This is a genomic window from uncultured Cyclobacterium sp., assembly GCF_963977555.1.
GTDB lineage: Bacteria > Bacteroidota > Bacteroidia > Cytophagales > Cyclobacteriaceae > Cyclobacterium.
In genome coordinates this window covers 1-57,671 of the sequence record NZ_CAXBPD010000012.1, presented here as the reverse complement: position 1 = coordinate 57,671, position 57,671 = coordinate 1, and the positions used below count along the sequence as shown (strand labels likewise).

The window sequence follows — 57,671 nt, the reverse complement described above, 5'->3', positions numbered from 1 at the left end:
ATGCCGAAAAATGCGTATACCATTAGAGTAGGGTATACCTATACGCAAGCAAATTACAATATTAAAAACCCTGCGGAAGTTAGGGGACTGCTTAAAGGGCTTTTGAGTTAAAACCAGAATTGTAAGCAAACCTATAGATGGAGTCATTTCATTTATTGAATTCAATACTGTATGCTAGCCTATCGTTGCCTAAATTTGGCGACGATAGGCTATATTTTTAGGTCTAGACTTGGTATTTAGACAATGCCGTCCTGTGAAATGGAGGCTTCATTTCATGGTTTAGTTCGCGGTGCCTGGGTTTATTTCGTTTAGCGCTTCAGATTAAATATTATAAAGGATACCGCCAATTTCAAAGGCAAAATCCTTCTGGCAATACTTATAGCTATCTTAGAATATATGATTATTGGGAATTTATCCACGTGGCCATGTCATCCAGAACGCTAGGGTTAAAGGTTTCTGAGAGATTGCTGTATTCTGAGACAGCTCCTGTTTCTGCTGTTTGAAAAAGGTGATTTAGCTTATCATAAACCTTTACCTCCATATTTTCCATTCCCATGTGAAGGAGAGATTTTTTATTTGACGATGCATTTACCTGCTTGTCTTTTCCACCAAAAGCTACCCAAGTAGGGACAATAATCCTAGAAATGTATTCTCTAGGCTCCGTTTTGATGAATTGATAGAACCAAGGGGCTGTCAAAGCGGCAAATTGTTTTAAGCGTTTGTCAACTTGAGTTGCTTTTTGAAGACTATCCAATCCCATCCATTCGGGATCACTTTCTAAAAACGCTTTTAGGTTTTTATGGGCCTCCTCAACATTTTGGCTGGTTTTAATGCGTTGATACAATTTAAAGTTATAAGCTTCTTGCGCTCTGGCTAGTTCTTCTGCTGCTCCAGAAGCTTTTACTAAATCGTACGTCTGTTCACCCATAAGGCTGTCAATTGAAATTACCGGGGGAGCAAGCGCGGAAATAAAAGAAAGGTTTCCTGAATTTTCGGCGCCCATCATCCAAGCGATTAGCCCACCTTCACTATGGCCTATGACACCTACTTTAGCCTTGTCTACAAATGAGAAGCTTTGTAGTTTTTCTACCGCTGCCCAGGCGTCTTTTGTAAAATCCATTGTGGTAGCTCCCTCCATAGTGCCTTCTGATTCAGCTACGCCGCGATCATCGTAACGCAAAACGACTATTCCCTGCCGGGTAAGATGATCTGCGATGACCCAAAAAGGATAGTGTCCAAAAATTTCACTGTTCCGGTCTTGGGGGCCCGATCCACTGATTAGAACAACGGATGGAAATGGTCCTTCACCCCGAGGTTTAGTGACAGTCCCTTTGAAGAGTAGGTTCTCCTTTTTCTGAACAAAGGAGGTGTTGATGATTTCATAAGGAAAAGGCCCTACTGGAGTCTGTGGTCTCTTTTCTAACTTGGCCTCCTTTATTTTTGAAGGAGTCAGTGTAAGCGATAAAGATAAACCGGATTGCTTAAATTGCCCGACCAAAGTATTATTTATAAGGGTGCCTTCAAAGTCTGCACCCAAGGATGCGATTTGTAAAGAAATAAGGGTTCCGTCAAACAAAATACTCGTCAAAGGGATTCCGAATGCATTCTGCTGTGGACTATCTAGACTCCCTTTCCAACCATCAGTAGCTGTTTCAAAATTAAAAACCAGAGGGAGTTTTTGTAATCCTAAATCTAATTCCCCCTCCCAAGTGCCTTCTATGGTTTGGGAATAACCTATAGAAGCGGCCGTAAAAAAAAGAACAGCTATTAAACAAAGTAATGATGACTTCTTGTCTAAATGCTGTTCCATGTTTTCTTAGTTAGATTTCAGTCTAAATATATGGAAAAAAGGAAAATAGATCATAATTTCTATTCCATAAGAGAAGGTATTTCACTTTTTGGAATTAGATTAAGCGTTCTTTGAAAGTTTTCCTTGTAATTGGAAGGGTTTAGGGTGTAATAAAAAGCCCCTTTTTTGGAAGCTGTTTTATCTTTCTCTCCTATTTTTTGAATTATTTTGCTAGAAAGGAGCTTTCGGGTGAAATTTCGCTTATCAATTTTGGTAGCAAATAATTTCTCATACAAAGCCTGAAGTTTAGGTAATGTAAATTTTTCAGGTAGTAATTCGAAAAGGATTGGATGAAATGCCGCTTTGCTCTTCAACCTGCTAAAAGCCATTTCTACCATTTCTTGATGATCAAATATTAATTTAGGCAATTGGTCGATTTGAAACCACCGTGCCTGGAAATCATCATTGGACTGATGTTGGTATTTTTTTATGTCAATCAAGGCCATGTATACCACACCTACCACCCTTTCAACGGGATCTCTATTGGGTTTGCTAAAAGTATGCATTTGCTCCATAAATACATTTTCTAGCCCCGTAAGTTCATTGAGAATCCTATTGGCAGATTCATCGAGAGATTCACTGGTTCTTAGAAAACCTCCCATTAAGCTCCATTTTTCTTTTTCAGGAGAAAACCCTCTATTGACCATTAAGAGTTTGTAATCGACACCATCAAACCCGAAGATTATACAATCCACCGCCACTAGAACCCTGGTTTGACTAGAATATTTAAACATTTTTATATTTTTTTGTTACAAAATCGCTCCTATAATCCAACGGTTAAAACTACCATTTTATATAATGAGTTACGTACCCGAGGTGGTTTTTGTTTTAAAAAAAATATAGACAACACCCACCCTTACATTTTTACTGCTGCTAATTTCGTAATTTTTTTTCAAATGTGGCTCTTATTAAACCAAAAAATTAAAAAATGAGCAATATTATACTATATGTAGTTAAATTTTATACCAGTAAACCATAATATTAAGATAAAATATGGAAATAGTTTCCTTTTTTTCACCCAACACTAATTGGGAATATATCTTTTGGTATTGGTTTATTTTTTTTTGCCCTATTGCGTTTATTTTCTGTTTAGGAATTCAATCTGTCCGTGTAATTTCAAAAATTCTTTTTCGATTACCCTCTTATTTATTAGTTGCATAATGGTATTCTTCAAAGTCATTTTTCCCTTTAATCCTGAACTTAATTTTGAATTAAAAATCAAATTTAATAGTATTATATATGGGTATATTGTAATTATAAAGTAAAACTTAAATTTGCTTTATTTAAATTCAAGGATTTATAAGAAACCGTTAAACTTAAGTTTATACCATTGATATCAATTTTAACTTAGGACATAGAAAATAAGATGTTTTAACAAATATTAACTAAACTATTAATATATTATTTTTTCTTGAATTCTTACATTTTTACAGGATTAATTTTTTTCTTGAACAAAATATAATTAAACTTCGAAGATGTAAAATTTTGGAGAAACCTAAAGTAACCTTTCTTACCCAAGTATATGTGGTTTAACTCAGAAAAATTTACTTAAACATTAAAATTTAATTGAATTTTGTCCTAAAGCGGATCAAAATTTTAAATTCTATAGATTGAGAGTCAAATTAACCATAAATACAATAGCCAATGAAGTTAAAGTGTAACCGAATTGAATCAAGTTTGAATCAGGAGTTAAATCTTGATTAGTAAATCAATTAACAAATAAATCCATTATGAAAAAAAGTTTACATTATTTCCGGGACATGCAACCGATGTCATGGCTCTCGGCAATCCTTTTTTGTTTGTTTTCAGGGAGCCTAATGGCTCAAACTGGAAGCTTAAACAAGAATCTGGAAAATATCACCAAAGATCAAACGGTTTTGGCAAGTACTAAACTTGCTGCTACAGCCGTTGCTGATATTACAATCACAGGTGTGGTTACGGATGAGGGTGGTTCACCAATTCCTGGTGTCACTGTTTCCGTTCCTGGTACCTCTATAGGTACTGCTACTAATTTAGACGGACAGTATAGCCTTACTGTTGCTGAAAATGCAAGCATTGTTTTTTCTTTCATAGGCTTTGAAAGCCAAACGGTAAATGTTGCCAACCGAAGTACAATTAATATATCCTTGAAGGAGGATACGCAATCATTGGATGAAGTGGTTGTGGTAGGTTATGGTACACAAGAGAAAGTAAACCTTACAGGAGCTGTAGGTGTGGCCACGAGTGAAAGGCTTCAGAGCAGACCTATTGCTAACGTAGGTGAAGGTTTGCAAGGCGTGATTCCAAATTTAAATATTGCGCCAAGAAACGGTGACCCTGCTCAAAGCCCAAGTTTCAATATCAGGGGATACCAATCCATTAATGGTGGATCACCACTTATATTAGTGGATAATGTTCCTATGGATTTGAATAGAATCAATCCAAATGATATCGAAAGTATATCTGTTCTTAAAGATGCTGCTGCGGCAGCGGTTTATGGAGCAAGAGCAGCTTTCGGTGTAGTTTTGGTTACCACTAAAAGTGGTAAAGAAGGAAAAGTTCGTGTATCCTTAAACAGTCAGTTTTCATTGGGCAAGCCCATATTTAATATGGATCCAATTAATGATCCTTATCGATTTGTTCAAGCCAGGAACTTGGCAAATGAACGTACCAATGGTAGACCTGCTTACGATCAGGACATGATTGACGGTACCAAGCGTTGGTCAGATAACCCTACCGATGAGAATGCCTGGGGAGTTGTAGACGGTGTTTTGAGGTTTTACGGTTTCAATGATTATACTGAAAAGATCATGACCGATTTTGCGCCATCACAGCAACATGACTTGTCCATTTCAGGAGGATCAGAAAATGCCAATTACTTTGTTTCTATCGGACACCTCAACAAAGATGGCTACCTTAATTCTGACCGTAACGAGAATTTCAAGCGTTACAATATCTTAATGAAAGCCGAATTCAAAGTAACGGATTGGTTGACTCTTGATGAAAAGATAGTGGTGAACTCTCAGCAAAGTGATAAGCCTTATTTCTACAACTGGGATGTAAACATCAATACCCTGGCCAGGGTAAATCCAATTATGCCTATACAGTTTCCTGATCTTCCTTTTTATGTTAATCAAGGAGATAGAGAAACCTATGCACCGTATATCGGAAAGTATTTTGGTGGCACGAACTTCTTTCCTTATTTGGAAGATGGTGGACGATCTACCTGGACCAACAATGACATCTGGTTGACACAAGGCGTGACCCTTACTCCAGCGAAAGGCTTGACAATCAAGTCCAATTTCTCCTACAACTTCTTTCACCGTTCTGAGCAGGACGTAGCAAGTAAAATTGAAATTGTTGACAACAATCTATTGGCTGCAGGACTTATCAGCAACGGATTCAGTGGAAACGACTTTATCAATGAGGAGGCGCGTTACAACCAATATTATGTATTCAATGCATTTGCTGATTATAAATTCTCTCTTCCTGAAGTACACAACCTGACTACTATGGTTGGATTCAATCAGGAATGGGGTAACAATAAATTTATCAGGGCACAAGCCAATACCCTGCTTACGCCTTTGATTACTGATTTGAACGCGACTACTGGTTTACAGCAAACCTATGGTAGCAGTAGCCACGTTTCTTTAAGAGGAGCATTCTACAGGGTCAATTATATCTATGATGAAAGATTCCTATTGGAAGCCAATGGTAGGTATGATGGCACTTCAAGATTTCCTTCAGACAGTCGTTTCGGGTTTTTCCCATCTTTTTCTGCTGGATATAGAATTTCCAATGAAAACTGGATGGCTGGTACCAAAAGCTGGATGGATGAGTTAAAGATAAGAGGATCCTATGGTACACTGGGTAACCAATTATTGGGAAATAATTATTATCCATATATACCAACATTGGGAACAGGTCAATCAGGATTCATGTTGAGCGCTGGACAGCGTACTCCTTATGTATCTGCTGCCGGCTTAGTAAGTCCTACTTTGACTTGGGAAACAGTTGTTTCTCAAAATATAGGGGTTGATTTCACGCTATTTGGGGGTAAAATTGATGCTTCATTTGACGTGTACTCCAGAGAAACAAAGGACATGTTGATGCGTAGAGATTATCCTTCTATTTTGGGTACTGGTGCGCCTCAATCTAACGCAGCTGATTTGAAAACCACTGGTTGGGAATTGGCCGTGACATGGAAAGACAGGGTGAAAAATGATTTCAATTACGACGTAACTTTGGCATTGTCTGACTGGACAGCAGAAATCACTAAGTTTGAAAACCCAGAAGGGGTAATCAACCAGTATTATGTAGGTCAAAAATTAGGTGAAATCTGGGGTTATGAAACCGTAGGTATTTTCCAGACACAAGAAGCCGTTGACAATGCTGCTGATCAATCGAGGATAGGTGCCAATTGGAGAGCAGGCGACATACAGTATGCTGATTTAAATGGTGATGGTGTTATTTCTAGTGGAAATGGAACCTTAAGTGATCCGGGAGACAGAAAAATTATTGGTAATGATACACCAAGATTAAGCTTTGGATTGAACAATAATTTTGAGTGGAAAAATTTCACCTTAAATCTTTTCTTCCAGGGTATTTGGAAAAGAGATCACTGGCCAACTTCTGGAAACTGGACCTGGTTCTTCCCATTCAACGCAGGTCATGTGGAAGAGTATTTTATCACAGATTCTTGGTCTGAAGATAACAGAGATGCCTATTTTGCAGCTCCTCACATCTCCACAAACGACAAGAAAAATATTCAAACACAAAGCAGGTTCTTGCAAAATGCAGGTTATATCCGTTTGAAGAATGCCAACTTAGGCTACAACCTTCCGGAAAAATGGATGTCCACTATAGGCTTCCAAAATGCAAACATTTATTTTGCTGGCATGAACCTTTGGGAGTATTCTCCAATCCGCAAGCCTTTGGATCCTGAATCCATTTATGCAGGAGCGATCGAGTATCCTATGCAGAGGGTTTATACACTAGGTGCTAGAATTACCTTTTAAATTATTAAATCGAAAAAAGTATGAAAATATATAAATTTATATGGGCTGCCGTTTGCCTGACACCATTATTGCTATTGTCATGCAATGATGATTTCTTGGAACGCTACCCACTCGATGAGGTTAGTAATGAGACCTTCTGGAATACAGAAAATGACCTTATGGTCTACAACAATAGTCTTTATCATTTGGCATTGAATGATGACAATGTGCCTATTTTACATGGTCACCAAGATGGCTTTGCTAGCCATTACGGAAGTTATTATTTCTTAGACGGTTTTACTGATAATCTTGCTCCTAGGAATGATCGACATGCTTTCTTTCAACAGGTGAGGGCTGGTAAGCAATTGGTACCTAATAGTGCTGGTGGTCAAAGATTTGGCTATAAAGGCTGGAATTTTGTTAGAGCGATCAATGTAGGTTTAGATAACTATGACAAGGCGGATATCCCTGAAGCAGCTAGAAATAAATATGTTGGAGAAGCCCGTTTATTAAGAGGTTGGTTTTATGCGGAAAAGGTTCAGACTTTTGGAGATGTTCCATGGGTAGATAGAGAGCTCAACATTGATTCTGAAGAATTATTTGCAGCCAGAATGCCTAGAGAAGAGGCAATGGACAAGGTTTTAGAAGATTTGAATTTTGCTACTACCCATCTTCCTGATGATTGGGGAGATGGTAACGAGCCTGGTCGTTTGAATAGGTGGGCAGCTTTGGCGATTAAGTCAAGATTGTGCTTGTTTGAAGGTACTTGGAGAAAATACCATGGTGGTTCAAATCCTGAAATGTGGCTTAACGAAGCGGCAGCGGCGGCTAAGGAAGTAATGGACAATAGCCCTTATGCAGTGTACAACACAGGGAATCCTGAAAGTGATTTCAATGCCTACCTACGTATACTTGACGTGAGTGGAAACCCTGAGGTGATGGTTTGGAGAAGGTATCAATTAGGTATCTATACCAATGTTGTTCAAGGGTATTTTGGCTATACTGGCGGAGCAACCAAAAGCTTTGTTGAAGACTTTTTGGCAACCGACGGCTTACCAATTACACTTTCCCCAGAGTATAAAGGTGATGATACCTTTGAAGCTGTGTTTGAAAATCGTGACCCACGTTTAAGACAGACCATTCTTCACCCTGATGATACTGAAAAGTACAAATACGACAGGGCTGATGGAAGGGAATATCCTAGAGTAGTGGGTATGCCAGGTGGTTTTACTACTGAAACTGGTTACCACATCATCAAGCATTACAATGCAGATGACATGATCGGTAAGGCTTATAATACATCTGAGACTCCTGCCATAATCTTGAGGTATGGTGAAGTATTGTTAAACTATGCGGAAGCCAAGGCTGAATTGGGAGATATTTCTCAAGCTGATTTGGACATGAGTATCAACTTACTTAGAGATAGGGTAGCCATGCCTCATTTGGAGCTTAATCCTCCAATGGATCCAAGGTATGCGAACGATGGGGTTTCTTCCCTAATCGTGGAAATTAGAAGAGAAAGAAGGGTAGAATTGTTCCTGGAAGGTTTCAGGTACAAAGACTTGAAACGTTGGAAACAAGGTAAGAAATTGGAAAGCCCTGATCTTGGTATCCGATGGAATGCTGAAAACCAGGCAAGATTTGCCGGAGCGATCATCGAAACAAGTGAAGATCCAGAAACAGGAAAAACTTATATCGATGTCTACAAAGGCACTGATTGGGAGAACCCTGTATTTGATGAAAGCAAACATTATCTATGGCCTTTGCCTTTGGATGATCTGGCTCAAAATCCAGAGTTAAAACAAAATCCAGGATATGTAAATTAAGAAATATCTGGAAATTAAAACAATAGTATAACCTGTCGGAATTGGTCAGTTCATCTGAAACCTTATTTCCGGCAGGTTTTTTTATGCCTTTTTTACAAGCGGAAAGGAAATACAAAGGGGATATTTTATATTGTTCCTTTAATCCGGATTATGTAATAGAATTCGTGATGAGAGTTGCAATCGCAAGAAAATCAGGCTGTTTGGAGATTTTAGCATAGCACCGCTATGGTGAAATTGAAAACAGCAACGAAGTGGCTGATTTTAAAGCGATTTCAGCACGTAATAGAATGTCTATTGCATATTTCGGGTTTAATTACTAAACCCAACATGTACCTTATTCCGATGCAAGTAAGCCACCCAGACAAGTATTCTATTTTTTACATAGCATACCTACAATATTTACTTCTACATCTGGTTCAATTCAGCCCTAAATGCTGCAAATTTCAGCTGATGAAACTTAGTGGGCGATACTTACCCGGTTTAGTAGTATCATAAAAAAAATCGAAGTTTTTAAAAATTTTAGAACTCACAAAAAAACAATATTGCAATCTGTTAAACAGAAATAAATTTTAACCACTTCCAGGTAATTTAAGATATACTTAAAAAATAATTTTTAGTAACATGAGAATTACGAAACCCATCATACCAATGCTTATTATCATAGCCTTGCTATGGAACCCTTTGTTTGCGGCTAGCGCAAATTCCTTAAAAATGGACACTGTAAAATTGGAAAATCCAATCACAGTAAATTATTTAAAGAGACACCTGAAAAAATCAGGCCCTAAATTGGCCCTTACGCCAGCACTTGAAAGAAACCTGAAGAAAAAAATTAAAAGTGACCCCTTGGTGGGAAATTATTACCATGCCTTAAAAGCCAATGCGGATGAGGTGCTCACCATGACAGTACTTACCCGAAATGTAATCGGGCGAAGATTATTGGGAACCTCCCGGGACATGTTGCATCGTGTCAATGTGTTAGGGATTGCTTACCTAATAGAAAAGGACAAGAAATACCTGGATAAGATTAATGAGGAAGTCATTGCTGTAAGTAATTTCTCTGACTGGAACCCTTCCCATTTTCTTGATGTGGCCGAGATGGCGACGGCTGTTGCTTTGGCCATTGACTGGGTAGGCGATGACCTGCCAGCCGCTACTGTGAAGCTAGCGAAGGAGGCATTGATACAGAAAGGTATTGAGCCAAGCTGGAATGGAAACAAAGGTAGAATGTACGGTACCAATAACTGGAACCAGGTATGTAATGCAGGGATGATTGCTGCAGCCATTGTAATTGCAGACCAAGACATAGAATTGGCAGCCAAAACCATTCACCGCTCACTGGATGGAATTCCGAATGGCTTGATGCAATATGGCCCTGATGGCGCTTATCCCGAAGGATCCACTTATTGGGGATACGGTACGGCTTTTACTGTCCTTACCTCGGCAATGCTCAAGACTGCTCTTGGTTCAGACTTTGGAATTGGCGATTATCCAGCCTTCACAGAAAGTGCGAATTTCAGAAAATTAACTGTTGCCCCATCCGGAAACTATTACAATTATGCGGATTGTGGGGATCGCCACAGTAATGCTGGAGATATCATTTTGGCTTGGTTTGCTACGCAGACTGGTAATTCCTTGTACATAGAAGATGATAAATTCAGTCAACCTGTGGCTGACTTTGGGAAGCTTCACCGGATTGCTGGAGCCGGATTGGTGTGGTTGGCACAATTTGAAAAAACCGATGAAGCGGAGTTGCCACTGGTTTATAAGGGGGACGGAAAAAACCCTATCGTCATTATGCGTGATGGAGAAGACTATTACTTTGGTGGAAAAGGTGGCAAAGGTACCGTTTCACATGGTAATTTGGATGCCGGTTCATTTATTTGGGAATTGAACGGCGTAAGATGGAGCATTGATCCAGGAAATCAGAATTATAATGAATTAGAGCAAGCAGGGTTTGACCTTTGGGGTTCTTGCCAGGATTGCGAACGCTGGAACTTGTTGACCAAAAACAATTACGGCCATAGCACTTTGACAGTCAATGGAGAACTGCATGTAAACGATGGCTTTGCGGAAATGTTGGAGGTGAGAAAAGGTGATCAACCGGAAGCATCATTTGATTTAACGCCGGTTTTTGGTAATAAACTTAAGAAGGCCACCAGAAAATTTATCAAGCCTGATAACAATTCAATACTCATTGAAGACCATATTGAAACCAATGTGCATACCAAAATGATCACCTGGCAAATGATGACACAGGCTGATGTGAGCATAGTGGAAGGGGGGGCCGTGCTTTCACAGGATGGGAAAAAGATAATGGTAGAAAACCTTTCTCACCCGGAGATCATGGTTTCTGTGATATCACTGGATCCTGCACCATTGGAGCTGGACAGGCAAATAGAAGGACTGAAAAGGCTGGAAATCAGAATTCCTGCCTATCTCATTGAAAACAATGCCGATGTAATCAAGATTAAATTGAAGGCATTGTGATAAATTTTATTTCAGCTGCCAAAGGAGGCGTATACTCCTTTGGCAGTCACTTTTCGCTTGTGCTGCTGTTATGCTGCCTATTGAGCGCCTTCGCTATTCCGGTACTTGCCACTGATTTTGAATTGGTGAAGGAAAAGGTAGTGGCAGAATACCTGCTTGCGGAGGTGGATGATGAAGCCATAGCAGATTTGCTTGCTACACAAAAGCCTGATGGGACTTGGCCCGGTATCAATTATCAGGATGTTTCAAGGACTGGGTTTGAACATTATTACCATACAGGCAATATGGTCAGCCTCGCTAAGGCCTACAGGCACCCTGAATCTAATTTCAAGGACAATCAAAAAGTAAAACAAGCAATAACAATAGGATTGGACCATTGGGTGCAAAAAGATTATTTCTGCGACAACTGGTGGTACAATCAAATAGGAACGCCCAGCAATCTTGTAGCCGTAATGCTACTGGTAGGAGAGGAAATGCCTGAGAAGCTGGTTGAAGCCGCCCAACCCATGATTGGAAGGGCCCATTTAAATGCTTCAGGGGCAAGACCAAGTGGGGATCGAATAAAGATAGCCGGGATTTTAGCCAAAAACCTACTTTTTCTAGGTGAAAAGGAAAATTTTGAAGCTGTTTTAGAAGTCATTGAAGGAGAAATCAAATTCACTACCGGTAGCCGTGGTCTTCAGAGAGACTTTAGTTTTCACCATCGGGTAGATCGCGTAAACAACACAAATTCTTATGGCTTAAGCTATGCAGAAGCTTTTGTGGAATGGCTGGTTTATACTACAGGTACTCAATATGCCTTTTCTGAGGATAAGGTGAAGATTTTGGTTGATTATTATTTAGATGGCATTAGTAAAAACCTGGCTTTCGGAAAATATTTAGAAGCCGGAGCAAAAAACAGAGGCATTGCCCGACCGGGCGCGCTTCATGCTTTAGATGCTAAGACGCCAAGAAAACTAGTTCAGGCTACTGATTACCGAAAAGGTGATTTGGAGGAAATCATTAGGATAAGGGAAGGAGGCATACAAAACGTTAGCCTTTCATTTGCCAAGTACTTTTGGCAAACGGAGTATTTCACCTTCCAAAGACCTAACTATTTCACTTCGGTAAGAATGTATTCCATTAGGAATGACAATATGGAAGTGCCTTATAATAGCGAGGGCTTGAAAAATCATCACCGCGGAGATGGAACCAATCACCTTTCTTTAACCGGGAAGGAATACTTTGATATTTTTCCGGTTATGGATTTTCAGAAAATTCCAGGGACAACCATTCTGCAAAAAGAAAAGCTTCCGGACCCGGATCAAATTCAAAAACCCGGTTATACCGATTTTGTGGGAGCTGTTACGGACAATTTATATGGCAGTGTAGCTTTTGATTTTATTAGTCCCCACGATCCTTTAAAAGCCAGAAAGAGTTGGTTTTTCTTTGACAATGAATATGTATGCTTGGGAGCCGGAATAGCTTCAAAAGGCAAGCAGCCAGTGTTTACAACCTTGAATCAATTGTTGCTTTCAGGTAAGGTTCATGTTCATGAAAATCAGCAAACAAAGGTTTTAGAAGAAGGGCAATATGCATTTGAAAATATAGACTGGCTGCACCATGATCGGGTTGGTTATTTTCCATTAGCGCCTGAGAAAGTTGAATTGTCCTTTGGAGAAGTTATTGGAAATTGGACGACTATCAACCAACAAACCCGGGCACCCAAAGAAGATGTTGCCAAAGATGTCTTTAGCCTTTGGGTAAACCATGGAGAAAATGTCAAGGAGGAGACTTACGCCTATCTTGTATTGCCGAATACTTCTTTGGATGCAACAAAGGCGTATACTGCCAACGATCAAATAGCCATTTTGTCGAATACCTCAGCCATTCAGGCGGTTAAACATAAGCAGTTGTCACAGGTGCAAGCCCATTTTTATAAAGCCGGAAAATTGAACTTAGGCAATGGAATAGAAATAACTATGGATGGGCCTGGATTGCTTTTAATTCACCTAGACGGTCAAAAAATAGTGAAAATGGCGGTGTCCGATCCCAGTAGGAAATTAAGTAAAATGCATTTTCAGTTGAACAATAAGCTTGATTTAAAAGCGGATAAACTTCAGGTAGCTTGGGATGCCGAGCACTGGATCAGTAAAGTGACGGTACAACTTCCGGAAGGTGAATTTGCAGGAAGTAGTGTAATCCTAGGAAATTAAGACCAATCAAACATTAAGGTTAAACTGAACTAGGTACTCCTTATGTTTAAGACAATATAAAAGCTATGAATAGAATATTGAATGTCAATTTGAGCCTCTTAGGGCTTGTGTTTATTGTTTTGGTTTCATGTAATCAGAAAAATCAGGAAGCCTCGAAGGAGCCCATTGTAATAGATGAGCGTGACCAAAAGCTAAACGTAAAAAAGGTAATCCCAATAGATAGCGTATGGGCCGGTCATAGGGTAGGATTTTCCATGCTAACCCATGAAGATCGACAGTACATAGCCTATTACAACAAAGACAGGCACATGACGGTAGGGCAAAGGAATTTGGATGAGGACGAATTTGAATTGTACCAATTACCTGTATTTGATAGGGAAGAAGGGCAAGGGACCAGTACCAAGCTTGGCTGGGATAGCCACAATTCTGTTACCATTGGCATTGATTCAGAAGGATATTTACACCTTGCGGGAAACATGCATGTGCATCCTATTACCTATTTCCGAGGTAGAAAGCCCCATGACATCAGTAGCCTAAAGCAGGAAATGAAGATGGTGGGCGCTAACGAAAAGCGTTGTACTTACCCGCATTTTATGAAAGACAGGGAAGGCCGCTTATTGTTTCACTACAGAGACGGGGGAAGTGGAAATGGCAATGAGATATACAATATTTATGATGTTTCTACAGAAAGGTGGTCCAGGTTATTGGATAGCCCATTGACTGATGGCCAAGGGAAAATGAATGCTTATGCCTCTCAGCCTTCTTTAAGGGAAGACAATTGGTACCATATGTACTGGGTTTGGAGAGATACGCCGGACTGTGAAACCAACCATGACCTGTCCTATATCAAAAGCCCGGACATGAAAAATTGGTACGATGCATTCGGAAATCAAGTGTCCCTTCCAGTTACCATCGATCAGAAAAATGTGGTTGTGGATCCGGTTCCACCAAAGGGTGGCATAATCAACCTTGCTGCCAAGTTATGCTTGGATGAAAACAATGAACCATTGATGGCTTTCCATAAGTATGATGAAAATGGCAACTTACAGTTTTATGTGAGCAGTATTGAAGAAGGCGCTTGGAAAGCCAAACAAGTAACCGACTGGGATTATCGCTGGGAATTTTCCGGTCGGGGAAGTATACCGTCCGAAGTCCGCTTGGGGGATTTTAAACGCAGAGAAGATGGTAATTTTGAATTGGGTTACAAGCACATTAAATATGGAGAGGGAATGTTGCTTCTGGACAAAGATTTAAATGCCATTGGGGAGGTGTTGAAACCGGACAACTTTGGTGCTGACCTTAAACTTGAGGGAGACTTTGAGGGCTTGGAAATAAGGACTACCAATGATTTAGGTGAATCAAAAAATGGAAAAACCTATCGTTTAAAATGGGAAACCCTACCGCCAAACAGAGACAGGGCCTATCCTGAACCTTGGCCAAATCCATCTGTACTTTATTTGTACGAGTTGGAATAGGGGTACTATAAAAGCAACCATTAATATTTGAATGAATGGTTGCTTTTACTTTCAATAGTTGATATAAGGCCTTTGTAAGGGTAAAAAAAAATTTGGTTGCTATCAAAATAAATATGTTCAATATTTCATTAAACGCTATTAAGGTGCTTAGGTTAAATGTGTTGACCCTAAGTCTTTTGCTTCTTCATACCTTAAGCGTCCATGCGCAGCAGGGTTCACATCCTTTTTTGATTGTAAAGGCAGATCAATTTGAACAGCACAGAGAAAAAGCCTACTACGAACCATGGAAATCCATGGCTGCCGATGCTTTTAAGATTACAGAAGAAGGATTCAATAAAGAGGAAATGGGCGCCTATGAATTACAAGATTATATTGGTGCTGTTGCCTTGGCCTATATATTAAATCCGGAAGATAAATCGAGGTATTCTCAAAAGGTTAAAGATTTAATTTTAAATCAATACTCAAAATTAGCACCCACAGAAAAAAGAAACTGGGGTGGTGTTGTTCCGCCTATGAGTTCATTCTTTGTGGCCATCCTGGCACTTGACATTGTATACAATGATTTGACCAAAGAGGAGATTATGGCTTGTGAAAAGCTGATTGAATCCCAAATTTTCAAAATAAACCGTAAAGGCAGTTGGACAGATGTAAGACTGGGTACCCATGGTGTCTGGGACATCTACAAAGGGGATCGAACCGGTCCGGACGATGCCTATTTCCAAGGAATCATGCATCAAATTACTACTGATGGGGTTTCCCCCGTAACGATCCATTACGCTTGGGAAAGAGTAGGGGGCGGAGACAGCCGTATCTCCAAAGCCGGATACATGGATGTTTTAGAATTTACCGGCATAGACAAGAGGTACTATAGCAATGAGAAACTTAAAAAATTCCACCGCTGGTTATTCAGTGCGAGTGTGAACAACAGCAAGGAAATGGCGATCATAGGGGACATGCTTCCTTCCCAGGGCTTGAAAAATGATCTGTTACATACCAGGGTGGGGAATTTTGACGAGCAAGCTGCTGCTTATACCGCCTGGTTTCATGAAGAGGACAAGAAACGCGGCCATATTATCAGTTACCTGCTCCCTCACAATAAATTGCCTTACCCACAATATCCTAAAAGCAGTGTTTATGAAGATGGCGGTGCCTTCTTAAGAGAAAGTGCGAAGAACCCTGAGGGCATCCATGCAGTGCTTTACAATATAAAAGCCCAGGAAGAGTGGCATACCCACCAGGAAGTAAATGGTTTGGCTCTATCCGGTATGGGTAACAGGCTTCTTGTTAATGGAGGCAGGTTGGGCGCTCCAACACGTGCTGCGGCATTGAACAATACCCTAACAATCAATGGGGAAGACCATGCCTCCCGTACCGGCAATGGAATCATTGAAAGTATCAGTAGACCTACCTTCGACTATGCGATGGGAGATGCCGGCGCGGCTTTAACCGGTGCCCAACATTACCGAAGCATGCTGTTGCTGCATGGAACCGAAAATTCCAAGGCCTATGTGCTTTTACTGGATGAGGTAAAGGTAGGGGATGATAAAAAGATTTATTCCTATCTCCATCCTGCCAATCAGACCAAGGTGGATACGGTCCTAGACAATAAATCCTATTTGGCTGCCATTGATCATTTTCCGACGGTGGAGGGGACTTCATTGGAAATCCTGTACCTGACAAGCCCTGAGGTAGTCAACCAAAGTCTGGTAGCCTCTGCAGTGCCTTCACGCTATCCCGACCATCCGGACCATAGTAGGTTGGAAGCGATTTACGCAGCAGATGAGGAAGGGCAAAAGCAAGTGCTAACCTTATTAAACCCTATCCATAATGCCGATGAGCAACTTCAGTGGGAAAACGCCTTTGAAAACGGCTATGAAATCAATAGTATACACCATAGGGATGGGGCCAATGACTTGGTAATAAACCGTGTCAATTCTGAGCATTCATTGGATTTGGAGGATTTTACCTTTCAGGGCGATTTTTTATTGCGAAGAGAAATTAATGGAAATCCCCATTTTCTATTTGCCAAAAATGCCGAGAAATATGCAGACCAAATGCTTGAATTTAAAGCGGATGATAAGGTGACCTTATGGATGGACCGGCAATTTATAAGTGTCATTGCAACTGAAAAAACAGCCTTATACCTAAAAAAGAAGCCTTCAAAAAAGCTATATTTAGCGGATGTTTTGGTGGATGATAAGGGAATAGCAGAAGGATGGATAAAAATAAATCTATCCAAAGGTTCCCATCGACTGTATTACAAGTAATTAAATTAAACCCAAATAAAAATGATAAAATACAAAAATATATTCCTGCTTATTTCAGGGATCTTGTTATCAGCCAACGTGCTGGCCCAGCACTTGGTCAGTGGCAAATACAGCGAACAAGAGCTTGCCGAAGTATTGATTCCATTAAAAGACTGGAAACCCTTCCCGGCTTTGGATGACCGAGAAGCTTGGAGCAAAGCAGACAAAGAGCAAATGGAGTTTTTTCTCGATTATGCCAATGAAAATATCGATTATTCCTGGCCCTATATTCCTGCCACCAAGTCATTGCTGATCCATAGAAATGGAAACAGAACAGAATACCAACAAATTACCTTTGAGAAAAGAAGAATTTTAGGCGCCATGATTTTGGCGGAGCTGTATGAAAATAAGGGAAGGTTTATCGACCCTATTGTCAATGGTGTTTGGTCCATTTGTGAAGAATCTTTTTGGGGCATACCGGCTCATTTACCCAAGTCGGATGAATATTCCGGCTTGATGGATGTGTCCAAGCCTTTTGTGGATTTATTTGTTGCGGAGACCGCCACTTACCTGGCATGGGCAGATTACTTTTTTGGAGAAAAATTTGATGAAATATCTCCTCAAATCAGAAAGAGAATCCGTCATGAAACCACCAACAGGGTTTTCGAACCCTTGATGAACCAGCACCATGGTTGGATGTCTGCCAATGAAAATGGAAGACCTCCTAACAACTGGAATCCATGGATCTGCTCCAACTGGATCAATACCGCCTTATTATTGGAAGACAATGAGGCCAAGAGGGTAGCGCATGTAAACAAGGCCATACAAGTGCTGGACGAATTCCTGACGCCCTATCCCGAGGATGGAGGTTGTGATGAAGGGCCGGGTTATTGGGGAGCGGCAGCTGCTTCCTTGTTTGATAACCTGTCTTTGCTAAATGAAGCCTCCAATGGCGCTTTTCAGTTTGTCTTTGAAGATGAAAAGGTGAAGAACATGGGCCGATTTATCTACAGAGCCCAAATAAGTGATAAATATTTCCTGAATTTTGCAGATGCAAGCCCCACGCCTAAAATGGCAGGGGCCATGATTTACAGGTATGGAAAAGCCATTCAGGATCCTGATATGATGAAGTTTGGGGCTTATTATATCGCAGAAAATGAAAAAGCCTTGCCAAGATTTCATTATTTCAGACATTTCTTTGAAGTGTTTATGCATGATGAATTGGCAGCGGCTGAAAAGGGACTTCCATTACCAAAAGACGTTTGGCTGAAAGACATTCAGGTAATGGTGGCACGGGACCATGAAGGAAGTACAGATGGGTTTTTCCTAGCTGCCAAGGGTGGTCACAATGATGAGAGCCACAACCAAAATGATATCGGCAATTATGTGGTCTATTACGATGGCAATCCCTTGCTTATCGATGTGGGAAGTGGTACTTATACGCGAAGAACCTTCAGTGGAGAGCGGTATTCCATCTGGTTCAACCGTTCCGATTACCACAATATCCCCACCATTAACGGAGCCACTCAAAATCCGGGGATGAAGTATAGGGCAAGTAAGGTTTCCCATGAAGCAAAAAAGAACAGCAGTTCCATGTCTTTGGATATTAGCAAAGCCTACCCTGAGTCCTCCGGACTTGTTTCCTATAAGCGAGACCTGAGCTTAGACAGGGGTAAAAAAGTAACTGTAAGAGATCAGTATCAATTGTCAGCTTCAGGAGCGCTTGTGCAGCATTTGATGACTATCTATCCGGTAGAAGTACTTAAGCCCGGGGTACTTTCCATTGCCTATAAAGGCAAAGATGGACAGGTGGCCCCATTTGAAATCCTTTACAATCCAAAAAACATGGAAGTAGAAGTGGAGAAAATGCCCTACGATATACCGGAGGATGAAGGCGTTAAGGAAAAGTGGGGAGAAAATATCTATAGAATCAACCTAAGCAATAAAGGTGATGTAAAAGCCGGTAAAATGGATTTCACCATCAGGCAGCAATAAATACCAAAAGCCTAAAGGACTACAAATAGAAAAATAAGCGTGGATATCCTTCACGCTTATTGTTTTTTGGCCCACCCTTACCGGAGGCTGAGCTTGTCGAAGCCACCGGTGTCGAAGAACGTTAGAAACTTAACCGATTAAATCTAACCGGATTGATATTTAAGAAAGTTGAAAACTTTCAGCATTGTAGGTCCAAGTTACACTACGTTAAACTTGGACCAGGGGTATCGGAGGCTGAGCTTGTCGAAGCCGTATGGGCCAAAGAGGGGTACTTCGGAAGCGGGGTAGGGTACTTCAGGACTTATCCATTGGGGTTTATAACTTCAATTACTCACCAAACAACAGGGGTGGGGTACCTAAAACTGACAAGCTTGAATATTATTTATTGAATTTTCCGGTTCAGAACTTATATTTTCCACCTTAAACCTGAAAAATTTGACCAAAAACTGACAAGAAAAAGGGTGAAAATCGGAAAATATGACAAAATTTCAGGAAAAGTCTTTGGATAAGGTCAAATTTTCCAGGTTCAGAAGTGGGGAGGGGTACTTCTGAGCTCGAAGATTTCAGCTTTCTTATTCAAGCTTCCACCTTTTTGGTGGAAATTATAAGGTTTTAGCTGATAATTATTTGGTTTTAGCCGGAAAATTCCGCCTTTTTGGCAGCATTTTTTAGGTTTTAACCAAAGCATTTGACCAAAAACTGACAAGAGAGAAGGGGTGAATTAAAGTATTTCAGTGAAATGATGGTTTATATTGGGTAATTAAACTCGGATCATTTAATAGGATTTCCTGAGCTCCCTTATATAGGGTTAAAATCACTAGAGAGTCAGCCGTTAGGAGGTTTCAAGAGTGGAGGTAAATCTTACGAATACGGAAGTAAACATTTAACAAACGCTCACGAGGAAATTGGTATTTCTGTTAATTTTTCTTTAAAAAACCCATTTTAAAGACTGTAAAGGAGTTTTTTATGTAGAAGTTTTTAGTTAGTTTAGGGGGCGTTTAATTGATATATATGTAACTCCCTGGGGAGACTTGTTTATATACAATTGTAATGCCATTATGACCGAGATGAGAGATTGTGAAAAACTTATATCAAGACAATTAATAAAAACTAAATTATGCAAGTAGAACCCATTATCAACGCAAGATTTAAGCAGTTTAGACAGAGAAATGAACTTGAAAACATTCAGGATGGAGAGGCTTTTGAGAGGTTTGTTAATTATACTATATTCTCTCTTCATCAACCTGATGCTTTTAGCGCAGATTCTGAGTTGTTGGATTTTGTTTGTGTTGGTGGCTCAGCAGATATGGGCATTGACGGGATTGCAATTAAGGTAAATGGAATACTCATAAAAACAAAGTCTGATATAAAGGATATAATAAAGAGATTTAAGAGAATTGATGTTGAATTTATCTTTATCCAATCAAAATATAAGCCTAATTTCAACAAAGGAGAGCTAAATAATTTTGTAGATGGAGTTAGGGATTTTCTTTCTGAGGAACATAATTTCCCAATGAATGATGCAGTTAAACAGCAGCTAGAGTTAAAAGAATACATATTGAGCGATGACGTAATAATTATGTGGGAAACAAATCCTCAGGTATCTTTGTACTATGTCGCAATGGGTAGGTGGAGACAAGCTCCTGACCTTATGGGAATACAAACCCAATTCCAGCGAGATTTAAATCGATTAAATGTTTATGAGAAGATAAATTTTCATTTTGTAGATAGTGAAGCTCTTAAGGATATCTATGACAGTATCCAGAATACATTTACAGCAACAATTGACACAAGACATATTATGCCTCTTACAGATGTTGATGACGTATCAAATTCATGTTTGTCAATTGTATTTGGATCTGAATTTATGAAACTTATAAGTACAGAGGATGGCGTAATTCGCAAATCTTTATTTAATGATAATGTTAGGGACTTTCAAGGCATTAACCCTGTTAATTCGGAAATTTATGATACTATAGAAAAGAACCCGGAGCAATTCATTATTCTAAATAATGGGATTACCATTGTCTGTGATGAATTTAAACAAAACAACACAAAGCTTTCAATATCAAATCCGCAAATTGTAAATGGCTGTCAAACTAGCCATGTATTACATGAAGCATTTAAGAGGAATATTAATATTGAAAATGTTCCCATTTCTATAAAATTCATAAGTACAACAAAAGAAGATATTGTTAATGATATTGTCAGAGGTACAAACCGACAAAATATTGTATTAGAGGAAGCTTTTGAAACAACAAAGAAATTTCATAAAGATTTAGAAGAATTTTTTGGGGCTTTCTCTCCAGATTATCAGGTAATTTATTATGAACGTAGATCTAAACAGTTTCAACATAATCCAACGATTAAGCAAACAGAGAAAATAAATCTCAAAGTTCTTACTCAGTATTTTATAGGTATGTTTTTAAATAATCCCCACAATGCACATAGGCACGAATCTATTCTATTAAAGGATTACGGCAATGATATATTTCAAGACGGTCATTCAAAACTACCCTATTTTATTACGGCTTATACATTTTTGCGCCTAGAAAAGTTTATAAGATCGCAAAAATTATCGAATCATATAAAATCATACAAACCGCATATCTTAATGTTGTTTAGAGAAAGTATTGCTGGTTATATTCCGTCTTTCTACAAGGAGAAATCTATTGATTCTCATTGTCAAAGGATTCTTTGTATACTTAAGGATGATGAAATGACTCTTGTCAATTTTACTAGAGTAATTGAGCTATTTGATAGAGCGATGGTTATTTGGGAAAGAGATTTAGGGAAATCGAGGAGAGGCACAAAAGACGTTGAAGCTTTTACAAACCACTTATTAAAAGTTTCTAGAGAGCAATTTGTCCATGAAAAAATTGAACAGGAAACTGATAACGATAAAACATATTCAGGGAAGGTGGTAAACATCATTCGGGATAAATTTGGCAATAAATGTGGTTTTATTCAAAGAGTACCTGAAGACATTTTTTTTCATTCTTTAAGTAATAGCAATATTGATTTTGATTACCTGAGAGGTCGATGGGTCAAGTATAAAGTTGAAAAGAATATTAAAACTAATAGAGAATCAGCAATAGACGTAGAGATAATAAAATAACGAAATACAACATTTTATAAATTCCATGCCAGCCTCAGTGGTACGCCAGCGGCGGATTCCAGCATGTTTTCTTTGACCGTATGCGGAGAGGAAATCACCTGCAATCCGTCGCCACATAACTTATTATTTTCAGTTACCTAAAAGCTGACAAAAAGCCTTCGTACGGTCAAGCACAACTAGTTTTTACCAATGTACAAAGCCAATGCTAATAACCAAAAGAGCTTGCTCTTTCCCATTACAACCTCTGATGAAGTGTCCCTGAAAAACATGGCAGGCAGAGAAAGTGCTACATTCTGTCAAGCTTGCCTATCGGCAGGCAGGAGTGTTTGAAGTATGACAGTCAATCTGAGTTCTGTGGTTATCTGTTTATAGACTGGACGGTTCCGATGATTCGGGATTCAGTCCTGTGTTTTTGGTCCCCGCCCCGTTTAACAGGATACGATTTGATGAAATGGGCGCTGATAGTCTGCTTCTTATTATTATCTTTAGGTATTAATTAAGTAGGCTATCAGGCTCTACTTTACGCAACAAGCTAAAAAACAACAAACTAATCAATGAAGATTAAGAAATTACAATTAAAAAACGGATATAAAAGATTTCACGATTTATCAATTGAATTGGGAGATAAACCGAAAAGAATTATTGCTTTAGTTGGTCCAAATGGCTGCGGAAAAAGTAGTGTAATTGATGGTATGCTTTTTCTTAATAATTCTTGGGGTCAAATTGGAAATAAACAAGTTAAAGACCACACCTATCATTCAATGAATCAAACACCAAATTATGATTTTACTAATGTTACCATTGAATTTGAAAATGGAGATTTTCAAAAAATTAAAGAGGATAGATATAAACTTGGAAAAGAAAAAACAATGTTTTCTTTTAGAAGTCCATATAGATATAATAACACCTTAAAAGTAAAAGAATCAAAAGCAACTTCTGACATAATACTTAATAATTACGGAGCTTCGGCATCATCTGATTTGGATGATAAAATGGAAGAGAATTACAGAAGATTATATATTAAATATAATAATTATCTTAATAAACAAGATTGTACACCAAGTCAAGCAAAAAAGAAAATAGTTGGAGATTTAAACTTGTCTTTACAAAAATGTTTAGACTTGGAAGTTTCGAGTATTGGAAGTATTGAATCAAATGAGGGAACATTATATTTTATCAAAAAAGACCATCCAAGTAGATTTGAATTTAACGTTCTATCTTCTGGTGAAAAAGAAGTTGTAGATATACTTTTAGATTTGTATTTAAGACAGGATGAGTATAATGATACCATTTTTTTACTTGATGAACCTGAATTACATATTAATACAGCCATTCAAAAAAAATTACTAATTGAAATAAACAATCTTATTGGAGCGAATTGTCAAATTTGGATTGCAACACATAGTATTGGCTTTTTAAGAGCTTTACAAGATGATTTAAAAGACGATTGTGATATTATACATTTTGAATCAAACATAGATTGGGCATCAACATCACAAGTAATTAAACCTATTAAAAAGTCATTAAAAAAGTGGGTTGAAATATTTGAAACTGCACTTGATGATTTGACTGGACTTATAAGCCCAAGAAGAATCGTTTATTGTGAAGGATTGGATAAACCCGCTTCAAATGGTTTAGAAAAAGGTTTTGATGCAAAAGTTTTTAATAACATATTTGGAGAAAAGTTTCACGACACACTGTTTATTTCAAGTGGTGGTAATACAGAATTAGACCAAAGAAGTGAAATTGCATTGACCTTATTAACGAAAGTTTTTTCAGATATAGAAATACTCGTTTTTAAGGACAGAGACGTTTCATCAGGAAAATTAAATGATGAGAATGACAGACAAATATATCTTCAAAATAACCCTAATTTTCATAGAATTATGAAGAGATGGGAAATTGAAAATTATTTGTATGACAAAGAAGTTTTAAAATTATACTGTTTAGCAAATAGTTTAACGTTTGACGAAACTGAATATGACAAATTCGTAACCGATATTATAAATCAAAATCTTAAAGATGCAACAGGGAAAATTAAAAACTATTGTGGCATAACAACAAGCATTAATGCAGAAAGGTTTAAAATAACATTATCAGATTTTATGACATCTGATATGAATGTATATAAAGAATTAGAACAATGCATATTTGAAAGAAAATAAAGCCAGTTGCCAACAACTAAGAACTCTGACGACTGAAACAGCCTAGTCTGAATGCAGTGTGAATGCTCATAATGGGTACCTGGTATCATAATACCAAATTAAGGGTAAAAAACTGTACCGAAGCATATACCGAGTTTTATCTGCATCCCTTATGTACGAGAATTTATTTCCGGAAGCAAAAACAAGTCGCTATGCCTGTCTCGCGTTGCAGGACCCCCCTAGGTGTTTATGCCTTCGTGAGCTGGGTGTAGGTTTGCAAAACACCCTTCTATCCTTTCCAATTTGCAATTGGAAATGGACGGAATTACCAATGATCCATGGTTATCAAACCTTCTAATCCAGCATAATTTCATCTGTATATAATTGTTTTTAATGGTCAGATGGAATCTCGCATAGCTGATGATCGTCTAATCGCATGACAATTGGGTTATGCTCGATTTCTTGCACTCGAACACATGTAATCCTCTGGTTTTTCCACGATTCCTGCCCTTACCGGATTCTCATGTATATAATTCATTCTACTTTCAATCATTTCAGTTCGATAAAGTTCGATAGCATGGTTTTCATGTGTCCAAAATTGCATCTCCCCAGTTCTTTTATTAAATATCGCATGATAGGCAAAAATTATCTTCAACCATTCCTTTCTGCTTTCCTGAGGGTTTTCAATTATCAATTTTAGCAATTTCTTGCTTGTAAATTTCTTAAAATCACGCACCCATCCTGATAAATTCGCATCTTTTTGTTGAACAACCAAGTGAAGGTGATTGGTCATGATGACATAACCAAAGAAGAAAAGTCCCTTTTCTTTTCTACAATAATCCAGATTTTCCAAGATAAAATCTCGATAGACTTTTCTTGAAAACACATCTGTCCATCCCACCACTTGGAATGTTAAAAAATAGGGCATTTCATCTGTTTCTATTTGTTATTCAAAGGCCATATGGAATCTCGCTACGATAATCATCCTTTGGCATTACGATTTCATCATGCTCGATTTCCTGATCTCTTATTTGATAAGCCTCTCCCATAACTAAAAATAGTCTATCCTTGAATGAATTGCAAATGAATGCTGCCCGAGTGTGTTTTTGATTAGGATAGGGTCTCCAATTTCAGTACAGTATTCAAAATTTTGTCCATTTTTTTACATAAAGGGGGTCTTCAGAAGCCATTGCAAATGGCATATAAAAGATGTCGACTTCAAAGTAAGTTAGGAATAAAAGGGTGTAGAGGATTCTACACCCAGCCGGGGTGAAATTTTAAAAAAGTTTACGAATTGATTGGCTAATAGTGCTTTTAAATCCTTCTCTCGATGGTTCTTGAGGCCAGGAAACCGAAGACAGAGGTGTTCCAACGCATCCATAGAAGTCATTTCGATCAAAAGTTATGGTCCGTGGTTTTGAGAAAGTGTGGTTATTGAATTTCAACATAGAAGGTTATCGGTAAGTCGTTTTAGGGAAAATTTCATAGCTTGCTTTGTAATTTACAGGGTTCTGTGTGATGAAGGGGGCGCTGATAGTTTACTGCTTATTATTATCTTTATAGGTAATTAAATATAGTAGCCTATCAGGCTCTATCTACTTCCTAATTATGAAAATTTTTTATTAAATATGAATGATGAGCTTTTAGACATATTTAAAATAGAAAAAACATGTAAATATCGTGGAGAAGTTTATCATGTTAGAGATAATGGAGCTATTTATAGATGCAGAAGATCTGGTAAAAGGAAAAGGCCTTTAGATGAAAAATGGATTTTTGGAAATCCTAACAAACTAACTGGCTATATGAATATTGCATCTGAAACAGTGCATAGAATTGTAGCAACCGCATTTCATGGGCCACAACCGTCAGAAGACCACATTGTTGACCATTTTGATACAAATCGACAAAATAATCGACCTGAAAATTTGGCCTGGGTAACTCGACTTGAAAATATTTTATTAAACCCTACAACTGCACGTCGAATCAAGATTTCATATGGTAGCATCGAGAATTTTCTAAAAGACCCATCTCGGCCCATATCAGGAAACCTTGATCCAAGATTAGAGTGGATGCGTCCGGTCACAAAAGAAGAGGCTGATCATTCACGACAAAGATTTCTTGATTGGGCAAACAGTGGTAAAATCCCCTCAGGAGGTATTCTTGGAGATTGGCTCTACGAATTACCAAATGAACCATATTGCGAAGAACCATTATCAGAAGTTTTGATCGAGTCTAAAACCCCTGGAGCGATTCAAAAAAGCTGGAAAACACCGAGTGAGTTTCCACTTTGTCCTTCTAACCTTACAAAGAATGCCTTACAATATTATCACCAACGTACTAAAGAAGGAGATGTGTTTGCTCGTAATAACTTTGGTGAATCGAAAGTTGTTAGCGCAGCGCTTTCTGAAAAGTCGGATGCATTACTAGTGATGTGTCATCATCATGGCACAATAAAAGAATGGTCGCTGGTAAAAGTCTCAATTGATGACCACCTTTTCATTCATGAAAATTTAGGGACATTTTTTCAGTTGGAAGGCGCAAAGAAGCAATTCACACTTGAACGTGGATTAAAATGGGAGGGTGGTGATACCATAGATGATAATTGTTGACCGAGAAGGATGAAAAATAGGCACATAGTAATGTACACTTGTGCTGGGTAGATACATCTGAAAAGCAAATTAAAAAGGCTGTCGGTAAGCCGAAAAAGGGAAAAATTCCCTGTAATTAACAGGGCACGGTTAAATAAAGTGTTGCTGATTCTTTGCATCTTCTTGTTATCTTTATAGGTATGGATAGGGAAGGCTATCAGGTACTTCGCTACCCTGCGAGCATAAACCGAACGAAAATGGAAAAAATAGAATTTGATGGTGGAATTAACATCGCGATAAAAATCCCGAAAGCTAAATATGAAAAAACAGTTGAATTTTACCGTGACATACTCCAACTAAGTGTGATTGAAAAGCCGATTAACACTCCAACTGTTTCACGTACCCACCTGGTGAAATTTGGTCAGAATAGGCTATGGTTGGATTGCGTGGACAATTACACCCATTCAGAAACCTGGCTTGAATTAAAAACCCCTGACGTTGAAAAGGCGACTGAATACTTAAAAGACAAGGGAGTGGAAACTTGCGATGAATTGGAACAAATACCTAAAGAAAACCATTGGATTATGGACCCGGCAGGCACCGTTTTTATAGTTGGGAAAGATAGCTCAGCAGGCCCCGGCCTAAATGCCTGATCCGGGAATAGCCCTTTAGTCTTATTTCCGGATGCCAGAAACTAGGTTCTGCACCCAAATTGAGCTCCTATAATGGTCTCTAATACATACTTAGGGAGGAATTTTCTTAGAGGAAGCCGTGGGAGTCCTCAACAAGATGAGACCGCCTCTCCCTTCCCCAACGTAGACCCACAAATAGGTACTGACGAGATAGTAATTTTTAATGGAATTATTAATACTGGGGCGCGGTGGCCGGGCTAAAACTACGAGGTGGCGTTGGGCCTTGTTTTAGGAGATTTCTTTTGGCTAGATTTTTCTTTGGTTCGTTTCTTTTCATCAATGGAAAAGAAATGAACGGATAAATATTAAATATGCCTTTACCTTAGCCAAAACTGTAATAATAAGCCCAGCATCTCAATTTCCTATATCTATGCCAAAATATTTACTATTGCATTTGTCACTTTTTTGCTGCAGGCCCAAAAAGTAACCAAAAAAGCCCGCCGCTGAGTATCTTTTCGGCTAAAATTTAAGGCCTCCCGCACACAGGCAAACTCCTTGTTTTTGGTATTTCAGTTTGTATTATTTCATGTTAGCTACATGGTCCAAAAACTTCGTCAAACAGTGCCTGTGCCCTTGCCAACCCAGCTTAAATTTCTTAACGCCAAAAATCTACAAGGCGGAAAATAATTTAACATATGACCTGAACCTAATTCAGCTTTATTAACACGTCATTGGTAGGGAGGAATTTTCTTAGAGGAAGCTGAGGGAATACCTACAAGCTGCCCCCCCCTAATCCTTTCCTGCCTTAGTAAGCCCCAAAAAGGGTTCGGAGTGTCCACCTACCGGTTTTTAAAGATAATTTAAATAGAGCTGAGGTTCTTATTATTATCTTTATAGGCGAATGGTTAGGGTGAGCTGTCTTGGGCTACTCTTCTTAGCAATACTATAGAACAGAACCCAACTTGAAACAATTCATAAGATTATATCTTAAGGGGTAGGTAGAAGTGGTTAAGCGCAGTAGCCATATAAAGAACGCTTCCGGTAAGCTAATAAGGAATACTTTCCTGTATTTAAAAGGATATGATTTGATTAGGAGGGCCTTGATCCTCAGCTTCTTATTATTTTATTATCTTTATAGGTATTTATTTAGTAGGCTATCAGGGGCTCCGCTGCTGTAAAATGTGAACGAACTATGAATAAAAGACTTCTATCCCTATTTCTAATTTACATTTTTCAATTTCTTGCGACCTCTTGCGTCTCATTTTTTTGCGATTGTGACCGTGCAATAACTTATGAGAGAACATATAAAGGATTTGAATTAAATGCTTTTTTTACATCTGATTTTCAAAACACAGAGCTGTCTAATACTGATAATAAAAACAACTCATTTGGGTTAATGGTTTTCGTTGAGGATGAATTAAATCAAATCACCTATTTGAAATCTAAATTAGATTTTAGTTCTTTTGGATTTACTTCAGCTTACGCTTGTAGTTGTGCCTTTGATCAATATATCAACGTTGACCCTATTGAATATATAGAAATTGGAGTAACTGACAGCCAATCACAAGAAATAACCAATGTTACAGCTAACTTTACGATCTTTGATTTAAATGGAAAACAAACAACTATCAGTAAATTATTTGAAAATAGAATTTATCAGCATGATAAATTTCAGTTAATTATGATGGAATACGACAACATTCCTGATTCTTCGATTTTTACAGTCAAAATAGTTTTAGAATCTGGAACTGAATTGATTCAACAGACACAGGAAATAAACTTTAAATAAAAAAACCTATTTACAATAACAAAGCATTCTGACGGCTGGCCCTTCCGCCCATCGACCCTTCGACAGGCTCAGGGACCACAGGCTCAGGGACCACAGGCTCAGGGACAGTTCTCAGGGGCCGGTACAATGAATTTTTGTAATGCAATTTTTATGGGGAAGGGGGTTTCCCACATTTGTTTTTTAGCAATTAGAGAATAAAAAAACCTAAGGCATAGGTGTTCCAAGACTTCTAGTGAAGCCATTTTGAAAAATAGGTGTAATTGGCGGATTTCTGGTTTAGGAAGCTTATAAAAAGGTGGTCCTCGCTCCGGGCCGATTAGACTAGTTGTAATAAGCGTTTCATTTGCACAGCAGTGGCACCTTTCAGGATTGTAATTAAGCTTTTCCTTGGCAATCTGTATCCAAGAGTATTTAGCTTTATGCCACTTAGGTTGGTTTATCCCTTTATTCTTATTTCCCGATGCCAGAATATAGGTTCTACACCCAAATCGCGCTCGTATAATGCACTTAATAAATGCTAGCGGACCTTACAAGGGCTTTAGCATTTATTTCTTATTGAAATTTTAAGCAGAGCAATTTTGTTGCTATATTACAATAGAATTGCTTAAATATGGAAACACAATCTCAAAAAGTCACGAAATTCGACACGGAAAAAAGTGTCAAGCGAGCAAGAGCTACAAGAGAAAAGAGGTCTGGTTGGATTATTAAAGTTCCAGGTGGAGAATATGCCTGGACCAATAAGATGGAACGGGTGGATATTATTAGAAGAGGGCTTCCTTATGACTCAATTGAAGTAATTAGCAATAGAACTGATCTTCCTATAAAACAAGTTTTAACCATTTTTGGTGTGCCTCAAACTACTTACAACAAAAAGAAAAGGGGAAAAGAATTATTAAGTGGTAGAGATAGTGAGGTGGTATTACTGTTAACAGAACTTCTTGATTTTGGGTTGGAAGTCTTTAATCATGAACCCGAAAAGTTTCAAAGATGGCTTAAGAAGCCAAATTTATCTTTAGGTGGCGTAAAACCGGAGAGCTTATTCGATTCGGTTACAGGTATTCAAGAGGTGAAAAATGCCCTTAATAGACTTGAATATGGCAATATGGCGTAATGAGGGTTTACAGAGTTGAACGGAAAAAACACCTAAAAACCACCCTGAAAGGAATTGGGGCAGCTTTGACAGAAGGATATAGATGGAATAGCCTTAACACCTATCTAGTTTATACCGCAGAATCTCGTGCATTAGCAACTTTGGAGGTCTCGGTTCATTTGGACTTAAATGAAGACTTACCAAATGACAGGTATTATGTTGAAGTTGATATTCCGGATGACATCCAAATCCTTGAAATTGATCCGGCAGCCTTACCGGAAAACTGGGATTCAAGACCTCCAATTTTAGAAACGCAATTTATAGGAGACGATTTTGTAAAAGAGGGTGGAGCAGCCGTATTAAAAGTACCAAGCTGCATTGTTAACCAAGAGTACAATTATTTAATTAATCCCAACCACTCGGATTTTTCTCGAATAAAAGTGATTGCTGAAGCAGCCATGAAATTTGATCCTAGAATAAAACAAGATGCCAAGAAATGATATAGCACATACCTTTACTCTACCAGGTGATTTTCTAAAACAATTACAATTATGAATTATATTAGAGCTTTTAGTTATTTTTCAATTCTAATAATTTCCTTATCACTCTTCCCATCCAAGCTATTTGCACAAACCGGTTTTTCAAATGAATTGGAACCAAGAATAGATAGTATTTTTAAAGATTTCAATGCTATAAATAAACCCGGAGCCACTGTGGCGGTTGTTAAAAATCAAGAAATCATCTTTAAAAAGGGTTACGGAAGTGCTAATTTAGAGTATGACATTCCAAATTCACCTGCTACAATTTTTCATATTGCTTCTGTTTCCAAGCAATTTACGGTATTCTCAATCCTATTATTAGAAAAAGAAGGGGAGTTGTCTTTTGATGATGATATCCGCATACACATTCCCGAGGTTCCTGATTTCGGAAAAACAATTACTTTAAGACATTTGGCGTCTCATACAAGTGGAATGAGAGATCAATGGGCTTTGCTAGATTTGGCCGGATGGAGAGCTGATGATGTTATCACAAAAGAACACATCTTAAAATTGGTCTCCCAGCAAAAAGAATTGAATTTTAATCCCGGTGAAGCTTATATGTATTGTAATACAGGTTTTACACTATTAGCAGAAGTTGTTGCAAGGGTTTCCGGTAAAACATTTGCAGCATTTACTGAAGAAAAAATTTTTAAACCCTTGCGTATGTCCAATACACTTTTTTATGATGACCATGAAAAAATTGTAAAAAACCGCGCCTATTCTTATCAGGCCGGACCTGGCAATAACTACAAAAAAAGTGTCTTAAATTTCGCCAATGTTGGGGCAACTAGTTTATTTACAACGGTCGAAGATTTGGCACTATGGGCTATGAATTTCTCATCACCTACTGTAGGTGATAAAGCCATAATCGACAAGATGAATACGCCGGCCCTGCTTAGTAACGGTGAAACTTTTGGCGGTGCTTATGGTCAATTTAATAATACTTATAAAGGTTTAAATCAAATTCAGCATGGTGGTGCTGATGCCGGTTATCGAAGTTATCTTGGTAGATTTCCGGAGCAAAACTTTGCGGTTATGGTCTTTAGCAACTTCGCTCAATCTAACCCCAAGAATTTAGCACTTCAGGTGGCTGATCTTTATTTGGAGGATGCTTTTGAGAAACAAACAGCTGCAGCAACGAATGCTGATGAGCCAATTGTATCTCAGGAGCTCACGCCACCAAATTATGAGGTTTCGGATCTTAAAGAATTTGTAGGAGTGTATTTTAGTCCTGAGTTAAATACAACTTACGAAGCTGTTTTAAAGGAAGGTAAATTGACGATTAAGCATGCCCGTGCCAGTGATTTTGTGATTTCGGTAGCTAAAAGAGATCTGTTTCTTTATGAAGGAAAAAGTTTTATGTTTGAGAGGGATGATAATCAGCTAATAACCGGCTTTAGGGTTTCAGCCGGACGCGTTAAAAATTTGTGGTTTAAAAAAGTAAAATAATTGACTTATTCCACAGAGGTGGCTGAGCTTGTCGAAGTCATCTGAATCGAAGTCCAGAGACAAACTATTTGACAATAGCTACCTGAATTGAACTCAGGGTTTATTCATGAAAGTTGAAAACTTTCAGCATTTAAGGACCAAGTTACACTTCGCTAAACTTGGACCAGTATGTGACCAGACTGTGCAATTTAATACCTAAAAATTGATCTTAATTGCAAAACTGGGAAGCCTGGAGGGCTTCAACAATATTAACCACGGGTGGCAACCCGTGGACAGGGAAGACCCTGTCAACTCCCAACCCCGAAGCGGGTTGAACAAAGTCCCTGTATCGGTATGTTCAAGCCCTACAGGGTTGTAAGTAAGGTGTTTTCTTCTGTCCGTGAGTTGACACTCACGGTTATTATGGTTCAGACCCTCCAGGTCTGGGTTCTTTTAGTAAATTGTTTGATATTTTAATTGAATCATTTCAGCGGATGTGTTTAATAACTAGAATTCTAAAGGAGATCGAAGTATATGAATCCCATTTAAAAATAGGGAAACTTAAATACTCGCCTGAAATGGATGAACTTTTAGATTTCCCAGATTATTTATCAAAATTAATTCCCGAAATAAAGCGTTTAAAATAATTCTTGGACTCAACATCCTTAAAAAAAAGTGCCGATTCTTAAACCGGCACTTTTTTGTTTATTTATGTTTTGCCTGTTGCAAGTACTATAAATTCGCTTTTAAGTCTTCCCAATTCCAGTCATTGTTGATTTGAGAGATGGCATGGTGTGCCGTCATATCAAATTGACAAGGCACCACGGAGACATAATTGTTGGCGATAGCCCACTCATCATTGTCTTCTCCCTTATCAAAATTGACAAAATTACCTGCCATCCAAAAGTATTTGCGCCCATTCGGATCGTACCTTTCTTCAAAATCTTCCTGCCACTTGGCCCTTGCCTGTCTACAAATTTTAATTCCTTTTAAGGGCTCATTTCTTTTGGGAGGGAAATTTACATTCAGCGCTACCCCTTTAGGGATTCCATTTTCCAATACCTGACGGGCTATTTGAGTGACGTAATCCTTCACGTGAGAAAAATCTGCTTTGGCACTGTAATCGCATAAACTAAAGCCTATGGAGGGAATGCCTTCAATAGCTCCCTCAATGGCCGCAGACATCGTTCCTGAATAAAGCACACTTATAGAGGTGTTGCTACCATGATTGATACCACTAACAACTAGATCAGGTTGCCTGTCTTTCAATACATAATGTTTGGCCAGTTTGACACAATCTACCGGGGTTCCACTGGATTTATAGGCCGTAACTTCAGGGAATATTTCTTCTTCTGCAAGCCTTAATGTATTTCCTATGGTGATGGCATGACCCATGCCAGATTGAGGACTATCAGGAGCAACCACAACGACCTCTCCCAGCTCCTTCATTACTTCTACTAATACACGTATTCCTTTAGATGTTATTCCATCATCGTTGGAAACTAAAATTAAAGGTTTTGACATTAAGAATTACTTTTTAATTGATTGTAATAAGCTGTGATTCTCAAAAGATCTCCTCTTTTGTCATGGTGAAGTTTGTTTTTCCTCATGTACAATTTCATCTCCGAAGACCTGTCTTCCATGACATCTTTGAGCAATACATTTTTCTTTTGATTGTATTTGAATATTTTTTGATCTTGGAGAAAATAGAAATTAAAGTCTAATCTGCTAAAACCTCTTCCCATACCTATAGGCATGCCCCACATGGGGTTCATGTACATGCTTCTCATTCCATAAGAATTGAAACCTCTGTTATCCGTAGCGATAAACTCACGACACAAGAGCGTGATATCTTCTCCCTCAGTAAGCAATTCAAAGAAAATAGGGGTTTTATAATCTGAATTCAAAGCATATGGGAGACTATAAAAAGTCCTAATTCCACCATATACTTCATCAAAGATTTCAAAATAGGTGATAGAAGCAGAACTAAAGGTTTCTACAGTATTCCCTTGTACCAATACCACGTTAGCTTCTAAATCATACTTTAACTTTCCTTCATACATTTGACCAGAACTCAGAAACACTTTTCCCGGATGCCAAACCTGGGAAGGGAACTCCTGAGCCATAGACATGCCCGAAAGAAGTAGTAAAAACGCGATTATATTTATGGATTTTTTCATGACAAGTTCAGTTTTGATTCTACTCTAAATACGTAAAAAAAGTATTTTGTGTTGAATGAGCTGCGAAATAATGTCACAAAGGGCTAGCTTTTCATTATTTGATGGCCCATTTTATCTCTTTTGGTCTTAAGGTAATTTTCATTATGAGGATTAGAACCTATTTCCAAAGGAACAGTCCCCACTATCTCAAGTCCATAACCAGATAAGCCAACTCTTTTAGTAGGATTGTTTGTGATAAGACTAATTTTACATACCCCTAAGTCCCTAAGGATCTGAGCACCTACGCCATAATCTCTTTTGTCCATCGGAAAGCCCAGGGCAAGATTTGCTTGCACCGTATCCATGCCTTCTTCTTGCAGTTTGTAGGCCTTTAATTTATTTATTAGACCTATGCCTCTACCTTCCTGGTTCATGTAGAGAACTATTCCTTTTCCATTTTCTTCAACCAATTTCATGGCTTCATGAAGTTGAGGACCGCAATCACACCTGCACGAGCCAAATATATCGCCCGTGATACAGGAAGAGTGCACCCTTACCATCACGGTTTCACCTTCTTCCCATTCTCCTTTAATTAAAGCCATATGCACCTCACCAGTATTGGTTTGCCTGTATGCAATAAGCTTAAAGTCGCCATATTCGGTAGGCATTTCTACACCAATTTCCCTTTTTATCAAGCTATCATTCTTAAGGCGATAGGCAATTAGGTCTTTTATGGAAATCAGTTTTAAGTCGAACTTTTTAGCTACATGAACCAGATCCGATAGCCTGGCCATGGTACCGTCTTCATTCATGATTTCAACCAAAACTCCAGCTGGCTGAAGTCCGGCCAAACGTGATAAATCTATAGCAGCTTCAGTATGTCCTGATCTTCGCAATACACCACCTCTTTTAGCTTTAAGGGGGAAAATATGACCTGGTTTACCCAGTTCTTCAGGATTTATATTTGGGTCAATTAAAGCTTTTATTGTCTTTGAACGGTCACTGGCAGATATGCCGGTAGTGCAACCATGACCGACAAGGTCAACAGAAACGGTGAAAGGAGTTTCAAATGCGGCCGTATTGGTGCCTACCATCAATTCAAGTCCAAGCGCTTCGCATCTGTCCTCTACCAAAGGGGCACAAATTAAGCCTCGGCCATGCGTAGCCATGAAGTTTATTATTTCAGGGGTTACTTTTTCTGCTGCACAAACAAAATCACCTTCATTTTCACGGTCATCATCATCTACAACTATTACGATCTCTCCGTTTTTTATTGCCGCTATCGCGTCTTCTATTGGATCCAGATAAACAGTATCTTTCATTTTAATTTATAAAGTCTAATATATGTAATTGCAAAATTACGATTATTTATTCTACTAACCCTTTTTACCAAATTTTAGTTTAGTTTTTGGAAGGAACGACATTTCCCAATTCACGGTCGATTTGGGATTTTAACTGTGTTAACTCCATGTGCATCGTCAATAATGCATCGATTTCACCTTCTTTGGCTAGCTTGATTTTTTCCTCTAGCTCATCCCGCATTCTTTTAAGATAAGCACTTTTGAGTTTTAGTGATGCTTTATAGGTGGTCTCAGAAAGGTCATCCGATTCTCTTTTAGAAAAAATTTGGTGTTTCGTTTCCCAATTTTTCGATACCTCCCTGGTAGGGGCGATCATGTCAATGACCTCTTGTTTTATTTTTGTATTTTGAATTTTAAGGAAATAGTCAAATTTGGGTAATAAACCCTGTCTCAAAGCATTTTTATAATGATCAAGCAATTCTTGATAGATTGGCGTGCTGAATTTTAGCTCTTTAATTTCTTCAAGTAGGTACTCACATACATGCATTTCCTCTGAGACCATCTCAAAGCCGTAATTGATCAATATCCTAATAAGTTCTCTCTCCTCTTTAAAGGAACGAGGTTGGATTTTGATGTTTTCTTCCTCAGGTGATCCAGGTAAGAATGCTTCAATTGGGCTCGAATCAGCCTCTTTTTGAAACTTTGAAGGCTTGGTTTTTTGTTGATTTTTAAGTAATTGTCTGTTTAGCTCTGTGAGTAAAATATCCTCCTCCATACCCAACAGTCGGGCGGACTCTTTTGCATAAACGGATCTGATAATTGGGTCTGGTACCTTGGAGATACTAAGCACTACCTGTCGAATAGCTTCAGCTTTTTTGATAGGGTCGTCTGCTGCGTCTTTTGCAAAAAGGTCTATTTTAAAATGTATAAAATCCTTTTCTTCCTTTTCAAGAAATTTACGAAATCCCTCTTTCCCAGATTTTCGGGCAAAACTATCTGGATCCTCGTTGGGAGGGAAAACCACAGCTTTCACGTTCAATCCCCCTTCAAGTAACATGTCTATGCCTCTTAAGGAAGCATTGATGCCAGCATCATCGCCATCATAAAGTACAGTGACCTGATCTGTAAATCTTTTGATTAGCTTGATTTGACTTTCAGTAAGTGAAGTCCCTGATGAGGCCACTACATTTTCCACACCTACCATGTGCATGGAAATCACATCTGTATACCCCTCTACTAGGTAACATTTATCAGTTTGGCGAATGGATTGTTTTGCCTGATAAATACCATAAAGAACATCACTTTTATGGTAAATGACTGTTTCTGGAGAGTTAATGTATTTAGGCTGCTTTTTATCCTTAGTCATAATCCTGGCACCAAAAGCAATTGCTTTTCCGCTCAGGTTATGGATAGGGAACATCACTCTGCCCCTAAATCTATCGTAAAAATTTCCCGGTTTGTTTTCTCGCTCGAGTATTAGCCCGGCTTTAAGTAGATTGGATTCTTCAAACCCGGCTCCATTTGCTTTTTTTAGTAGATGGTCCCAACCGTCCAGAGAATAACCTAGTTCAAATTTCTCTATGGTAGCTGGATCAAATCCACGTTCCTTTAAATAGCTAAGTCCAATGGATGCCCCTTCTCCAGATTCCAGGTTTTTGTGGAAAAAATCTTTGGCATAATTCAGGGCAATGTATAGACTCTCTTTTTCATTGTACTCCTGAATATCTGCAGGATCAAGATTGTTTTCTTCTTCTACCTCTATCCCGTACTTTTTTGCTAGGTGCCGAATGGCTTCCGTAAATCCCAGCCCCTCAATATCCATAATGAATTGTATGGGGTCACCAGCTTTTCCACAACCAAAGCATTTGTAGATTTGCTTGGCAGGTGAAACGGAAAAAGAAGGGGTGCTTTCTTGGTGAAATGGACAACATGCCCAGAGGTTTTGCCCTTTTCTTTTCAGCGGGACATAATCATTAACTACTTCTTCTATGTCTACCTGCTCTCTTACTTTATCCGTTGTCTGATTAGATATGGCCATAATTTTCTATCGAAGTGTAAAGATAATATTTATGCAGACCAACAGGTATCAAAAGTAGAAACTATTTCATCGGCCTCTATTATAAAGCTAATTTTAGACCCTTTCATAAGGCTATTGTTCGAATTAAAAACAAAGCTTTTACATAAGGAGTTACACCATTGCTAACTAGAAACAGGCAAAGTGGCTTAAAGCCCATTAATAGTAATTTATTTTTTTGTAGAATTGGATGGTATGGGATAGCCAATTTAAGCGAAGAAATTAGCTTAATGACGGTTTTGCTAGTGCAAATTTCGGGTTTAAACCTGAAAAGATTTTATTAACGGGGGATTAACTATAAATTGCATAAAAATCAAAAATCTGGAATGAATATTTCTAAGGAAAAAGTTTTAGAGGCCCTGTCAACGGTTGAGGATCCGGACCTAAAAAAGGACCTGGTTACACTCGGAATGATCCAGGGTTTGGAAATCATAAGTGACCAAAAAATTTCTTTCAAAGTGGTATTGACCACTCCTGCCTGTCCTTTGAAGGAACTGATCAGGATAAACTGTGAAGAAGCAATAAAAAAAGCATTTGGAGGTAAAGTTGAAGCAGACATATTGATGACTTCAAATGTAACTACCGTTCGTAACGATGCGCCATTGCTACCTAATGTGAAAAACATTATCGCTATCGCATCAGGAAAAGGTGGAGTTGGTAAAAGTACTTGTTCCTCAAACCTGGCCGTGGCATTGGCTAAACTAGGGGCTAAGGTGGGGTTGATTGATGCTGATATTTCTGGACCATCAGTGCCCACCATGTTCAATGTAGAGGGCGAGCAACCTGCTATCAAACAGGTGAACGGTAAAAATATAATTGTTCCTATAGAACAATACGGTGTAAAGTTGATGTCAATTGGATTTTTAACGCCTGCAGAAGATGCTGTCGTTTGGCGAGGGCCAATGGCAAGTTCTGCATTAAAACAATTTATAGGTGATGTGGATTGGGGTGAATTGGATTATTTATTAATTGATTTACCTCCGGGAACTTCAGACATACACCTTACCATGGTGCAAACATTACCTGTAACAGGAGCAGTAATTGTTACCACACCACAAAAAGTAGCCCTCGCAGATGCTACCAAAGCCTTGACTATGTTTAAGCAGCCTCAGATCAATGTCCCGATCTTAGGAGTTGTAGAAAATATGGCTTACTTTACACCTGATGAATTGCCAGATAACAAGTACTATATATTTGGTCAGGGGGGTGGACGCAAACTTTCCGAGAAATATGACGTTACTTATTTGGGAGAGATTCCGCTTGTGCAAGGGATAAGAGAAAGTGGAGACAGTGGCTATCCCGCAGTGTTGAAAGAAGGGATTATGGCAAATGCTTTCAGTGATTTTGCAGAAGGTGTCGCCAGACAGGTAGCCATTAGAAATGCGGCGTCAAGTAAAACAGAAGTAGTACAGGTTAAAGTTTAAAGATGATGTTGGATCAATACAAAGATCAGATTGAAAAGGCGCTAGATACGATCAGGCCATACCTTGAAGCAGATGGTGGAAATGTCAGAATCGTAGGACTGACCCAAGACATGGTGCTACAATTAGAACTATTAGGAACTTGTAGTTCATGTCCTATGTCTACAATGACGCTTAAGGCAGGTGTGGAAGAAGCTATTAAAAAGGCTATTCCTGAAATTCTCAGCGTAGAAGCTGTAAATGTAGCAATAGCCTGACTTACCACTTGATTTATGATTAATAAATACAATGCACTGGTACTGAATTTGGTATCAGTGCTATTCTTTTTTTTATGGGGCATCCATGGCTCCATCGGTCAAAGTGTAACCCCTACGGATTCCATTGAACTATCTCTAGATCGATGTGGAACCGTTTTTTTTGAACAAAAGCAAGCCCAGTCTTTGGGATATTTTGGCAGTAGACAGTATTTTGAGGGTTGGGTAGACATTAAAGAAGCCCAAATGAAGCAAGAAGGCCAGGGAAACCGCTCACTTGCTGATGAAATCAAAAGATTGCCTGTGGTTGTTCATGTGATTCATAACGGCGAGGCCATTGGTGAAGGCGCTAACATATCCGATGCCCAAATTTTGGATCAAATTAGAATTCTTAATGAAGATTTTCAAATGCAAAACCCAGATTTTGCAGCCAATACGCCTACTGAATTTTTAAATGTAGCAGCCAATGCTGGAATTGAATTTGTTTTGGCCAAGCAGGATCCGCAAGGAATGCCTTCAATTGGGATAAACAGAATTCTGGGACCAAAGGAATCCTACGGACTTAATGATGCTGCCCTTGTCGGGCAACTGGCTTTATGGGCGCCAGAAGAATACATTAACATTTGGGTGATGCCACTTACTGCACCAACTATTGGTTATGCTGGGTTTCCTATTTCTGACGAGCTAGAAGGACTAAACAGTCCTATACCTACCAGACAAACAGATGGCTTATCTATTGACTACCGTTATTTTGGAAGTATTGGCAACATATCTCAAAATTCAAAAGGTAGAACTGCAACACATGAAATGGGTCACTTTTTAGGCCTTAGGCATATCTGGGGAGATGGAGGATGTGAGGCAGATGATTTTGTAACGGACACCCCTTTGCAAAGCCAATCCAATAACACCTGTATCGTAACGCCAAGGTTTACCTGTGACTCCAGGGATATGGTAGAAAATTTCATGGACTATACCCCCGATAGATGCATGAGCTTATTTACCGAAGGTCAGGTTGATCGAATGGATATTATCCTGACTTTTAGCCCTAGAAGAGCAACCTTAACTACAAGTCGGGCACTAGCTGATCCTCAATTTTTTGACAGTGATATTGAACTAACAGAAATCATTTCACCCCTCGGATACATCTGTAGCAATAATGTAACACCTATCATAGAAGTAGTGAACAAGGGCAAAGAAGTTATCACGAAAATAAGCGCTAGTATTAATGCAAATGGAGCCGATCTTGAGACAAAAGATTTTACCGTCAACATTGCGCCAGGGGAGTCTACACAACTGGAATTTAGTAACATTAATTTAAATGCAGAAAGCAACACCTTTACAGCAGAAGTATTATTGGTAAATGGCTCAGAAGATGATGACCAATCAAACAATACATTGTCAATAACTGCTAATTCACCTTCCTTTGAAGTCTTGCCCTATGTCTATTCTGGGCATGGTGTAGCTTCGGGGTGGGAATACATCAATGAAGACAATGACATTACATGGCTACCATTAAGCCTGCCAATTGATAATGTTGCCAAGGATGTATTCCTCCTCAATGGATTTGATTATAGTGGGCAGGGTGAATTGGATTATATTGTGAGTCCGGTTTTTGACCTTAGCGGCATACAAAATCCCCAATTGTCTTTTGATTTATCCTATTCGCCTTTCGCTAACGCCGCGTTTACAGAAACATTGATAGTAGCTGTATCTACGGATTGTGGAAATACCTTTAATTTGCTTTCAGCACCTTACAATAAATCTGGTGCTAGTCTTGCTACTTTAGAAGGATCTGTAAATGAGTTTTTCCCTTCTTCTGAGCAGCAGTTTAGAAAGGAAATAGTGAACCTAAGTGCCTATGCTGGACAAAATAGTGTCAGGTTGGCCTTTGTGTCTATCAATGGATATGGGAACAATATATTCCTTAAAAATATAAATATTAATAGGGAAGAAACCTTCCGATATGATCTGGCAATAAATGAAGTACTGCAACCATTACCTGTGGTAAATGGTGACCAGGTGCTTGACAAATTAAGTATAGCCAATACCGGTAACCTTAATTTATCGAGCTTTTATGTAAGCAAAAGTGTAAACGGTGAGGTAGATGGATCTACTTTAGTAGAGTCCATTGATTTGGATATCAATGCGTCTACCTTGGTAGAATTAACCAATTCCTTTGACAATGGATTGAATGAATTTATTTACCAGGTTTCTGAACCAAATTTTGATCAAAACGCAGGTGGTGGAGATCAATTAACACGGTATTTTATTCAAAGTGATGTTAGCGTTTTAGCTCCCTGGCGCCAAAATTTTGATTCGGGGTTAGGGGATTGGATCACCATCAATCCGGAAAAAGATTTAAGCCTATGGCATGTGGCTGCTACTTCAGGAGCCGACAATGATCAGTTGGTCTTGGGTAATATGGCTCCAAACAATAGTTACTGGCTGGTTTCGCCTGAATTTTCATTGGCAGGAACAGGAAGAGCAGGGTTAATTTTTGATTGGGGAGGAAGCGGTTTTGCTTCAGTAAACCCTACAGACTTCTCCATAATGGTAAGCACGGATGGAGGTCAAAGTGGCCAAGTGGTATGGGAGATGTCTGGAGAAAACCTTAATAAAGCCATTTCATCCCCTACCTCTAATGATGAACCATCGGAAAGTAGCTTTATCAACCTCAATGATTTTGCTGGGGAAGAGAAGGTGAGGATTTACTTTAAAGTCAATAATGCCAACGATGCGGGTGCTTTGCTGTATTTGGACAATATCTCTTTGTATTTGTCAGATGATCCAGATCCTGTGGTTCCGGAATTAAATCAATCCCTTATTTATCCAAATCCAGCAAATGATAATTTCTATGTATCCTTTAATTTAACCGACTACCAGGATGTGCAAATTCAGTTTTTCAGTACCTCTGGACAGTTGATCTATGATGTAACATTCCCTAATACCCTAAATCAGACCTATACCTTTGGCAAAGAGCATCTTAGAAGTGGGTTGTTTGTAGTAAAGATAATGGGGGAAGGATTTATGTTGACCAAAAAATTGGTTTTGGATTGATACCAAATACAGTAATCAACCGTTCTTTCAGAAAAATTTTTATAGGTATTTTATAAGATTTAAATTATAGCATTAATTTGCATAGGTATTAAGAGAAAATAAAAGGTTAGCATCTATAAAAAGTGGATCAAATCTTGCAATAGACATAATATGAGTGATTTTAAAGTAGGTATTAAGAAAGTAGGTGTCCATCTTTTAATTATTTTGGGCATTACTTTCGGGCTTTTATTCGTTTTTTTTAAGATTTATCTTCCTGATTATACCCATCACGGGGAATCAGTAAGTGTACCTGATTTGGAAGGATTTCAGTACGATGAAGTGCAGGAATACTTGGAAGGCAGAAAGCTGAGAATGGAAATTACATTGGACAGCGGCTTTGTAAAGGAAGCGAAACCTCTTGAGGTATTGAAGCAAAACCCTAAGCCGGGAGCCAAAGTAAAACAAGATCGGAAAATCTATGTAACACTTAATGCCAAAAATGCCCCATTAATCAGGATGCCCAATTTATTAAATACCCAGATAAAGAATGCGCAAGAGATTTTGTCCAATTTCGGTTTGGTCAGAGGGGACATCGTGTATAGAGCTGACATTGGCCATAATGTAGTACTGGAGCAAAATTACAGAGGCAGAGCAATAAAAGAAGGATTGGAGATACCCAAAGGCTCACAAATTGACTTGGTGGTAGGTGACGGTCTTGGCAAGCAAGTTTTGAATATGCCCAACGTGATAGGTATGGAAGATGTTGAAGCGGAATTTTTGATTCTAGGCTCCGGCTTAAGCATGGGCAATATCAATTATGTAGAAACGGATACAGTTCCTAAGGGGACGGTAATAAAACAACTTCCTCCTTCAGGATTGAAAATGAAAACAGGAGAACGAGTGGACATTTGGGTTTCTAAACTTGGACAAGAAATTAACTTTTAATGAATAAACTTGGGGGATCGGTTCTGATATGTGTTTTACTGTTTGGACTCTATTCCAGTCCGAATTGTAGGGCGCAATTTCGGCAATTACCAATAGCTTCAACACCTGTTCCTGAAAAACTTTCGAATAGCAATGTTAATTTAAAAACCACTGAGGATGCATTAAAGCTTCCTTTTTGGGATGATTTTTCGTCAGGTAGTTATTCACCTTTGCTTTGGGAGTCAGAGGGGGTTAATGCCTCCTATACCATTGGCATCTCTCCCCCAACGTTAGGGGTTGTCGTTTTGGATGGGGTAGATGAAAATGGCCAACCCTATTCAGCCACAAGGCTGGAACAAGGAGAAGGGGATCAATTGACATCCAAGCCTATAGATCTTTCTCAGTCCACGGTCAAAAATGATGTTTTCCTTAGTTTTTTTTGGCAGGCAGGTGGCAAAGGAGAACGCCCAGATGCTTCAGATGCACTGGAATTGTATTTTTTAGAACCTGATGGTAGCTGGGAGTTGGTTTGGAGCCAGGAGGGAGAGGGGGATCTCTCAACAGAAGTATTTGTTCAGGCATTGTTGCCAGTACCAGAAAAATTTCAGTTTGAGAACTTTCAATTTAAATTTCAACACTCGGGAAGGCTTTCAGGTCCATTCGATACTTGGGTATTGGATTATATTTACCTTAATAAAGGCAGAAGTGCAACAGATAGATTTCCTGAAGACAGGGCACTTACGCAATTGCCAGGCAGTCCTTTCTCCCCTTATTTTGCCATACCCTATTTTGAGTTTGACCAGAAAAAAATAGCAGGCCCTATCAGCAATGAGTTCAACAACCTGAACAACAGGTTTAGGGCAATTGAATATACCGTTAACCTTATAAATAATGCGACAGGGGAGGTTTTGGAAGCGCCCAATACCGAAACCCCATTTAATCCAGTACCCCAGGCATTAGAGCGCAGGGCATTTACCAGCAGTGACCTTCAGGAGGAAGGACTTGTGGGATTAATAGATGCACCCATGGATGTGGAAGTGTTGATGTATTTAAGGGCTGGTGACACCTATCTGGAGGCAGGAGCGGGTGAAGCCCAAAGCTTCAATGTGGATTATAGAGTAAACGATACAAGCAGGGTGGTGATTCCTTTTAGGGATTATTACGCCTATGACAATGGCACAGCAGACTATGCCGCTGGAATCAACCAAAGAGGAGGGATGCTCGCATTGTCCTACGAACTGTCTACCCCTTCCTACTTGTCAGGTGTTAGCATTCAGTTTGTCAATGCTGCCCAAAGAAACAATGCGATAGAATTGATGGTATGGGATTCCATTTCTAATGAACCCCTCTACCAAGAGGAGGTATTGATTCCTGCTGATGCAGGAATAGGTAATATTTCCTATTTTCCCCTGGATACGAATATTCTTGTCAAGGATCACTTCTTTATTGGATTCACCCAGTTCTCAAATGATTATATATACATTGGTTTGGACAAGAGTGGAGATACGGGGGACAAAATTTTTTTTAATGTACTAGGCGCCTGGCAGCAAAATGAGCTTGTGCGAGGCAACCTGATGATGCGACCGCATTTAAGCTTAAACCCTGTGGTAGAAGCACCTGAGCAGCCTGCCATAGAGTTGTTGCTTTATCCAAATCCAGTAACAGAGAAATTATATATAACGGGCGAAGTGTCCGATATAACAGTATTTGATTTCCAAGGTAGGTTGATAAATATACCCCAAGAGGTGGATAAAGAAGGTAAAATGCTTAATTTTACTGAAAGTCAAAAAGGGATGTACCTCATCAATATGGTGAAAAATGGGCAGCCTTTAACAAGAAGAATTATTGTTAAATAAGCGATGAAAGACATAGAAGTAGAAGAATTAAAAGAAAGGTTAGACAACAAAGAGCAATTTGTTTTTTTGGATGTCAGGGAAACTTACGAGTATGAAGATGACAACCTTGGAGCTAAGAATATTCCTTTGGCCCAACTTCCCAATAGCCTATCCGAATTGGAAATGAACAAGGAAGATGAAATCATTGTGCATTGCCGTTCCGGTGCTAGAAGTGCCAATGCTAAGTTGTTCTTGGAAAGCAAAGGGTATACCAAGGTTAGAAACGTCTTAGGCGGTATTTTAGCTTACAGAGAGTTAGAAGAAGAGTGATTGCAATTGCATTTTTTGCTTTATTCAAAAACAAATGGTTCAGGTGTAAAGCAAAGAATGAACAGTACAATGGCCAACCAGCCAAGAATTGCACGTTTTTGATCTAATTTTCTACCATCAATCACCTCAGGGTGATTGATGCCTAATACCCTTCCTACAAGGAACGCGAAAAAGAGCCATCCCGAGTATCCTTTAATGTCGGGAGAGATGCTAATGAGACTGTATTGAATGGCCGCAATACCAAGCGCCATGATCCATTTGTTGGTGTTCGAAAGACCTGATTTTCGATAACAAATGTAGAGAAAACCTACATACAGTGGCAATGCCAATGCCAGGTAGTTCAGGTCTTCAAACGGACTGATGACTCCTAAACCTGCGTAAAACAAAAACAGGGTATAGACTACCAATGAAATATTTTTATGGTGTTTTGGGAAAAGTCCAAATACTACGTGTCCACCATCCAATTGGCCGATGGGCAGTAAGTTTATCGCTGTAAAGAACAAGGCCAAATAGCCTGCAAAAAGGTAGGGGTAATGGATGATCTCGGACATGGCCGGCATCCGCTCTGGATCTGCTAGGGTTTTTTCCATGGTCCAGAACAATAGATTATAGCCCAATTCAAAATCCATCACTTCTTCACTTTCGGGCAAGACATAATTAGGATCCGCATATTCAGGATGGACTTCGTAAATATAGTCCGCTTCGGGCAATTGTGTGAAGCCATAAGTCAATACCGCAAAAGCAACCACAAAACCAGCGATTGGTCCTGCAACGCCTATGTCGAAAAATTTTCTCCTGCTACTAATTATTCCCTTCATTTGAATAATTGCGCCAAAGGTTCCAATAGATGGAGATCCTAAAAAGCCCAACCATGCGGGGATAAAGTAAGGCAAAGAGGATTTTACCTTGTGATAAATGGAAGTAAACAAGTGTCCCAATTCATGAATCAATAGAATGCCTATAAAGGGCAGGGAGAATTGCAGGGAAAGCACGAAATACTCCCATGTAAGCGGTTGTTCGTCGGATAGGATGCTTCTACCATACAACCATTCTCCACCCGCTAGGGTAGTGGCTATTATTGTTAAAATGAAAAGGGTACCGTGTTTTAAATATTCTTTGGTACTATACATTTTGGAAAAAATTGATTAGGGCTTTGGGGTGGTCAATATGATAGGTTTGTAAGCCAACTTTATTTGCACCCAAAAGGTTCTCTTTGAGGTCATCAAAAAACAAACATTTTTCAGGAGCAGCACCAATTTTGTTGACCACTTCCCTGTAGATTTCCTCACCAGGCTTACGCAAGCCCATTTCCTGGCTTAGAAATAAATGGTCAAAAAGCTCAGGCCAAGTGCCTTCTGGTAGTTTTTGTTTAAAAGTTTCTTCCACCACCTTGAAATGAATGCTATTGGTATTGCTGAGCATGTAGAGCGGATATTTTTTCTTTAATGCAATAAGTAGGTCTAGTCTTTCCTGCGGAATGTCTACAAGTATACTGTTCCATGCATCATCGATCCATTCGTCTTCCCAGTCTGCGGAGAAAAAATTTCTTACCCCCTCTCTAAAAGTTTTTTCGTCAGATTTCCCTGTTTCAAGATCAAAGTGAACAGGGGAGACCATAAATTCTTTAATTAAATGATGTTGTATTTCAGGAAGGCGGCTGTTTATTTTTTCAAAAGTCCTTTGGTAATCAATGTCATAGATGACATTCCCCAAATCAAAAATTAAAAATTCTATTTCTTGCAGATTTTTCATTACAATTTTTGTTGTGATTTTAAAATCAAATATGTAACATTGCATTCCCAAAAGCAAGGTAAAAGGTTCAAAAGACTTCTAATCTTGGTCAGGGATCCTTTTCTAATTTGCTACGCAGTTGGACTTGGATATTTACTACCTTTTGTTTGTGGTTGAATAGAAGGGAGTAGATTTTCTTAATAAAAGTGGGGCCTATAACTCAGCTGGTTAGAGTATCTGACTCATAATCAGAAAGTCCCTGGTTCGAGCCCAGGTGGGCCCACAAATTTAGCCGAGAGCAATCTCGGCTTTTTTTTATGCCTAATTTTTCCTTACAGCAACCGTTGGCGAAGCCTAAGGTATTTTAAGCCTAAACCATGGCGGTATATTACCAAAAAATCTCTAACGCTTTAAATTTGGCTAAAGCCGGAGGAAAGGGTATTGCCTTAATAAATGGGCTATTGAGAGGGCTTCATTCATCAATAAATTTGCTGGCTATGGGGAGGGTTTCAATGGATTCGGTTTTCATCCCTAATGAATTCCAATTCTCAATAGCCCCTAGTTTTAGCTGGGGGATTTCAATGATTTATTCTTGTTTATGGCTTTAGCCAAATCATTGTCGAAGCCATTAGTACTGAAGCCATCTCCCTCAATATCGAATGGAAATTCTAGTGCAAAATCAGACTTTAATTTAAATTCAATTTCCTCTAAGCTTGATTTCTTCGTTTCCAAAAGGTGGAGGATGCCCATCTTTTCTCTAGTTGATAAACTCGTTTTCGCAACTGAATGTATCTGCTAAAATTATCCATTAAATCCTGCTGAAAAATGGCGGTTGTTGTGGGCTTTTGAGACAATTCATTTTTAATATGCCTTGCAGCATGGCAAGCGGAGCTTATCGTAAACCCAATCCCCATAGATGAAATTGGATCAAAAGATACAGCAGCATCTCCAATCGCAATGAAACGATCGATTTTGCTTGCATTGCTGATCCGTGTTTGAGCATTCCGTACCCATGGTTTTTGGGAGAGGGCCTTGGCTCCATTCAAAAGCTTTTTCACGTGTCGTGTAGCTTTCAGGGTTTCGCGCCAAGCGTCAAGTTGATGCAGTTGGTGCTTAGAGAGGATATCTGCATCGGTAAAAAAGGTGGCCACCATTTTGTTTTCAGGCAGGCATGCACAGTACCACCAGCCTAATTCTGTCGCTTCCAAAGTTTGCTCGAATGGGGTTCTTTGTTGATCAAGCGTCAAAAATAATCCAGCGCCCATTAAATCATCGTATTTTTGAGCAGGGACACCAAGCTGTCTACCAACACCCCCCGTTCTACCGGAGGCGTCTACAAGGTAATCCGCAAGGATCGTGAACTTGCCTTGGGTAGGGTGGGAGAGCAAGACTTGCCAACTCTTGTCTTCCAATTGCTTGAATTCAGAACACTTTGTTCGAGGAAAAATCGTCGCACCTCTTTCTGCTGCAACTTCGATTAATTTTAAATCAAATTTTTCTCGATCCAGTTGGTAGCTCGCCTCTTCAGCAGTGAAAATGGAGTGTGTAGTGCTTGGCTGGTCATTGCCCCAATAGGACTTGCTGGCATGAAGGGGGAAAAAGCTTTCTGGTTCAAAATCTGCTTTCTCAATTTTTAAATAATCAATTAAATCAAAAATGCTTGCCGAAACATGTTCACCTACTCGGGTACGATTAAAATCAGACTGTTCAACCAATGTCACACTGAAATCCGAGTAATTCAATAAACTTAAAGCGGCAGAGGCTCCAGCTGGGCCACCGCCAATAATAAGTACAGCTGTATGTTGAACTGGAGTTGACATTAACGCCTCATCCTTGTCCCTGATCTATGCATTCCTAGCCCCTCACTCGCAACGCTGATCTTTTTAAAGGCTCGTTTTTCAAGGAATGAAACCAGTTTTTTCGCCTTTTCGCTTTTTTTCTCTATACGTGTTACATCTGCCTCAATATAGAAAACAGGAATAGTAGTTTCATTGTCATCACCATTACCGCTTAACTGACCTACGCCAACTTCTTTGAAGGAAAACAGTTCGTGTGTTCGTTCGGTTTCAGTAAAATTCGGAAAGCCTTGGTCTTGAGAGTTCGTATTTCGAATAAACGCCAAAGACGACCAATGCTCCACCATTTGGACAAAACTATTGATGCCACGAGCATAATTCATTTGTTGACCTGCAGGCAGGTGGGATTGTAATTGTCCTTCCAGGGTTACTTCACCATTCAATACATCCCAAGGGCTTTGTGGTGGCCACCAATATGCGTAATAAGTAGGTGGTAAGGGTTCTTTGGTTTCTTTGCTTGTAAGCCTATGTGTGTCCTTATAAGTTGTTCCGGATTCAGACCATGTATCCTCGGTACTTATCTCCTGAACGGTTGTTCTCAGGTCTTTATTGAATTCTAAATTAGTGAAGTTAACTGCTTGAATTGTGCATTGAAAGAAATCTGCTTGCCATGGACAAGCCATCCTTTTGGTTAAGTCCCCAGGTTCACAACCCCCTCCTTCACACTCATCTCTTGATGGTGTCAGGCCAGTTGAATTATAGCCACCCTGCCCTTTTTGATCAGAGATGACATAGGGAGCAGAATAAATATTGCTGTTTTGAACACTCCAGGTTACTTCAATTCCAGGGCTCATTGGTAAGCCGACGCAATTTCCAACACTGGCCTGATCAGCTTTGCTTACAGGGAAAGGATGGAAATTTGGATTGTTTTCAAAGGAACCATTTGCCCATTGACTAAGCATAAAATACTGGGTGTCATTCAGGGCCAAAAATTTCACTATTGTTTCATTGCTTATTGAGTTACTCCCTGAGTTCAAAGGCATCATAGGGAACCGGTGGTCTCCAATTTCTTTAAAGAGTTGTGATTGGGGCTGTTCAAAGGAGGTCTTTGTTTTGGTGTTAGGTTTTCGGAAGTAAGAAAAATAATTTAACCTGTTGGTTTTATTGGCTTCACTGGGATCTGAAAAGTCGAAAATGTTGGAAGTAAAGGCCATCATGGATTGCACATTGGCCACCCACTGATAGCCTCCAATGCGCTGGATAATCGGTAAAATATCCCTTTGATAATTGACCAGGTAAGACGGGTTAAATGTCCCACCCTGACACATTTGTGGTATCATGTCAAAGTTCCTAATACCTACATCAAACATAGAATCGCTTAAAGTGGAAATATTCACAATTTCTGGTGCAAAATCCGGGGAACCTACAATTACCCAAGCTTGTAAGGAAATGGGATTAGATCCATCATTGAAATGGATGGTGTAGTAGACAGGCCCATCAGAAATGTCATCATGCCATGAATCTGATCCGCCATAACTTGTTAAGGGTTCATTTCCTCCAGCATGGCCAAAACCTCCCAAAACAACCAATCGTCCCTGATCATCCGTTTTAAGGTCACCCAAAGTGGTAATTGGTGTGCCAGATGAAACAGTATCTGGTGGGTAATTATAAGGATAAACAGAGGAGGCATGCTTCTTGTCAAAGCTAATGGTTTTTCTGGCGCCACATAGACTTCTAGGGCCAGGATCAATTATCAATGTTTTCCTGTCTCTCTCTGTTTTCAGATCTGCATTACGGAGATCAACTTCTCTGTTTTTGTAGCTGTTGGCATTGCCGTAAAGGAGGTTGCCTTGCAATTCACTGTATTGGTACCAAGCGGCTTTTTTGTTGGCAAGATGAACTGTCCACTCCATGGTGTCCACATTTGGTGAATCTATAGTGACTTCTGAGCCATCAGCGGCCATTACCTTAAAAAGCTGCCCTTGTCTTCTAACTTGACTTGAAGCATCTTTAAAATTTTTAATAGGGCCTAGTTTGTTTCCGTATTCATCTGCTTCAAAAGGTAGGCCTCCTAATGTGTCTGGAGAAAGACAAAACTGGCAAGTACTATTTCCTAGCCTGGCCACACCTACTGAGGGACTAATTTTTAAATCCATGTTTTTTATTTTAGATTAGAAAATCACCTTCACTTTTGGTATGGGCCATGCTCACACTTAGAACAGAGAGATGGTTTTTTATTCTCAAATTTATCTAAGCTCTTTTCTTTAATAAACGGAAAGGTGTGAAAAAGTTATGTTATGACTTTACAAACCCATTTCAGTGAAAGGTTATCGCATTAAAATTTGTTTTAATCAGTTAAATATATTGATTTTATGCTTAAATAGTGTATAAAATCCAAATTTCATTTTTTCATAAAAGCTATTTGTAGTTTTAAAATTACTTCCGGTATTTTGGTCAAAGAAATTACAACAGCTTTCCAATTAGTTGAGGAAAATTTCTTCAAAAAAAAATAGATCTCATTGTGCTTTCTATGCATTAATCCCCAAAAAATAGTTGATTAATCGCTTTACTAAACTTAGACCAGAAAGGGAGGGAAAATTTCATTGCGTTTTTTTTGCAATTATCCCAAATAATTAGTTGATTGATTCAGCTTATTAATTTCGATATGATAGATGTTTTGAAAATTGTTTTTGTTATCGGGTTGTTATTTTCCTGCAGTAGTAAGATGGAAGTTTCTACTTCGGATGAGTTGTTATTGGAATTAGAAATCTACGATTCCATCCAGGTGGATATAGCCGAGCGAATAAACACATTCGACTTCTTAGGGGGGCGGGGACTGATGTACGGGTTTCAAACCCGTGAGTTGGTTTTATTTGATACTACAGGTAAGACTTTGACCAGGCGAAGTTTCCCTGAAGAAGGTCCTGGATCACTAGGTTATACCATAGATGTTCGGCTAATGGAAAATGGGGATTGCTTTGTTTATTCATTTGGAAATCAACTTACCCTATTGTCAGAAGAATTAGACATCAAGAAAAAGTATGAGATGGATTTTCCGGCAGAACTAAGAGGCTCAAAATATTACCAGCATGTTATGGATATTAATAAAGGTAAAGGCTACCTGTTTTTCCCAGGCAGGGATGGGGGAAATCCTTATCTAAAAGATTTTTATAAAAAATATAGCCTACTAGAAAAGTTGGATTTAGAATCTGGAAATTCGGTGCCTTTCTTAAAATTGCCTAAGGTCAGTAAGTACCACGATGAGCTGACATATGAATATCCTAATTTGGCGGTAAGTATTCATGGAAGTATCCTTTATTTGGCTTTGGATAAGGAATCTTATGTACATAGCTATGATCTCGAAAAGGAAGGCGAATTAAAAGCCTCAATTGATTTTCATCCTGAGAAATTTCTTCAAAAAGAAGGCAGCAAGGAGGAGTCTGTTTCTTCTTATGGAGCGTTTAAGGCAGGGGGAATAAATAGTTTGTTTGGGATTACAAATGGAGTGGCTGTTCACTACCATGAAGGGATTGAACAAGATGTATTTCAACAGGAAAAGCTATTGAAAAAGGAAAACTGGATCAAAATACCTGACTACAATAAACAAAAGATGATCGTGTACACGAACGACAAAGGATGGTCAAATGAAATTGATGTGCCAGAGAAAATATTAGCAATTTCAGGGATGACTGATTTGAATAAACCGTTCTGGGGGCTACGTTACGATGATTATGTTAATCTGGAAGAAGATTTTAAAACGATCTACAAGATGCGGCTTGTAAAGAAGCAGGTAGCCATTACCGAGACTGATTAAGGAGCAGTTGCCTCCAATTTTTTTATAAATGGACTTTCTGGCGACTGAGCCTGTCGAAGCCATGGGTAATGGTACATTATCAAAAAAAACCTCTAACGCCCTAAATTTTGGCTAAAGCCGTATGATATGATATTTCCTTAATAAATGGGCTAAAGCCCATTCCTATTGAATTGTTTGCAATAGTTTATAAATCTCGTAAAGGTAATACGATTCCAAATTTCAATAGCCCCTTGGCATTAGCTGGGGGATTTCAATGATTTACCCGTTTCTGTGGCTTTAGCCAAAACCTTATGCCAAGGAGCTTGCCACCATTATGAGCGATGGATGCAACTCAGATCAGCATATCCACCGGTGGCTTAGCCTGTCGAAGCCATAGCTATCTCAAGCCTAAACCATAGGCAATGGTACATTATCAAAAAACCTCTAACGCTTAAATTTTGGCTAAAGCCGGATTATATGATATTTCCTTAATAAATGGGCTAAAGCCCATTCCTATTGAATTGTTAGCAATAGGTTAAAAATCTCGGAAAGGTAATACGATTCCAAATTTCAATAGCCCCCTGGCTTTAGCTGGGGGATTTCAATGATTTACCCGTTTCTGTGGCTTTAGCCAAATCATTAACCTTTTGCCGGTGGCTGAGCCTGTCGAAGCCAAAACTTTCTGCATGATAGGTCCAAGTTACGCTTCGCTAAACTTACACCAGATCGGTATTCCAAAAAAATGAGATAACGATTCTTAAAAAAAACATAAATTAGTGCTGAAAATTAAACGATTATGGGGACAATTGAATTGAAATCGAATCTGCATAAAAAATTGATAGCATTGAGGATGAACAGTTGCTACGTGCTATTTCCAGATTTCTTGAAAAGCGTGAAAACGCAGAAGATGGATTGCTGTGGAAAGAACTGACAGACGAACAAAAAAAAGAAGTGCTCCAGGCTTACGAAGAATCGGAGGATAAGACAAATCTCATTAACGATAAAGACATTTGGAATGAGCTTAAATGAAAATTGTTTGGACTAAAAAAGCACGAAAGAGGTTTGGCGAAATATGGGAATACATTGATTTTAAATTTGATACATTAGCTAGACGTTCATTCATAATTAAAACGAAAGACTTTACTAGGCTACTTTAAGAGTTTCCGGAAATTGGGACACTAGAGATACCAGAGAAAAAAATAAGAGGTTTTCAAATCACTAAACGAACACGGGTCTTTTATCGGCTGAAAAATGATCAAATTATTCTATTGACATTCTTTGACTCAAGGCAAGATCCCCAGAAAAAGCCTCAATAAGGCTTACAATAATAATTTGGGTCTAAGTTACCCTTAGCTAAACTTAGACCATCGAGATCAGAGCCAGACCAGAACCACGAGCCTGGGCTCGTGGTTCTAATTATTACTTTACCAACCTCAGCTCATCAATCACATTTTCACTGGAATCTTTAGCGGTGTAGGTAAGGCTGTTGCCGTCGATGTCTAGCACCTGATAAAATGGGCCTTGCTCATACCTGACTGCAGCATAAGGCTCTTCTCCTATGCCTCTTAGATCGCTAGGAATACCGATGGAAATCATATAGGTGGTACCATCTTTGGCCTCAGCAACGACCTTGCCATCTTTCATGGGATTGGAGCGCATATAATAATGAATGTGGCCGGAGAATACCATGTCCACATGATATTTGTCAAATAAAGGAATCCACTCTTTTTGGATATTAGGGTAGGGCTCTTCCCAATTGTAGGGAGGGAAGTGGAACATGGCAAATTTCCATGTGGCTTTTGATTCACTCAATTTTTGCTCGATCCATTTTGTTTGTAACTCGTCTTTTGACGTGGCATCAATCATCAGAAACAAACCGTTTTTGTAATTGAAGGAGTAGGTATGTTCGTTAGGGATGTCCTTCGGCCCATTGGGTGGGTAACTGAAGAGTTCCCTGTACATCTCTGCGCCAAGTCCCATGCGGTTGTCATGGTTTCCGAGCACATTCATAAAGGGTCTCTGTGAAATGATGTCTTTTGAGTACTCGAAGAGTTCATCCCATTGATTCCTATGGAGACCATCAGTTACCAGATCACCAGCAATGGCGTGAAAAGCGGCTTCCGGATGCTTTTGAAATGCCTGGTTTGCGATATTCCCCCATATAGGTGAATGATGGGAATCTCCATACCAAATAAAAGAAAAGGTATCGTCATTGGATTGCGTAGTAAAAGTCTGGCTTTCTGGATAATGGTCCTGACCGCTTATTTTGTATTCATAAGTTGTTCCTGCTTCTAGGTCCTTGAGTTTGGCTGTAAATCGATGAACAATGCGGTCGTTGACAAGTCTTAGGTCTTCCATTTCATACTTGCCCGCATTTAAGGAAAGGGTATCATTTGACCCCTTAATTCGGAAAGTTACAGCACTTGTATCAATAGATTTGGAGGTTCTCCATTGAATGTCCATGGTTGAGGAAGGATCATCACTCCAGGTCAGCATGACTTGGTCGGCTTTTTCTGAAGAAGGAAATTGGGTAGTGCGAAAGGCATTGACCAGTTGAGATTCGGTACCTCTTCCCCTTACTGTCGTAAGCATTTGTTGTCCTTTTAATTCATTGGGCACCTCAAAAAGTACCAATTCATCCCAATCATGATAAACAAAAGCCCCATCATCTAGAGTGCCTATGAAATCAGTTTCAGGATAGATGTCGCTGAGAATTACTTCATCCTCTTCCTCTTGAGCTGCTACACTTACAAAATAATGGTAACTGTAATCCTCCAAGCCATTGATCCCCAGTCCGATTTCTCCTTTGTCAAATTCTTTCTGCCAGACTTCAAAATCCGTCATTTCGTTGCTCACTTCCATATCGGTTTTCACAAAACCACTTTCCTTGAGCCAGAAGGGTAGCCTTTCTTGTTTTATGCTTCTCATCAGGGAAACTACTACCGGTACATTCACTTTAAATGTCCAATGCCCTGTCGCTAGCGTCTCAAGCTCTTCCTCGCTAAACAGGTCAAATGCTTCCTCATAAGTAAGCGACTGGAGTTCTTCTGTGGCCATCCTTTGATAAAGTTGGGAGATCTTGTTACTTATTAGGGCCTTGGATGTGATTTTCGGTATTTTGTTTGCCTCTGAACACCCATAAACTGTCAGCAATAGGACAAAAATGAAGGCTGTATATTTGAATAAATTGATTTTCATTTTCAAAATTTAGTGCTTACTAATTTAAAAAGCAGGTCATTGGTGATTGGTTTTTTATCCTGAACATACTTTTAATTAATGACTGAAAAACAAGTGATTTGGGCCACTATTTAAAGTTAAAATTGTGTTACCCAAAAAATGATTAACTTAATATACGGTTTAAGGGGGGGTAGATCCTTGAGATTAATGTTGCTTAAATTTCTGACTTAAATGCAATAGTTGGGTTGATCAGGGATTGATGATGGAGTAGATTATCCTAGGTTTTATTTCTCCACTACCACCTTCTTAATAAGTGGTTTTCCAAATGCTTTATTGATTTTAATAATATAGGTGCCATTCGCAAGTCCTATCAAATCTACTCTATTTGAATTGGCAGTGGATAGAATAAGCTTTCCGGAGCTGTCAAACAGTTCTATTAAATAAGTTCCACAATTTCCCCAGCCAATTTCTAGGAATCTAGCGGTAGGGTTAGGGAATACCTTGATGGGGTGCGTTGAATCTTCAAGGGAAGTAACGATCAAATCTGAACCATCACAATTTTCATCTATATCATTATTAGGAATGTCTATTTGTGCAGGGTTGATGTCTGGGTTTTCATCGTCACAATCCTCCGCAGCCATGAAACCATCCTCATCCAGGTCATCGTCTAGTGTATTTGGATCACAATCATCATCTATTCCATTGTAAGGGATTTCCGCTTGCTCTGGGTTGATGTCTGGATTATTATCGTCACAATCCTCCGCAGCAATGAAACCATCCTCATCCAGGTCATCGTCTAGTGTATTTGGATCACAATCGTCATCTATGCCATTGTAAGGGATTTCCGCTTGCTCTGGGTTTATGTCTGGATTGGTGTCCTCACAATCCTCCGCAGCATTGAAACCATCCGTATCCAGGTCATCGTCCAATGTATTTGGATCACAATCGTCATCTATGCCATTGTAAGGGATTTCCGCATGGTCTGGGTTGATGTCTGGGTTGGTGTCGTCACAATCCTCCGCAGCAATGAATCCATCCTTATCCAGGTCATCGTCTAGTGTATTTGGATCACAATCTTCATCTATGCCATTGTAAGGGATTTCCGCATGGTCTGGGTTGATATCTGGGTTGGTGTCGTCACAATCCTCCGCAGCCATGAAACCATCCTTATCCAGGTCATCGTCCAATGTATTTGGATCACAATCATCATCTATTCCATTGTAAGGGATTTCCGCTTGCTTTGGGTTGATGTCTGGATTGGTGTCGTCACAATCCTCCTCAGCAATGAAACCATCCTCATCCAGGTCATCATCAAGTGTATTTGGATCACAATCATCATCTAGGCCGTTGTAAGGGATTTCCGCTTGCTTTGGGTTGATGTCTGGATTTTTATCGTCACAATCCTCCCCAGCAATGAAACCATCCTCATCCAGGTCATCATCAAGTGTATTTGGATCACAATC

Annotated in this window: 37 protein-coding genes and 1 tRNA gene (1 of these 38 running past the window's edge); 25 read left to right on the top strand and 13 right to left on the bottom strand. The window is 39.1% G+C overall.

All coding sequences use genetic code 11. The features are described from left to right. Positions 1–111: the final stretch of a bifunctional alpha,alpha-trehalose-phosphate synthase (UDP-forming)/trehalose-phosphatase gene (locus AAC073_RS15405; protein WP_339924678.1), read on the top strand. 2,064 nt of this gene lie to the left of the window's left edge; only the last 111 of its 2,175 coding nucleotides appear in the window; its start codon lies off the left edge, out of view; it ends in the stop codon at positions 109–111. Positions 112–400: 289 nt separating this feature from the next. Here the strand turns inward: AAC073_RS15405 and AAC073_RS15400 are convergent, their stop codons facing one another. Together AAC073_RS15400 and AAC073_RS15395 are read right to left on the bottom strand one after the other, a co-directional pair. Further along, positions 401–1,810: an alpha/beta fold hydrolase gene (locus tag AAC073_RS15400; protein ID WP_339924677.1), complete on the bottom strand. Its 1,410-nt coding sequence runs from the start codon at positions 1,808–1,810 to the stop codon at positions 401–403. 59 nt (positions 1,811–1,869) lie between these two features. After that, entirely contained in the window at positions 1,870–2,583 is a 714-nt protein-coding gene (locus tag AAC073_RS15395) for an NUDIX domain-containing protein (RefSeq protein WP_339924676.1), read from the bottom strand. A gap of 996 nt (positions 2,584–3,579) precedes the next feature. On the opposite strand from AAC073_RS15395, the gene AAC073_RS15390 reads away from it, so the two are divergent. The 9 genes from AAC073_RS15390 (at position 3,580) to AAC073_RS15350 (ending at position 24,332) form a co-directional block, all read left to right on the top strand. Continuing rightward, entirely contained in the window at positions 3,580–6,846 is a 3,267-nt protein-coding gene (locus tag AAC073_RS15390) for a TonB-dependent receptor (RefSeq protein WP_339924675.1), read from the top strand. Between the two features lie 20 nt (positions 6,847–6,866). Next, positions 6,867–8,651, top strand: a complete 1,785-nt coding sequence (locus tag AAC073_RS15385; protein WP_339924674.1) for a RagB/SusD family nutrient uptake outer membrane protein — start codon at positions 6,867–6,869, stop codon at positions 8,649–8,651. A 621-nt stretch (positions 8,652–9,272) separates the two neighbouring features. Next, entirely contained in the window at positions 9,273–11,138 is a 1,866-nt protein-coding gene (locus AAC073_RS15380; RefSeq protein ID WP_339924673.1) for a heparinase II/III family protein, read from the top strand. After that, positions 11,135–13,333, top strand: a complete 2,199-nt coding sequence (locus tag AAC073_RS15375) for a polysaccharide lyase family 8 super-sandwich domain-containing protein (RefSeq protein ID WP_339924672.1) — start codon at positions 11,135–11,137, stop codon at positions 13,331–13,333. The genes AAC073_RS15380 and AAC073_RS15375 overlap by 4 nt, the downstream gene beginning before the upstream one ends. A 65-nt stretch (positions 13,334–13,398) precedes the next feature. Continuing rightward, positions 13,399–14,808 (top strand): BNR repeat-containing protein, encoded by a 1,410-nt coding sequence (locus AAC073_RS15370; protein ID WP_339924671.1) that lies wholly within the window; start codon positions 13,399–13,401, stop codon positions 14,806–14,808. 113 nt (positions 14,809–14,921) lie between these two features. Next, positions 14,922–17,075 (top strand): hypothetical protein, encoded by a 2,154-nt coding sequence (locus AAC073_RS15365; protein WP_339924670.1) that lies wholly within the window; start codon positions 14,922–14,924, stop codon positions 17,073–17,075. Positions 17,076–17,096: 21 nt separating this feature from the next. Beyond that, positions 17,097–19,049 (top strand): heparinase II/III family protein, encoded by a 1,953-nt coding sequence (locus tag AAC073_RS15360; protein WP_339924669.1) that lies wholly within the window; start codon positions 17,097–17,099, stop codon positions 19,047–19,049. 1,117 nt (positions 19,050–20,166) lie between these two features. After that, positions 20,167–22,167: an AIPR family protein gene (locus AAC073_RS15355; RefSeq protein WP_339924668.1), complete on the top strand. Its 2,001-nt coding sequence runs from the start codon at positions 20,167–20,169 to the stop codon at positions 22,165–22,167. 554 nt (positions 22,168–22,721) lie between these two features. Further along, entirely contained in the window at positions 22,722–24,332 is a 1,611-nt protein-coding gene (locus tag AAC073_RS15350) for an ATP-binding protein (RefSeq protein WP_339924667.1), read from the top strand. A gap of 427 nt (positions 24,333–24,759) precedes the next feature. On the opposite strand, the gene AAC073_RS15345 is transcribed toward AAC073_RS15350, so the two are convergent. Beyond that, a complete protein-coding gene (locus AAC073_RS15345) occupies positions 24,760–25,239 on the bottom strand; it encodes a transposase (RefSeq protein ID WP_339924666.1) in 480 nt (159 codons plus the stop codon). Between the two features lie 700 nt (positions 25,240–25,939). On the opposite strand from AAC073_RS15345, the gene AAC073_RS15340 reads away from it, so the two are divergent. From AAC073_RS15340 to AAC073_RS15315, 6 genes are all read left to right on the top strand, one after another. Beyond that, positions 25,940–26,920: an HNH endonuclease signature motif containing protein gene (locus AAC073_RS15340; RefSeq protein WP_339924665.1), complete on the top strand. Its 981-nt coding sequence runs from the start codon at positions 25,940–25,942 to the stop codon at positions 26,918–26,920. A 236-nt stretch (positions 26,921–27,156) separates the two neighbouring features. Beyond that, on the top strand, positions 27,157–27,552 hold the full coding sequence (locus tag AAC073_RS15335; RefSeq protein ID WP_339924664.1) for a hypothetical protein: 396 nt from the start codon (positions 27,157–27,159) through the stop codon (positions 27,550–27,552). Positions 27,553–28,723: 1,171 nt separating this feature from the next. Beyond that, positions 28,724–29,320 carry a hypothetical protein gene (locus tag AAC073_RS15330; RefSeq protein WP_339924663.1) on the top strand — a complete coding sequence of 199 codons (597 nt, stop codon included), beginning with the start codon at positions 28,724–28,726 and terminating at the stop codon, positions 29,318–29,320. A gap of 610 nt (positions 29,321–29,930) precedes the next feature. Then, a complete protein-coding gene (locus AAC073_RS15325) occupies positions 29,931–30,431 on the top strand; it encodes an antitoxin Xre/MbcA/ParS toxin-binding domain-containing protein (protein WP_339924662.1) in 501 nt (166 codons plus the stop codon). Beyond that, positions 30,431–30,910, top strand: coding sequence for an RES family NAD+ phosphorylase (locus AAC073_RS15320; RefSeq protein ID WP_339924661.1), 480 nt, complete (start codon positions 30,431–30,433; stop codon positions 30,908–30,910). Before AAC073_RS15325 ends, AAC073_RS15320 begins: the two co-directional genes overlap by 1 nt. Positions 30,911–30,961: 51 nt before the next feature. Continuing rightward, the gene (locus AAC073_RS15315; protein WP_339924660.1) at positions 30,962–32,398 is read left to right on the top strand and encodes a serine hydrolase domain-containing protein; all 1,437 of its coding nucleotides are present in this window, start codon (positions 30,962–30,964) and stop codon (positions 32,396–32,398) included. 711 nt (positions 32,399–33,109) lie between these two features. Here AAC073_RS15315 and surE read toward each other — a convergent pair. The 4 genes from surE to dnaG form a co-directional block, all read right to left on the bottom strand. Next, entirely contained in the window at positions 33,110–33,901 is a 792-nt protein-coding gene (gene surE, locus AAC073_RS15310) for a 5'/3'-nucleotidase SurE (protein WP_339924659.1), read from the bottom strand. Continuing rightward, positions 33,901–34,557, bottom strand: coding sequence for a hypothetical protein (locus AAC073_RS15305; protein ID WP_339924658.1), 657 nt, complete (start codon positions 34,555–34,557; stop codon positions 33,901–33,903). Before AAC073_RS15305 ends, surE begins: the two co-directional genes overlap by 1 nt. A gap of 83 nt (positions 34,558–34,640) precedes the next feature. Next, complete coding sequence (locus tag AAC073_RS15300; protein WP_339924657.1) at positions 34,641–35,858, bottom strand: bifunctional 3,4-dihydroxy-2-butanone-4-phosphate synthase/GTP cyclohydrolase II; 1,218 nt, start codon at positions 35,856–35,858, stop codon at positions 34,641–34,643. A gap of 79 nt (positions 35,859–35,937) precedes the next feature. Continuing rightward, complete coding sequence (gene dnaG, locus AAC073_RS15295) at positions 35,938–37,875, bottom strand: DNA primase (RefSeq protein ID WP_339924656.1); 1,938 nt, start codon at positions 37,873–37,875, stop codon at positions 35,938–35,940. A gap of 362 nt (positions 37,876–38,237) precedes the next feature. On the opposite strand from dnaG, the gene AAC073_RS15290 reads away from it, so the two are divergent. From AAC073_RS15290 to AAC073_RS15265, 6 genes are all read left to right on the top strand, one after another. After that, entirely contained in the window at positions 38,238–39,335 is a 1,098-nt protein-coding gene (locus tag AAC073_RS15290) for an Mrp/NBP35 family ATP-binding protein (protein ID WP_339924655.1), read from the top strand. 5 nt (positions 39,336–39,340) lie between these two features. Continuing rightward, positions 39,341–39,589: a NifU family protein gene (locus tag AAC073_RS15285; RefSeq protein ID WP_339924770.1), complete on the top strand. Its 249-nt coding sequence runs from the start codon at positions 39,341–39,343 to the stop codon at positions 39,587–39,589. Between the two features lie 15 nt (positions 39,590–39,604). Next, on the top strand, positions 39,605–42,643 hold the full coding sequence (locus AAC073_RS15280; protein ID WP_339924654.1) for a choice-of-anchor J domain-containing protein: 3,039 nt from the start codon (positions 39,605–39,607) through the stop codon (positions 42,641–42,643). A gap of 150 nt (positions 42,644–42,793) precedes the next feature. Continuing rightward, positions 42,794–43,567 carry a PASTA domain-containing protein gene (locus AAC073_RS15275; protein WP_339924653.1) on the top strand — a complete coding sequence of 258 codons (774 nt, stop codon included), beginning with the start codon at positions 42,794–42,796 and terminating at the stop codon, positions 43,565–43,567. After that, the gene (locus AAC073_RS15270) at positions 43,567–45,402 is read left to right on the top strand and encodes a T9SS type A sorting domain-containing protein (protein ID WP_339924652.1); all 1,836 of its coding nucleotides are present in this window, start codon (positions 43,567–43,569) and stop codon (positions 45,400–45,402) included. The genes AAC073_RS15275 and AAC073_RS15270 overlap by 1 nt, the downstream gene beginning before the upstream one ends. 3 nt (positions 45,403–45,405) lie before the next feature. Beyond that, on the top strand, positions 45,406–45,711 hold the full coding sequence (locus AAC073_RS15265) for a rhodanese-like domain-containing protein (RefSeq protein WP_339924651.1): 306 nt from the start codon (positions 45,406–45,408) through the stop codon (positions 45,709–45,711). Positions 45,712–45,731: 20 nt separating this feature from the next. Here AAC073_RS15265 and AAC073_RS15260 read toward each other — a convergent pair whose 3' ends face one another. Next, the gene (locus tag AAC073_RS15260; protein WP_339924650.1) at positions 45,732–46,841 is read right to left on the bottom strand and encodes a site-2 protease family protein; all 1,110 of its coding nucleotides are present in this window, start codon (positions 46,839–46,841) and stop codon (positions 45,732–45,734) included. Next, positions 46,834–47,463: an HAD family phosphatase gene (locus AAC073_RS15255; RefSeq protein WP_339924649.1), complete on the bottom strand. Its 630-nt coding sequence runs from the start codon at positions 47,461–47,463 to the stop codon at positions 46,834–46,836. Before AAC073_RS15255 ends, AAC073_RS15260 begins: the two co-directional genes overlap by 8 nt. Before the next feature lie 188 nt (positions 47,464–47,651). On the opposite strand from AAC073_RS15255, the gene AAC073_RS15250 reads away from it, so the two are divergent. After that, positions 47,652–47,725: transfer RNA gene (locus AAC073_RS15250), tRNA-Ile, on the top strand. 424 nt (positions 47,726–48,149) lie between these two features. Here the strand turns inward: AAC073_RS15250 and lodB are convergent. Next, the gene (gene lodB / locus AAC073_RS15245) at positions 48,150–49,262 is read right to left on the bottom strand and encodes a lysine-epsilon-oxidase maturase LodB (RefSeq protein ID WP_339924648.1); all 1,113 of its coding nucleotides are present in this window, start codon (positions 49,260–49,262) and stop codon (positions 48,150–48,152) included. After that, positions 49,262–51,394, bottom strand: a complete 2,133-nt coding sequence (gene lodA / locus AAC073_RS15240) for a CTQ-dependent lysine 6-oxidase LodA (protein ID WP_339924647.1) — start codon at positions 51,392–51,394, stop codon at positions 49,262–49,264. The genes lodB and lodA overlap by 1 nt, the downstream gene beginning before the upstream one ends. Before the next feature lie 485 nt (positions 51,395–51,879). Here lodA and AAC073_RS15235 point away from each other — a divergent pair, with 485 nt between their 5' ends. Beyond that, positions 51,880–53,052 (top strand): hypothetical protein, encoded by a 1,173-nt coding sequence (locus tag AAC073_RS15235; RefSeq protein WP_339924646.1) that lies wholly within the window; start codon positions 51,880–51,882, stop codon positions 53,050–53,052. Between the two features lie 837 nt (positions 53,053–53,889). Next, entirely contained in the window at positions 53,890–54,060 is a 171-nt protein-coding gene (locus AAC073_RS15230) for a hypothetical protein (protein ID WP_339924645.1), read from the top strand. Between the two features lie 390 nt (positions 54,061–54,450). Here AAC073_RS15230 and AAC073_RS15225 read toward each other — a convergent pair whose 3' ends face one another. Both AAC073_RS15225 and AAC073_RS15220 read right to left on the bottom strand, forming a co-directional pair. Next, positions 54,451–56,229 carry a metallophosphoesterase family protein gene (locus AAC073_RS15225; RefSeq protein WP_339924644.1) on the bottom strand — a complete coding sequence of 593 codons (1,779 nt, stop codon included), beginning with the start codon at positions 56,227–56,229 and terminating at the stop codon, positions 54,451–54,453. Between the two features lie 263 nt (positions 56,230–56,492). After that, the coding region (locus AAC073_RS15220) for a MopE-related protein (protein WP_339924643.1) at positions 56,493–57,671 on the bottom strand (1,179 nt) is incomplete at its 5' end.

What these genes read in the sequence shown, in the direction of transcription:
- AAC073_RS15395 (WP_339924676.1), bottom strand. Translation starts at nt 2,583, where the DNA reads ATGTTTAAATATTCTAGTCAAACCAGGGTTCTAGTGGCGGTGGATTGT.
- AAC073_RS15280 (WP_339924654.1), top strand. Translation starts at nt 39,605, where the DNA reads ATGATTAATAAATACAATGCACTGGTACTGAATTTGGTATCAGTGCTA.
- AAC073_RS15320 (WP_339924661.1), top strand. Translation starts at nt 30,431, where the DNA reads ATGAGGGTTTACAGAGTTGAACGGAAAAAACACCTAAAAACCACCCTG.
- AAC073_RS15340 (WP_339924665.1), top strand. Translation starts at nt 25,940, where the DNA reads ATGAATGATGAGCTTTTAGACATATTTAAAATAGAAAAAACATGTAAA.
- AAC073_RS15330 (WP_339924663.1), top strand. Translation starts at nt 28,724, where the DNA reads ATGAATAAAAGACTTCTATCCCTATTTCTAATTTACATTTTTCAATTT.
- AAC073_RS15255 (WP_339924649.1), bottom strand. Translation starts at nt 47,463, where the DNA reads ATGAAAAATCTGCAAGAAATAGAATTTTTAATTTTTGATTTGGGGAAT.
- AAC073_RS15360 (WP_339924669.1), top strand. Translation starts at nt 17,097, where the DNA reads ATGATAAAATACAAAAATATATTCCTGCTTATTTCAGGGATCTTGTTA.
- AAC073_RS15260 (WP_339924650.1), bottom strand. Translation starts at nt 46,841, where the DNA reads ATGTATAGTACCAAAGAATATTTAAAACACGGTACCCTTTTCATTTTA.
- AAC073_RS15385 (WP_339924674.1), top strand. Translation starts at nt 6,867, where the DNA reads ATGAAAATATATAAATTTATATGGGCTGCCGTTTGCCTGACACCATTA.
- AAC073_RS15390 (WP_339924675.1), top strand. Translation starts at nt 3,580, where the DNA reads ATGAAAAAAAGTTTACATTATTTCCGGGACATGCAACCGATGTCATGG.
- AAC073_RS15345 (WP_339924666.1), bottom strand. Translation starts at nt 25,239, where the DNA reads ATGCCCTATTTTTTAACATTCCAAGTGGTGGGATGGACAGATGTGTTT.
- AAC073_RS15325 (WP_339924662.1), top strand. Translation starts at nt 29,931, where the DNA reads ATGGAAACACAATCTCAAAAAGTCACGAAATTCGACACGGAAAAAAGT.
- AAC073_RS15305 (WP_339924658.1), bottom strand. Translation starts at nt 34,557, where the DNA reads ATGAAAAAATCCATAAATATAATCGCGTTTTTACTACTTCTTTCGGGC.
- AAC073_RS15290 (WP_339924655.1), top strand. Translation starts at nt 38,238, where the DNA reads ATGAATATTTCTAAGGAAAAAGTTTTAGAGGCCCTGTCAACGGTTGAG.
- AAC073_RS15225 (WP_339924644.1), bottom strand. Translation starts at nt 56,229, where the DNA reads ATGAAAATCAATTTATTCAAATATACAGCCTTCATTTTTGTCCTATTG.
- AAC073_RS15335 (WP_339924664.1), top strand. Translation starts at nt 27,157, where the DNA reads ATGGAAAAAATAGAATTTGATGGTGGAATTAACATCGCGATAAAAATC.
- lodB (WP_339924648.1), bottom strand. Translation starts at nt 49,262, where the DNA reads ATGTCAACTCCAGTTCAACATACAGCTGTACTTATTATTGGCGGTGGC.
- AAC073_RS15265 (WP_339924651.1), top strand. Translation starts at nt 45,406, where the DNA reads ATGAAAGACATAGAAGTAGAAGAATTAAAAGAAAGGTTAGACAACAAA.
- AAC073_RS15350 (WP_339924667.1), top strand. Translation starts at nt 22,722, where the DNA reads ATGAAGATTAAGAAATTACAATTAAAAAACGGATATAAAAGATTTCAC.
- AAC073_RS15270 (WP_339924652.1), top strand. Translation starts at nt 43,567, where the DNA reads ATGAATAAACTTGGGGGATCGGTTCTGATATGTGTTTTACTGTTTGGA.
- AAC073_RS15315 (WP_339924660.1), top strand. Translation starts at nt 30,962, where the DNA reads ATGAATTATATTAGAGCTTTTAGTTATTTTTCAATTCTAATAATTTCC.
- lodA (WP_339924647.1), bottom strand. Translation starts at nt 51,394, where the DNA reads ATGGATTTAAAAATTAGTCCCTCAGTAGGTGTGGCCAGGCTAGGAAAT.
- dnaG (WP_339924656.1), bottom strand. Translation starts at nt 37,875, where the DNA reads ATGGCCATATCTAATCAGACAACGGATAAAGTAAGAGAGCAGGTAGAC.
- AAC073_RS15285 (WP_339924770.1), top strand. Translation starts at nt 39,341, where the DNA reads ATGTTGGATCAATACAAAGATCAGATTGAAAAGGCGCTAGATACGATC.
- surE (WP_339924659.1), bottom strand. Translation starts at nt 33,901, where the DNA reads ATGTCAAAACCTTTAATTTTAGTTTCCAACGATGATGGAATAACATCT.
- AAC073_RS15370 (WP_339924671.1), top strand. Translation starts at nt 13,399, where the DNA reads ATGAATAGAATATTGAATGTCAATTTGAGCCTCTTAGGGCTTGTGTTT.
- AAC073_RS15400 (WP_339924677.1), bottom strand. Translation starts at nt 1,810, where the DNA reads ATGGAACAGCATTTAGACAAGAAGTCATCATTACTTTGTTTAATAGCT.
- AAC073_RS15300 (WP_339924657.1), bottom strand. Translation starts at nt 35,858, where the DNA reads ATGAAAGATACTGTTTATCTGGATCCAATAGAAGACGCGATAGCGGCA.
- AAC073_RS15275 (WP_339924653.1), top strand. Translation starts at nt 42,794, where the DNA reads ATGAGTGATTTTAAAGTAGGTATTAAGAAAGTAGGTGTCCATCTTTTA.
- AAC073_RS15365 (WP_339924670.1), top strand. Translation starts at nt 14,922, where the DNA reads ATGTTCAATATTTCATTAAACGCTATTAAGGTGCTTAGGTTAAATGTG.
- AAC073_RS15355 (WP_339924668.1), top strand. Translation starts at nt 20,167, where the DNA reads ATGCAAGTAGAACCCATTATCAACGCAAGATTTAAGCAGTTTAGACAG.
- AAC073_RS15380 (WP_339924673.1), top strand. Translation starts at nt 9,273, where the DNA reads ATGAGAATTACGAAACCCATCATACCAATGCTTATTATCATAGCCTTG.